50 protein-coding genes (2 of these 50 cut by a window edge) are annotated in these 57,113 nt (G+C 67.1%); 25 read left to right on the top strand and 25 right to left on the bottom strand.

Annotated features, from left to right (window positions below; genetic code table 11):
* The 3 genes in view from LHU95_RS12895 to LHU95_RS12885 are tightly spaced (at most 2 nt apart) and all read left to right on the top strand, a layout consistent with a single transcriptional unit that may run on beyond the window.
* Positions 1–6 carry the 3' end of a CaiB/BaiF CoA-transferase family protein gene (locus LHU95_RS12895; RefSeq protein ID WP_248707367.1) on the top strand. It extends 1,200 nt beyond the left edge of the window, so only the last 6 of its 1,206 coding nucleotides appear in the window; its start codon lies beyond the left edge, outside the window; it ends in the stop codon at positions 4–6.
* Positions 7–8: 2 nt separating this feature from the next.
* Positions 9–848 carry an alpha/beta hydrolase gene (locus tag LHU95_RS12890; protein ID WP_248707366.1) on the top strand — a complete coding sequence of 280 codons (840 nt, stop codon included), beginning with the start codon at positions 9–11 and terminating at the stop codon, positions 846–848.
* Positions 848–2,134, top strand: a complete 1,287-nt coding sequence (locus LHU95_RS12885; RefSeq protein WP_248707365.1) for a tetratricopeptide repeat protein — start codon at positions 848–850, stop codon at positions 2,132–2,134. Before LHU95_RS12890 ends, LHU95_RS12885 begins: the two co-directional genes overlap by 1 nt.
* A gap of 2 nt (positions 2,135–2,136) precedes the next feature.
* On the opposite strand, the gene LHU95_RS12880 is transcribed toward LHU95_RS12885, so the two are convergent.
* The 6 genes from LHU95_RS12880 to purD form a co-directional block, all read right to left on the bottom strand.
* Positions 2,137–3,108 carry a tripartite tricarboxylate transporter substrate-binding protein gene (locus LHU95_RS12880; protein WP_248707364.1) on the bottom strand — a complete coding sequence of 324 codons (972 nt, stop codon included), beginning with the start codon at positions 3,106–3,108 and terminating at the stop codon, positions 2,137–2,139.
* A gap of 228 nt (positions 3,109–3,336) precedes the next feature.
* Positions 3,337–4,248, bottom strand: a complete 912-nt coding sequence (locus tag LHU95_RS12875) for a WcbI family polysaccharide biosynthesis putative acetyltransferase (protein WP_248707363.1) — start codon at positions 4,246–4,248, stop codon at positions 3,337–3,339.
* The gene (locus tag LHU95_RS12870) at positions 4,241–5,206 is read right to left on the bottom strand and encodes a GSCFA domain-containing protein (protein WP_248707362.1); all 966 of its coding nucleotides are present in this window, start codon (positions 5,204–5,206) and stop codon (positions 4,241–4,243) included. Before LHU95_RS12870 ends, LHU95_RS12875 begins: the two co-directional genes overlap by 8 nt.
* 404 nt (positions 5,207–5,610) lie before the next feature.
* On the bottom strand, positions 5,611–6,624 hold the full coding sequence (gene hemB / locus LHU95_RS12865) for a porphobilinogen synthase (RefSeq protein ID WP_248707361.1): 1,014 nt from the start codon (positions 6,622–6,624) through the stop codon (positions 5,611–5,613).
* Positions 6,621–7,904, bottom strand: a complete 1,284-nt coding sequence (locus LHU95_RS12860) for a PLP-dependent transferase (RefSeq protein WP_248707360.1) — start codon at positions 7,902–7,904, stop codon at positions 6,621–6,623. Before LHU95_RS12860 ends, hemB begins: the two co-directional genes overlap by 4 nt.
* 34 nt (positions 7,905–7,938) lie before the next feature.
* A complete protein-coding gene (gene purD / locus LHU95_RS12855) occupies positions 7,939–9,222 on the bottom strand; it encodes a phosphoribosylamine--glycine ligase (RefSeq protein ID WP_248707359.1) in 1,284 nt (427 codons plus the stop codon).
* Between the two features lie 47 nt (positions 9,223–9,269).
* On the opposite strand from purD, the gene xseA reads away from it, so the two are divergent.
* The 5 genes from xseA to LHU95_RS12830 all read left to right on the top strand — a co-directional run bounded on the left by xseA (position 9,270) and on the right by LHU95_RS12830 (position 17,669).
* Entirely contained in the window at positions 9,270–10,700 is a 1,431-nt protein-coding gene (xseA, locus tag LHU95_RS12850; RefSeq protein WP_248707358.1) for an exodeoxyribonuclease VII large subunit, read from the top strand.
* Complete coding sequence (locus LHU95_RS12845) at positions 10,697–11,479, top strand: M23 family metallopeptidase (RefSeq protein ID WP_248707357.1); 783 nt, start codon at positions 10,697–10,699, stop codon at positions 11,477–11,479. The genes xseA and LHU95_RS12845 overlap by 4 nt, the downstream gene beginning before the upstream one ends.
* A gap of 144 nt (positions 11,480–11,623) precedes the next feature.
* Positions 11,624–12,904 (top strand): efflux RND transporter periplasmic adaptor subunit, encoded by a 1,281-nt coding sequence (locus tag LHU95_RS12840; protein ID WP_248707356.1) that lies wholly within the window; start codon positions 11,624–11,626, stop codon positions 12,902–12,904.
* Positions 12,905–13,083: 179 nt separating this feature from the next.
* Positions 13,084–16,245: a CusA/CzcA family heavy metal efflux RND transporter gene (locus LHU95_RS12835; RefSeq protein WP_248707355.1), complete on the top strand. Its 3,162-nt coding sequence runs from the start codon at positions 13,084–13,086 to the stop codon at positions 16,243–16,245.
* Positions 16,242–17,669: a TolC family protein gene (locus tag LHU95_RS12830; RefSeq protein ID WP_248707354.1), complete on the top strand. Its 1,428-nt coding sequence runs from the start codon at positions 16,242–16,244 to the stop codon at positions 17,667–17,669. Before LHU95_RS12835 ends, LHU95_RS12830 begins: the two co-directional genes overlap by 4 nt.
* Before the next feature lie 90 nt (positions 17,670–17,759).
* Here the strand turns inward: LHU95_RS12830 and LHU95_RS12825 are convergent, their stop codons facing one another.
* The 10 genes from LHU95_RS12825 to hpnI form a co-directional block, all read right to left on the bottom strand.
* A complete protein-coding gene (locus tag LHU95_RS12825; RefSeq protein ID WP_248707353.1) occupies positions 17,760–19,124 on the bottom strand; it encodes a hypothetical protein in 1,365 nt (454 codons plus the stop codon).
* Positions 19,118–19,561, bottom strand: a complete 444-nt coding sequence (locus tag LHU95_RS12820) for a molybdenum cofactor biosynthesis protein MoaE (protein ID WP_248707352.1) — start codon at positions 19,559–19,561, stop codon at positions 19,118–19,120. The genes LHU95_RS12825 and LHU95_RS12820 overlap by 7 nt, the downstream gene beginning before the upstream one ends.
* Positions 19,562–19,563: 2 nt before the next feature.
* Complete coding sequence (moaD, locus tag LHU95_RS12815; protein WP_248707351.1) at positions 19,564–19,815, bottom strand: molybdopterin converting factor subunit 1; 252 nt, start codon at positions 19,813–19,815, stop codon at positions 19,564–19,566.
* Between the two features lie 104 nt (positions 19,816–19,919).
* Complete coding sequence (locus tag LHU95_RS12810) at positions 19,920–20,546, bottom strand: hypothetical protein (RefSeq protein WP_248707350.1); 627 nt, start codon at positions 20,544–20,546, stop codon at positions 19,920–19,922.
* Between the two features lie 61 nt (positions 20,547–20,607).
* Entirely contained in the window at positions 20,608–21,225 is a 618-nt protein-coding gene (gene pgsA, locus LHU95_RS12805) for a CDP-diacylglycerol--glycerol-3-phosphate 3-phosphatidyltransferase (protein WP_248707349.1), read from the bottom strand.
* Positions 21,226–21,230: 5 nt separating this feature from the next.
* Entirely contained in the window at positions 21,231–23,114 is a 1,884-nt protein-coding gene (gene uvrC / locus LHU95_RS12800) for an excinuclease ABC subunit UvrC (RefSeq protein WP_248707348.1), read from the bottom strand.
* A gap of 306 nt (positions 23,115–23,420) precedes the next feature.
* A complete protein-coding gene (locus tag LHU95_RS12795) occupies positions 23,421–23,804 on the bottom strand; it encodes a dihydroneopterin aldolase (RefSeq protein WP_248707347.1) in 384 nt (127 codons plus the stop codon).
* Positions 23,805–24,131: 327 nt separating this feature from the next.
* Positions 24,132–24,911: an SDR family oxidoreductase gene (locus LHU95_RS12790; RefSeq protein WP_248711551.1), complete on the bottom strand. Its 780-nt coding sequence runs from the start codon at positions 24,909–24,911 to the stop codon at positions 24,132–24,134.
* A 25-nt stretch (positions 24,912–24,936) separates the two neighbouring features.
* Complete coding sequence (gene hpnK, locus LHU95_RS12785) at positions 24,937–25,797, bottom strand: hopanoid biosynthesis-associated protein HpnK (RefSeq protein WP_248707346.1); 861 nt, start codon at positions 25,795–25,797, stop codon at positions 24,937–24,939.
* Entirely contained in the window at positions 25,794–26,996 is a 1,203-nt protein-coding gene (gene hpnI / locus LHU95_RS12780) for a bacteriohopanetetrol glucosamine biosynthesis glycosyltransferase HpnI (RefSeq protein ID WP_248707345.1), read from the bottom strand. Before hpnI ends, hpnK begins: the two co-directional genes overlap by 4 nt.
* On the opposite strand from hpnI, the gene LHU95_RS12775 reads away from it, so the two are divergent.
* Complete coding sequence (locus tag LHU95_RS12775; RefSeq protein WP_248707344.1) at positions 26,986–27,861, top strand: VacJ family lipoprotein; 876 nt, start codon at positions 26,986–26,988, stop codon at positions 27,859–27,861. The genes hpnI and LHU95_RS12775 overlap by 11 nt on opposite strands.
* A 46-nt stretch (positions 27,862–27,907) precedes the next feature.
* Here LHU95_RS12775 and LHU95_RS12770 read toward each other — a convergent pair whose 3' ends face one another.
* Positions 27,908–29,968: a TonB-dependent receptor gene (locus LHU95_RS12770; protein ID WP_248707343.1), complete on the bottom strand. Its 2,061-nt coding sequence runs from the start codon at positions 29,966–29,968 to the stop codon at positions 27,908–27,910.
* Positions 29,969–30,368: 400 nt separating this feature from the next.
* Here LHU95_RS12770 and LHU95_RS12765 point away from each other — a divergent pair, with 400 nt between their 5' ends.
* The 4 genes from LHU95_RS12765 to LHU95_RS12750 are packed head-to-tail and all read left to right on the top strand — an operon-like array spanning position 30,369 to position 34,297.
* Complete coding sequence (locus LHU95_RS12765; protein WP_248707342.1) at positions 30,369–31,385, top strand: zinc-binding dehydrogenase; 1,017 nt, start codon at positions 30,369–30,371, stop codon at positions 31,383–31,385.
* Entirely contained in the window at positions 31,382–31,810 is a 429-nt protein-coding gene (locus tag LHU95_RS12760) for a PaaI family thioesterase (RefSeq protein ID WP_248707341.1), read from the top strand. The genes LHU95_RS12765 and LHU95_RS12760 overlap by 4 nt, the downstream gene beginning before the upstream one ends.
* Entirely contained in the window at positions 31,810–33,315 is a 1,506-nt protein-coding gene (locus tag LHU95_RS12755; RefSeq protein WP_248707340.1) for a class I adenylate-forming enzyme family protein, read from the top strand. The genes LHU95_RS12760 and LHU95_RS12755 overlap by 1 nt, the downstream gene beginning before the upstream one ends.
* A 10-nt stretch (positions 33,316–33,325) precedes the next feature.
* Positions 33,326–34,297: a tripartite tricarboxylate transporter substrate binding protein gene (locus LHU95_RS12750; protein WP_248707339.1), complete on the top strand. Its 972-nt coding sequence runs from the start codon at positions 33,326–33,328 to the stop codon at positions 34,295–34,297.
* An 18-nt stretch (positions 34,298–34,315) separates the two neighbouring features.
* On the opposite strand, the gene LHU95_RS12745 is transcribed toward LHU95_RS12750, so the two are convergent.
* Positions 34,316–34,921: an ABC transporter substrate-binding protein gene (locus tag LHU95_RS12745; RefSeq protein WP_248707338.1), complete on the bottom strand. Its 606-nt coding sequence runs from the start codon at positions 34,919–34,921 to the stop codon at positions 34,316–34,318.
* A 53-nt stretch (positions 34,922–34,974) separates the two neighbouring features.
* Between LHU95_RS12745 and hpnA the strand changes: the two genes are divergently transcribed.
* The 5 genes from hpnA (at position 34,975) to LHU95_RS12720 (ending at position 41,550) form a co-directional block, all read left to right on the top strand.
* Positions 34,975–35,973 (top strand): hopanoid-associated sugar epimerase, encoded by a 999-nt coding sequence (gene hpnA, locus LHU95_RS12740; protein WP_248707337.1) that lies wholly within the window; start codon positions 34,975–34,977, stop codon positions 35,971–35,973.
* Positions 35,970–37,106, top strand: coding sequence for a glycosyltransferase (locus LHU95_RS12735; RefSeq protein WP_248707336.1), 1,137 nt, complete (start codon positions 35,970–35,972; stop codon positions 37,104–37,106). The genes hpnA and LHU95_RS12735 overlap by 4 nt, the downstream gene beginning before the upstream one ends.
* 115 nt (positions 37,107–37,221) lie before the next feature.
* Positions 37,222–39,231 (top strand): squalene--hopene cyclase, encoded by a 2,010-nt coding sequence (gene shc / locus LHU95_RS12730; RefSeq protein WP_248711550.1) that lies wholly within the window; start codon positions 37,222–37,224, stop codon positions 39,229–39,231.
* A gap of 158 nt (positions 39,232–39,389) precedes the next feature.
* On the top strand, positions 39,390–40,565 hold the full coding sequence (locus LHU95_RS12725; protein ID WP_248711549.1) for an NAD(P)/FAD-dependent oxidoreductase: 1,176 nt from the start codon (positions 39,390–39,392) through the stop codon (positions 40,563–40,565).
* Positions 40,566–40,632: 67 nt separating this feature from the next.
* Positions 40,633–41,550, top strand: coding sequence for an allantoinase PuuE (locus LHU95_RS12720; protein WP_248707335.1), 918 nt, complete (start codon positions 40,633–40,635; stop codon positions 41,548–41,550).
* A gap of 12 nt (positions 41,551–41,562) precedes the next feature.
* On the opposite strand, the gene LHU95_RS12715 is transcribed toward LHU95_RS12720, so the two are convergent.
* On the bottom strand, positions 41,563–42,444 hold the full coding sequence (locus LHU95_RS12715; protein WP_248707334.1) for a polysaccharide deacetylase family protein: 882 nt from the start codon (positions 42,442–42,444) through the stop codon (positions 41,563–41,565).
* Positions 42,445–42,603: 159 nt separating this feature from the next.
* Between LHU95_RS12715 and LHU95_RS12710 the strand changes: the two genes are divergently transcribed.
* The 4 genes from LHU95_RS12710 to LHU95_RS12695 are packed head-to-tail and all read left to right on the top strand — an operon-like array spanning position 42,604 to position 46,367.
* The gene (locus LHU95_RS12710; RefSeq protein ID WP_248707333.1) at positions 42,604–43,689 is read left to right on the top strand and encodes an ABC transporter ATP-binding protein; all 1,086 of its coding nucleotides are present in this window, start codon (positions 42,604–42,606) and stop codon (positions 43,687–43,689) included.
* Positions 43,686–44,714 (top strand): extracellular solute-binding protein, encoded by a 1,029-nt coding sequence (locus LHU95_RS12705; RefSeq protein ID WP_248707332.1) that lies wholly within the window; start codon positions 43,686–43,688, stop codon positions 44,712–44,714. The genes LHU95_RS12710 and LHU95_RS12705 overlap by 4 nt, the downstream gene beginning before the upstream one ends.
* Positions 44,711–45,541 (top strand): ABC transporter permease, encoded by an 831-nt coding sequence (locus LHU95_RS12700; protein ID WP_248707331.1) that lies wholly within the window; start codon positions 44,711–44,713, stop codon positions 45,539–45,541. Before LHU95_RS12705 ends, LHU95_RS12700 begins: the two co-directional genes overlap by 4 nt.
* Positions 45,534–46,367 (top strand): ABC transporter permease, encoded by an 834-nt coding sequence (locus LHU95_RS12695; protein ID WP_248707330.1) that lies wholly within the window; start codon positions 45,534–45,536, stop codon positions 46,365–46,367. The genes LHU95_RS12700 and LHU95_RS12695 overlap by 8 nt, the downstream gene beginning before the upstream one ends.
* A gap of 209 nt (positions 46,368–46,576) precedes the next feature.
* On the opposite strand, the gene LHU95_RS12690 is transcribed toward LHU95_RS12695, so the two are convergent.
* From LHU95_RS12690 to LHU95_RS12670, 5 genes are all read right to left on the bottom strand, one after another.
* The gene (locus LHU95_RS12690) at positions 46,577–47,671 is read right to left on the bottom strand and encodes a histidine kinase dimerization/phosphoacceptor domain -containing protein (protein WP_248707329.1); all 1,095 of its coding nucleotides are present in this window, start codon (positions 47,669–47,671) and stop codon (positions 46,577–46,579) included.
* 783 nt (positions 47,672–48,454) lie between these two features.
* Positions 48,455–49,189 carry a hypothetical protein gene (locus LHU95_RS12685; protein ID WP_248707328.1) on the bottom strand — a complete coding sequence of 245 codons (735 nt, stop codon included), beginning with the start codon at positions 49,187–49,189 and terminating at the stop codon, positions 48,455–48,457.
* A 529-nt stretch (positions 49,190–49,718) separates the two neighbouring features.
* The gene (locus LHU95_RS12680) at positions 49,719–50,237 is read right to left on the bottom strand and encodes a BLUF domain-containing protein (protein ID WP_248707327.1); all 519 of its coding nucleotides are present in this window, start codon (positions 50,235–50,237) and stop codon (positions 49,719–49,721) included.
* Positions 50,238–50,396: 159 nt separating this feature from the next.
* Positions 50,397–51,500, bottom strand: a complete 1,104-nt coding sequence (locus tag LHU95_RS12675) for a helix-turn-helix domain-containing protein (protein WP_248707326.1) — start codon at positions 51,498–51,500, stop codon at positions 50,397–50,399.
* 409 nt (positions 51,501–51,909) lie between these two features.
* Entirely contained in the window at positions 51,910–52,287 is a 378-nt protein-coding gene (locus LHU95_RS12670) for a hypothetical protein (protein WP_248707325.1), read from the bottom strand.
* 166 nt (positions 52,288–52,453) lie between these two features.
* On the opposite strand from LHU95_RS12670, the gene LHU95_RS12665 reads away from it, so the two are divergent.
* The 3 genes from LHU95_RS12665 to LHU95_RS12655 are packed head-to-tail and all read left to right on the top strand — an operon-like array spanning position 52,454 to position 55,763.
* Positions 52,454–53,986 carry a recombinase family protein gene (locus LHU95_RS12665; RefSeq protein ID WP_283094305.1) on the top strand — a complete coding sequence of 511 codons (1,533 nt, stop codon included), beginning with the start codon at positions 52,454–52,456 and terminating at the stop codon, positions 53,984–53,986.
* The gene (locus LHU95_RS12660) at positions 53,983–54,861 is read left to right on the top strand and encodes a plasmid partitioning protein RepB C-terminal domain-containing protein (RefSeq protein ID WP_248707324.1); all 879 of its coding nucleotides are present in this window, start codon (positions 53,983–53,985) and stop codon (positions 54,859–54,861) included. The genes LHU95_RS12665 and LHU95_RS12660 overlap by 4 nt, the downstream gene beginning before the upstream one ends.
* Positions 54,858–55,763, top strand: coding sequence for a plasmid partitioning protein RepB C-terminal domain-containing protein (locus LHU95_RS12655; RefSeq protein WP_248707323.1), 906 nt, complete (start codon positions 54,858–54,860; stop codon positions 55,761–55,763). The genes LHU95_RS12660 and LHU95_RS12655 overlap by 4 nt, the downstream gene beginning before the upstream one ends.
* Before the next feature lie 244 nt (positions 55,764–56,007).
* Here LHU95_RS12655 and LHU95_RS12650 read toward each other — a convergent pair whose 3' ends face one another.
* A protein-coding gene (locus LHU95_RS12650; RefSeq protein WP_248707322.1) for a glycoside hydrolase family 55 protein crosses the window boundary here: on the bottom strand, positions 56,008–57,113 show its 3' portion. The gene runs 736 nt beyond the window's last position; only the last 1,106 of its 1,842 coding nucleotides appear in the window; its start codon lies off the right edge, out of view; its stop codon occupies positions 56,008–56,010.

The following is a 57,113-nucleotide window of genomic DNA, read 5'->3' as shown; positions in this document are numbered from 1 at the left end:
GTCTGAGGATGGAGCAGCCCCGCATCGGCGCTGTCACCGGATCCTTCGAGGGTGGCACGGTGCAGTTGCGCTGGGCCGAATGGGGCCCGGCCTCGGGCAGGCCCGTGGTGTGCGTCCATGGGCTGACCCGCAATGCGCGGGATTTCGACGCCCTGGCGCGGCATCTGGCCGGGCAGGGGCGGCGGGTGATCTGCCCGGATATTCCCGGGCGCGGCCTGTCCGGCTGGCTGCCTGCGGGCGCGCTCTATGCCGTGCCGACCTACCTCGCCACGCTCACGCCGCTGCTGGCGGGCCTGCCCGAATATGACTGGGTCGGCACCTCGATGGGCGGGCTGATCGGCATGGGCCTCGCCACCATCCCCGGTGTCACGCTGCGGCGGATGGTGTTGAATGATATCGGGCCCTTCGTGCCGGTGGCGGCGCTGGAGCGCATCCGCATCTATCTCAGCACGCCGCGTGAATTCGCCGATGTGGCGGCGCTGGAGGCCTATCTGCGCCAGGTGCACGCGCCCTTCGGCCAGCTCTCGGATGCGGAATGGGCGCATCTGGCCCGGCACAGTGCGCGCGTCACCGCCAGCGGCCGCGTGGTGCTGCATTATGACCAGGCCATCTTGGAGCCCATGCAGGGCGAGCTGAGCGATGTGGATCTCTGGCCGCTCTGGCCGGCGGTGGCCAGCCGCCCGGTGCTCGTGCTGCGCGGCGAAACCTCGGACCTGCTGCTGCCCGAGACGGCCGCGCGCATGGGCGAAACACCAGGCGTGACCATCGCCACCATCGCGGGCTGTGGCCATGCGCCGGCCTTGATGGAGCCATCGCAGATCGCGCTGATCAGCGACTTCCTGGCCTGATGTCGGAGGCCGGGTCCGCGCCCGCGCCTGGGGGCTTCTGGAGCACTATCCAGGCGCTGCTGCCCCGGCTGGTTTCGCTGGTGGGGGGGCTAATCCTGCTCTTCATCCTGGTCGATGAATTGCAGCGCGACGGCATCGAGGTGCAGCCCATCTCGGTGCCGCCACGCCTGATCGAGGCCGGGCTGAACGCCGATGTGGTGGCGCTGCGGCTGAAGGACGCGATCCTGCATCTCCAGGACACTGTGGGGGGCGAGCCGCGCCGCCGCACCGGGGCCGACGTGGGCGGCACCCATCCGGATTTCACGGTGCCACTCACCGGGCTTTCGCTGCGCTCCCTGGCCAATGCGCTCCGCGGCTTGCTGGGGATCCCCGAACGTCGTGTCTCGGGTGAAATCACCCTGGATGGCGAGGTGCTGCGGCTGCGCCTGCGCCTCTCGGGCCAGGGCGTCATTGCCGATGTGACGGCGGCCAACCCCGATGCGCTGATCCGCGCCGGCGCGCCGGAGGTGTGGCGCGTGGTGCAGCCGATCCTCTACGCCTGGTGGCTCTCCAGCGAGGCGCCCAGCGAAGCCCAGATGCGCGAGACACTGACCGAGATGGCGCTGCATGCGGGCTCGGACCGGCAGCTTCAGCGCACGATCCAGCTTTTGCTGGCGCGCTCCCTGGCCCGGACCGGCGAGGCGGAAGCAGCGCTGGCCATCAACGACACCCAGCTGCGCGAATCCCCGGGCTATGCCCCGGCGATCTATGGCCGCGGCCGCGCCCTGCGCGAACTTGGCCGCCTGGATGAGGCGATGGAGGCGTTCGAGGCCGCACAGCGCATCCTGCCCAACACGGCATTTCCGCGCGTCGGCATGGCGCAGGTGCTGCGCGACCGGGGGCAGAACCAGGCGGCATATGATCTGCTGCAACCCGTGGTGCGGGATCAACTGGTAGATGCTCAGGGGCGGGTGGAACTGGCCCTGGCGCTCATCGCCCTGGGTCGGGCGCGAGAGGCGCTGGTCCATGCGCGCCGCGCCGTCGCCGAGGATGCGAAGAACCCCTCGGCGCATACCGCGCTGGGCGAGGCGCTGCTGGCCGAGCGCCAGCCCGAGGCGGCACTCCTGGCTTTTGACGTGGCCATCGGCCACGGCCCGCTATGGGGCGAGGCACATCTGGGTCGGGCGGCGGCACTGACGGCGCTGGGCCGCCGCGCCGAAGCGCGCGATGCGCTGGAGCATTCGCGCGCCGTGATCGCGGCCACGCCGCGGCTGCGAGAGAGGCTGGCGCAGCTCAGCCTGTTCTGACGCTATTCCGCCTGGACGCCCGCGGCGCGCAGGATGGCCGTCTGCCGTTCCACGCTGGCGCGGAGCAGGGCCATGACCTGCTCAGAACTGTCGTAGCCCGCGCGGGGCGCCACGCCGGCCAACTCGCCCAGGCGCGGCGCCGTCTGCTGGATGGCGGCGCGGAAGGCTTCGCCCAGGGCGGCGACGATGGCGGCGGGGGTCTGCGCGGGGGCGAGGATCGGGAAATACTCCTCCAGGATCACGCCGGGCAGGCCGGCTTGCGGCGCGCTTGGCACATCCGGCAGCACAGGCGTGCGGCTTTCCGCCAGCACGGCCAGGGCGCGCAGCGTGCCGCCGCGGATCTGGCCGATGGAGGAGGCCATGGTGGGCAGGCCGACCCGCACCTCGCCAGCAACCAGCGCGGCCACGCTCGGCCCGCCGCCACGGTAATGCACCAGTTCGGACTCGACGCGCGCGGCGGAGCGGAACAACTCGGCCGCGACATGCACGCCGCTGCCGCTGCCGGTGGAGGCGATGTGAAATCCATGGGGATTGGCGCGCATCAGCGCCACCAGTTCCTGCGCGGTGCGGGCCGGCACCTGCGGGTTCACGACCAGCACATAGGGCGAGAAGCCGGCAACCGCGATGCCGACGAAGTCCTCCAGCGTATTGTAGGGCACGCGCGCGACAATGGCCGGGACCGTGGGGTGGGAGGAGTTGATCAGCAGCGTCAGCCCATCGGGCGCGGCGCGCGCCACCACCTCCGCGCCGATCACGCTGCCCGCGCCGGCGCGGTTCTCGATGACGACCGGCTGGCCGAGGATCTGGCCCGCGGACTCTGCCACGATGCGGCCGACAATGTCGTTCGAGCCGCCGGGGGCAAAGGGCACGATGAGGCGGATGGGCCGCGCCGGGCGCCAGGCCTGGGCGTGCAGTGGCAGGGGCGTGAGGGCGGCGGCAAGGCCGGCGGCCATGGCTTGGCGACGTGTGGGCACGGGAGTTCCCCCTGGGTTCGGGCCTCTGGATCGGGCCCGGTTTGTGTCGGGCCTGTTGCTGCCCGAGACGGCCGTTTGCATGGGAGAAGCCCTCAGCGTGACCATCGCCCCTATCGCGGGCTGCGGCTATGCGCCGGCCTTGATGGGGCCATCGCAGATCGCGTTGGCCGGCGACTTTCCCGGGTAGCAACGTAAGCGAATGAAAGCTCTAGCTTTATTGATATTAAATCAGCTTACTAATGTCCCTAGGCGCTCAATCACAGCGGGAACGCTCCCCGTGCGCAGCAATCCCTGGTCAACGTCCCTATAGAGAGAAAAGCTTCGTTCCACAAAATCTTCCAGCGACAATTCGCGCGGCTCGCCCTCCTTGAGGCCGTGAATGCTGCGCAGGAAATTTGCCCTACTGGGCACGCCGGCGCGCCGCGCTACTGGTTGGAAGACTGGCCAAGTAAGCAATTTGCCAAGATCATCTGGCAAACCTCGGGGTATGCCGGCACTCGCGGGCACCACTCCACCGTTTACCAAAGCCGCATGGGCTAGTCCGGCGAGCGCGAACACTGTTGGGTGATTTGTCGTATGCATGAAGGGTGTGCCTTCGGCGGTCCACATACGAAGCAGCGGCTCAAGATCGTAACCGGCAGCGGCGAAATTTGCCTTAATTGCGTTGCGGGCATCGTCATAAACCGCAATATAGCCAAGTTCTGCGAATACCAGACTGTTATAAAGGCGGCAGACCCGCTTCACATCGAGCCCCATACAGAATCCTGCGACAGCGATTGCTGAGTGGTAATCACTTTCGGTGCCGCGGAGAATGGTTCCGTCACGGCCCAGGTAGACGCAGTCGGGATGGAACCCCGCGAATACAAAGGTCGGCAGATAAATGAAGTTAATATTAGCTGTGCGCAACGACGTCGGACGTAAGGGCGACTCTAAGTTATGATCGCCGAATTGGCTGATGACCAAATCGTACTGTTGCAAGGTAGATGCAATTGCAGCCTCAGTCAGATGCGGCACTGCGGCTGGTTGGCACGAGGAGATTTCTGCATGGGGCAGCATCACGCGCGCGGCTATCGCCATACCAATCGTCTGACAGGTTCCTACAAAAAGAATCTTCGGTCGATCAGGCATGGCGTTAGTCATGTCCGCCCTCAATCGCTTCCTCATCACAGATAATGTTCTGTATTTCATTGATAAGGCTAGCCTGATCAACCAGCGCCGGAACGACAACATCCACAGAAGTGCGTGAAACGTGTTCTGATTTTGTATTTACCTCTTCTTCTCTATCCAAATAATGTTTCATAAAAATAGACATCACATGCGCAACTCCTTGATCGCAAACCTCACGCAGATCGTCTTCAAAAAAGGTGCCGCGCGCATGCGGGCCAGTGATTATTTCATATGATGGAAAATAAACAACGTCCTCGAACTTGCGCACCGCCTGCTCGGCAACAACCCTTAGGGCTGATTTGCTGTATGTGGTAGCAGTCAGTACATGTTGATCTTCATATGTCGCAATTAAAGCGACTGGAGAAACTGTCAGTATGATCCGGCAAGCAGGATTGATACGCCGAAGACTTGTTATGAATGCACAAAGATCAGTGTCCATTTCGGCGACTGAGAAATGGTGAAATCTGTACGGCGTAGTATCTTCCATTTTTGTTACCACGCCCGGCGCTAGCGGGACGACCGCGCCATCAGGTGCCACCCACCCTTCGGTCAAGCCGAGAGTAAAAATGAATACGTCACATTCCTCGAACATGCGGCGTACGGCTTCGAGATGTACCTCTCTCTCCGCGACGACCTCATCAGCGTGAGCAAAACCTGCATCTTGGACGCGAGGCCGAAACGGATCAACGAAGCGACCATCCGAGCGTTGCCAAACGAAATCTTTCGGATCAAACAATCCATACGCTCTCTGGTACAATTGAAGTAACTGGCGGATCGTATAAATGTTTCCAAAGCGCGCTGAGAATGTTCCATAGTTTTGATCTTGGCTGAACGGAAAATGTGGCCTTTCCTCGGTCACGAAATAGGCGAACCCATTTTTCTTTAGCGTCCGGGCAATGTGCTGGGCAAAGCAACTTCCTGCTGTCGCCACACGACTTGTCGGGCCAATCCGGAATGCAGGCCGCACTACCGGATCGACCTCTGTTGGTGCGCGGCCTGAAACGCTCCGCCGCCAGAACTGGCTCGCTGATTTAGTCAGATAAGGGTTGGATATCTGATTTCCTTCAGGTGGAGCCTTAGATTAAAAATGGGATGCCAGCGCAAATAAGTCAATACATGGTAATTTAGGTTGACGTCGGTCGATCTTTTGTGCTGTCCCGTTACTCTATTCGTTAGCATGGAGCAGAATACCCGCCAAGGCTGATGAGCATTGATTTCCTGAGTTTGCGGCACGATCATCTGTCAGCCGTCGGTCATTTTCCATGGCCTCGGCATTTCAAGAATGAGGATGCGTGCGCGGAGCGACCTAGGCAGCAGATACAAAACCGCTGCACTTCACCCCGCCTTGAGCAACCGCGCCGCCTTCACCGCGAAATAGGTCAGGATGCCATTCGCCCCCGCGCGCTTGAAGCACATCAGGCTTTCCATCATCGCGCGGTCATGGTCGAGCCAGCCGCGCTCCACCGCCGCCATCAGCATCGAATACTCGCCGCTCACCTGATAGACGAAGGTGGGTGCGCCGAATTCGCGCCGCACGCGGTGCAGCACATCGAGATAGGGCAGGCCCGGCTTCACCATCACCATGTCGGCCCCCTCCGCGAGATCGAGGGCCACTTCGCGCAGCGCCTCGTCGGTATTCGCGGGGTCCATCTGGTAGGTCTTCTTGTCGGACAGCACCGGGCGGTTGGCGTTGGTGGGGGAGCCGACGGCATCGCGGAAGGGCGCGTAGAAGCCGCTCGCATATTTGGCCGCGTAGGACATGATGCGCGTGTGGATCAGCCCCTCGGCGTCCAGCGCCGCGCGGATCGTGCCGATGCGCCCATCCATCATGTCGGAGGGGGCGACCACATCCACGCCCGCCCTGGCCATGTTGACCGCCTGGATGATGAGGCGCTCCACCGTTTCCTCATTATGCACCTGGCCATCGCGCAGCACGCCGTCATGCCCATGGGTGGTGTAGGTATCGAGCGCCACATCGCCAATGAGGCCGAGGCCCGGATGCGCGGCCTTCAGCAGCCGGGCGGCGCGGCAGGTGATGTTGTCGGCTTCCAGCGCGCCGGTGCCATCCTCGTCGCGGTGTTCCATCGGCGTGTAGGGAAACAGCGCGACGGCGGTGATGCCGAGCGAGACGGCCTCGGCCACGTGTTCGGCCGCCATGTCGGGGCTGACGCGGAACACGCCCGGCATGGAGTGGACCTCATCCTTCTGGCCGGTGCCCTCGGTGAGGAAGATCGGCCAGATAAGATCACTGGGCGTCAGCGCGTTTTCCGCAACCAGCGCGCGGTTCCAGGCATCGCGCCGGTTGCGGCGCATGCGCGTGCTGGGGAAGGCGCCGGCAAAATGGGTCATGCCAGGGCCTGCTCCAGATCGGCCAGGATATCGTCAATATGCTCGATGCCGATGGAGAGGCGGATATAGCCGGGTGTCACCCCGCTCGCCGCCTGCTCGGCCTCGTTCAACTGGCTGTGGGTGGTGGTGGCCGGATGGATGGCGAGGCTGCGCGCATCGCCGATATTGGCGACGTGGTAGAACATCTTCAGCTTCTCGATGAAGGCCTGCCCGGCTTCCTTGCCGCCCGCCAGTTCGAAGCCCATCAGGCTGCCATAGCCGCCCTTGAGATGCGCCTCCGCCCGGCGGCGTGCCTCGCCCTCGGCCAGTGAGGGGTGAATGACGCGCGTGACCTTGGGGTGGCTGGCCAGATAGGCCGCGACGCGGATCGCATTGCTGCAATGCCGCTCCATCCGCAGCGGCAGCGTCTCCAGCCCTTGCAGGAACATGAAGGCGTTGAAGGGCGCCATGGGGGCGCCGATGTCGCGCAGCAGGCAGGTGCGCATCCGCAGGATATAGGCGATGGGCCCCAGCGGCTTGGCCGCCTGCGACCACACGGCGCCGTGATAGCTGGGGTCCGGCTTGTTGAGCGTGGGGAAGCGATCACCCCCCGCTTCCCAGTCGAAATTGCCGCCATCCACGACGATGCCGCCGATGGAGGTGCCATGCCCGCCGATCCACTTGGTGGTGGAGTGCATGACGATGGCCGCGCCATGCTGGAAGGGGCGGCACAGGATGGGGGCGGCGGTGTTGTCCATGATGAGCGGCACGCCGAGCCGGCGCCCGATGGCCGCGACCTCGGCGATGGGAAACACCTGCAGCTTCGGGTTGGGCAGCGTCTCGGCATAGTAGCAGCGGGTGCGCGCATCGGTGGCGCGGGCAAAGGCTTCGGGGTCGGCCGGGTCCACGAAACGGACCTCGATGCCGAATTGCTTCAGCGTGTTCGCGAACAGGTTGTAGGTGCCGCCGTAGAGGTCGGTGCTGCTGACGATGTTGTCGCCCACCTCGCAGAGGTTCATCACGCAGAAGCTGGTCGCCGCCTGGCCCGAACCCACGGCGAGTGCCGCGGCCCCGCCTTCCAGCTGCGCGATGCGCGTCTCCAGCGCGTCGCAGGTCGGGTTCATGATGCGGGTGTAGATGTTGCCCAACTCCGCCAGCCCGAACAGCCGCGCGGCATGGCCGGTATCCTGGAATTGGAAGCTGGTGGTCTGATGGATCGGCACCGCGACGGAGCCGGTATTCGGGTCCGCGCGATGGCTGCCGCCATGCAGGGCGATGGTCTCTGGATTGGTGTAGGTCATGCTGGCTTCCCTCGCTTTGCGAGGGAGCGTGCCATCACTCGCCCGGCGTTGGAAGGGCGCGCCAGGCGATGTCGCTCCGGCAGAAGCCCTCCGGCCAATCCACCAGGGCCACGGCGGCATAGGCGGCGGCCCGCGCCTCGGCGAGGGTGGCGCCCGTGGCGCCGATGCCCAGCACCCGGCCTCCATGGGCCACCAGCCGCCCGGCCTCATCCTGCGCCGTGCCGGCGTGGAAGATCTGCACGCCCGGGACCTGGGCCGCGGCTTCCAGCCCGCGGATTTCGGTGCCCCGCAGCGGCGTGCCGGGATAGCCCCGCGCCGCCATGACGACGAGCAGGCTGGCCAGCTTCTCCCAGCGCAGCTCGAAATCCCGCAAGCCGCCCTGGGCCGCGGCCAGCAGGGCGGGCAGCAGATCGCTGCGCAGGCGCAGCATCAGCGCCTGGCATTCCGGATCACCGAAGCGGACGTTGAATTCCAGCAGCTTCGGGCCTTCGGCCGTCAGCATCAGCCCGGCAAAGAGCACGCCCTGGAAGGGCGTCCCGCGCCGCGCCAACTCGGCCAGCACGGGGTTGATGCACTCGGCCATCACCTGCGCCTGCAAGGCTGGCGTGAAGGCGGGCGGCGGGGAATAGGCGCCCATGCCGCCGGTATTCGGGCCGGTATCGCCATCCCCCACGCGCTTGTGGTCCTGCGCCGCACCCAGCGGGATGGCATGCGTGCCGTCACACAGCGCGAAGAAGCTGATTTCTTCGCCGATCAGGCATTCCTCGATGACCAGGATGCGGCCGGCCTCGCCATGGATGCCGGCTTCCATCATTTCGGCCACGGCTTCCTCGGCCTCGGCCAAATTGAATGCCACCACCACACCCTTGCCGGCGGCCAGGCCGTCGGCCTTCACCACGATGGGCGCGCCTTGTTCGCGCAGATAGGCGCGGGCGGCATCCGGGTCCGTGAAGCGGCCATGCGCCGCGGTGGGGGCCCCCGCGGCATTGGCAATGTCCTTGAAGAAGCTCTTGCTGCCCTCGAGTCGCGCCGCCGCCGCGCGGGGCCCGAAGCACAGCAGCCCCGCTTCGGCGCAGGCATCGGCCAGCCCCAGCGTCAGCGGCGCTTCCGGCCCGACGACCACGAGATCCATCGCCTCGGCCTTGGCGAAGGCGACCAGTGCGGGGATATCCTCGGCCCCGATGGCCACGCATTCCGCCACTTCGGCGATGCCGGGATTACCCGGCGCGCACCACAGGCGGGTGAGCAAAGGCGAGGCCGCGATGGCCCAGCACAGCGCGTGTTCGCGCCCGCCGCCGCCCACAACAAGAATCTTCATTCGATGACTGCCTCCGCAAAGCCAAAATCCGCCCCTATAAGTCATGCATGGACGGGATCGGTGCCAATGTTCCGGAGTACGGTGTGGGCGAGTTGGCGGGAGCCATCAAGCGCACGCTGGAAGGCGCCTTTTCCCGCGTGCGCGTCCGCGGCGAGCTGACCGAGGTCAAACCCTACGCCTCCGGCCATATCTACCTCTCGCTCAAGGAGGAGAATGCCAAGATCGAAGCGGTGATCTGGAAGGGCACCGTCTCCCGCGTCGGCCTGCGCCCCGAGAACGGCATGGAAGTGGTGGCGACGGGCCGCCTCTCCACCTATGCCGACCGCTCCAAATACCAGCTGGTGATCGAGAAGCTGGAATATGCGGGCGCTGGTGCGATGCTGGCGCGGATCGAGGCGCTGAAGGCGGCCCTGCTCAAGGAGGGGCTGTTCGATACCGAGCGCAAGCGCGCCTTGCCGCTGCTGCCCCGCGTCATCGGCGTGGTGACCAGCCCGCAGGGTGCGGTGCTGCAGGATATCCGAACCACGCTGGCACGGCGCTTTCCGCGCCATGTGATCCTCTGGCCCGTGCCGGTGCAGGGGGAGGGGGCGGCGGAGAAAATCGCCGCTGCGATTCGCGGTTTCTCCGAATTGCCGCCGGGCGGCGCGATTCCGCGCCCCGATGTGATCATCGTCGCGCGCGGCGGTGGCTCGCTGGAGGATCTGATGGCCTTCAACGAGGAGGTGGTGGTCCGTGCCGCCGCCGCCTCGACCATTCCGCTGATCTCGGCCGTGGGGCATGAGACGGACACCACGCTGATTGATTTCGCGAGTGACCGCCGCGCGCCCACCCCCACCGCCGCCGCCGAGCTGGCCGTTCCCGCGCGGGTGGAGCTGGCGGCTGATCTGGCGCAGCGCGCGGCGCGGATGGACAACCGCATCACCGCCCGCCTGCGCGAGGCGCGGCTGCATCTGACGCGCGCCGAGGCCGGCCTGCCCGACCTGCCGGCCCTGGTGAACCTGCTCCGCCAACGGCTGGATGACCGCGCCGAGCGGCTGCGGGCGGCCCTGCCGGGCTTTGTCGTGGCCAAGCGGGCCGAATTGACGCGGCTCGGCGCCGGCTTGCGCCACCCGCGGGAGGCCATCGCCGCCGGCACCCACGCGCTGCAATCGCTGGATCAGCGGCTGCGGGCCGCCTGGGCGCGGGCCTCCGCGCGGCGCCTGGCGGCCCCGGCGCTGGCGCGGCTCTCCGCCGGCCCCGTGCTGGCGCTGATCCGTGAGCAGGCGGCGCGGGTCGAGGGCCTCGCGGCCCGGCTGGAGGCTGTCAGCTACAATGCCGTGCTGGCGCGGGGTTTCGCGCTGGTGCAGGGCACGGATGGCACGGCCTTCTCATCCGCCGCGCAGGTCGCGGCGGGGGCCAGCCTGACGCTGACCTTCCAGGATGGCGTCGTGAAGGCGGTGGCGGCCGGCGGCAAGCCCAGGCAAGGCAGCCTGTTTTGAGGCGCCGCGCCGCCCTTGCCCTGCCGGCCCTGCTGCTGGCGCGGCCAGCGGCGGCGGTGGAATGGCGCGGCACGCCGGCGCAAGGGACGCTGCTGATCGGCCAGGGCGCCCAGGGCGCGCGGATCACGCTGGATGGCCAGCCCGTACGCGTCTCGCCCGAGGGGTTCTTCGTGCTCGGCTTTGGCCGCGATCACGGGCCGCAGGCGGTGCTGAGCGTGAACGGGGTGGCGCGCAGCATCGCCGTCGCGCGCCGGGAATGGGATGTGCAGCACATCACGGGCCTGCCGCCCGCCCAGGTCACGCCCGATGCCGCCGCACTGGAGCGGATCAGGCTGGAGCGGGAGCGGCTGAATGCCGTGCGCGGCGTCGATTCGTCTCGAGTGGATTTCGCCGGTGGCCTGGCCTGGCCGGCGCGCGGGCGCATCAGCGGGGTATTCGGCAGCCAGCGCGTCTTGAACGGCCAACCGCGCCAGCCGCATTTCGGCCTGGATGTGGCGGGGCCGGTGGGCACGCCCATCCTGGCGGCGGCGGCCGGAAAGGTCACGCTGGCGGCCGATTTCCACTTCTTCGGCAAGCTGATCGTGCTGGATCACGGCCATGGGGTGAACACGCTCTATGCCCATCTTTCCGCCATGGATGTGCGCGAAGGTGATGAGGTTCGCCAAGGTGGCCGCCTGGGGGCCATGGGTGCGACGGGCCGCGTGACCGGCCCGCATCTGCATTTCAGCCTGGGTTGGTACCGGCTTTGGTTGGACCCCCAGCCGCTTCTTGCGGCCTGAGATCCGATTTTATTACCAATTTTTTAGCCCTGGGCGCTACCTTCTCGTTCAGCTTCGGTTTATCTAGCGAAGTAACAGGTGGTTCCGGCGGGTGGTGTTTCAGCTCTCCTTCTTCCTCAGCGTGTCGGAAAGTTCAGGGCATTCATGAACGTGATTCACCACGAGGCCCCCAAGGCCGATTCGCCGGCCGGGACCTCCGCCGCGGCCGAGGTGACGGAGCCGCCGGCGCGCAAACCTTGGCTCTGGTTGGGGCTGGCCGCGGCCGTCGCGGCCGGGGGCTATGTCTATCTCAATCGGGCCGATACCACGCCGCCGCCGCCGCCCACTGTTGAGCGCCTTCCGGTCGGCGAATTCCGCCTGAATGACAATGAAATGCGCGCCCTGCGGATCGAGCCCGTGGTGATGCGCGAATTCCGCCCCGAGCGCCTGGCCGAGGGGCGCATCGCCTATAATGACGATCGCTCGACGCCGATGCTCGCTCCCTTCACGGGCCGCGTGATCCGCGCCTTCGCCCGCGTGGGTGATCGTGTCGAGGCCGGCGCACCGCTTTATGAGGTGGAGACGCCGGACGTCACCACCGCCGCCAATGAACTCCTGGCCGCGCTGGACAATGTGCAGAAGACCCGCGTGGCGCTGGAGCAGGCGCGGCGCGAGGAGGCCCGCCAGCAATCGCTGTTTTCCGCCCGCGCCGCCTCACAGCGCGATGTCGAGCAGGCGCGCGCCGCCGCCAATGCCGCCGATGCCGATGCCCGCAGCGCCGTGGCCCAGGCCGAGGCGCAGCGCGACCGGTTGCGCGTGCTGGGCCGCACCGCCGAGCAGATCGCCGAGATCGAGCGCACGCGCCAGGTCAGCGGCATCATCACCGTGACGGCGCCCCTGGCCGGCACCATCACCCAGCGCCGCGTGGGGCCGGGCCAATGGGTTTCGGCCGGGCAGGGCGATCCGGTCTTCACCATCGCCGATCTCTCGACCATGTGGCTCGTCGCTGCCGTGCGGGAGCTGGATGTGCCGCTGATCCAGGTGGGCCAGACCGTGGAGGTGACCGTCGCCGCCTTGCCGGGCCGCGCCTTCCCCGCGCGTATCGTGCGCACCGCGGCCGGCCTTGACCCGGCCACCCGCCGCCTGACCGTGATGGCCGAGGTGCTGGACCCCGAAGGCGTGCTGCGCCCCGAGATGTTCGCGAATTTCCGCATTTCGGTCGGCGAGGCGCAGCAATCGCCGGCGGTGCCGGCCAGTGCCGTGATCTTCCGCGGTTCGGAGGCCAATGTGTGGGTGGCCCTGCCGGAGGGCCGCTTCATCATGCGCAAGATCACGCCCGGCATCCGCGCGGGTGACATGATTCAGGCGCGCGATGGTATTCAGGCCGGCGAGCGCCTCGTCACCGGCGGCGCCCTGTTCATTGACCGCGCCGCGCGGATTGATTGACGCCAATGGCTGAGAGACCGACTCACTGCCTCGTCGGCAAGCCGCCTCACCAGATCGGGCTGGCTTTCGCGAGGCCGCTTCACGGCTTCGGCGGCAAGCCGCCTCACCAGATCGGGCTGGCTTTCGCGAGGCCGATTCACTGCTTCGGCGGCAAGCCACCTCACCAGATCGGGCTCTGAATGCGCCAAATTGTCGCCATCTCGCTGCAGCAGCGGGCTCTGGTCATTCTGCTGTTCATCGCCTTTGTGGCCGTCGGCGCCTACGGCTTCCTCAAGCTCAATATCGAGGCCTATCCGGATCCGGTGCCGCCGCAGGTCGTCATCATCACGCAAAACCCCGGGCAATCGGCCGAGGAGATCGAGCGCTATGTCTCGATCCCCATCGAGCTTGCGATGGCGGGGCTGCCCAATCTGAATTCGGTGCGATCGACCAGCCTGTTCGGCCTTTCGGATGTGCGGGTGCAGTTCACCTTTGCCTATAATTACGAACAGGCCTTGCAGCAGGTGCTCAATCGCCTCGCCGTCCTGCGTGACCTGCCGGATGGGTCCAACCCCACCATCAGCCCTCTTTCACCCATCGGCGAGATCATGCGTTACCGCGTGGTCGGCCCGCCCGGCTTTTCTCCGGATGACCTGAAGGTGTTGCAGGAATGGGTGCTGGAGCGCCGCTTCAAGCGCGTGCCGGGTGTGGTGGACGTGACCAGCTTCGGCGGCCGCAGCAAATCCTATTCGGTGACGATTGATCTGCCCCGCCTGAATGCCTTTGGCCTGCAATTGCCCGCCGTGATCGAGGCGGTGCGCAGCGGCAATGCGACGGTGGGGGCCGGCATCATCCAGATCGGCCCACAGGCGGCCGTGGTGCAGGGCATCGGCCTGATCCGCAGCCTGGATGACATCCGCAACATCGTGCTCAGCGCCTCGGCCGATGGCTCTCCCGTGCTGCTCTCCGATGTCGCGACCATCGAGATCGGCGCCCTGCCGCGCATGGGCATTGCGGGGCATGAGCAGGATGAGGATGTCGTGCTTGCCACCGTGCTGATGCGCCGCGGCGAGCAGACGCTGCCCACCATCCATGGCGTGCAGGAGGAGGTGGCCCGCATCAATGCCGGCGGCGTGCTGCCGCCAGGCGTGCGCGTGGTGCCGATCTATGACCGCGAGGATCTGGTGAAGCTCGCCACCCACATGGTGGTGCACAATATCATCGTGGGTGTCGTGCTGATCCTGGTGATCCAGTGGCTCTTCCTGGGCGATCTGCGGGGCGCCATCGTTGTTGCCGCCACCATCCCCTTCGCCTTCTTCTTCGCCGTGCTGGTGATCCTGGCGCGCGGCGAAAGCGCCAATCTGCTGAGCATCGGGGCCCTCGATTTCGGGCTGCTGGTGGATGCGACCATCATCATGGTCGAGAATATCTACCGACATCTGGCCATGGCCCGGCGCAATCCGCATCTCTATGCGGGCGGGCAGGCGGCGGGCGGCCTCTCGGGGATTTCGCTGATCATCCTGCGCGCGGGCAGCGAGGTGGGCAAACCCATCCTCTTCGCCCTGCTGATCGTCATCGTCGCCTTCATCCCGCTGTTCACCATGGGTGGCATCGAGGGGCGCATCTTCGGCCCCATGGCCAAGACCTATGCCTATGCCATCGCGGGTTCGCTCATCGCGGCCTTCACCATCGTGCCGGCACTCTCCGCCGTGCTGCTCAGCGAAAACAGCCAGGAGCGGGACACGCCGCTGGTCCGCGCCCTGCGTTGGTCCTACGCGAAGCTCTATCACGCGGCCATGGCGGCGCGCGCCTTCGCGCTCACCATCGCGGCCATGCTGGTGGCGGTCTCCATCTTCGTACTCTCGCTGCTCGGCGCCGAATTCCTGCCGACGCTGGAGGAGGGCAATCTCTGGGTGCGCGCCACCATGCCCGGCACCATCTCGCTGGAAGAAGGCCACGCCACGGTGCAGGGCATCCGTGCCACGCTGATGGAATTCCCCGAGGCCGTGACCGTCACCTCGCAGCAGGGCCGCCCGGATGACGGCACGGACCCGGCCGGCTTCTTCAACGCCGAATTCTTCATCCCCATGCGCCCGCCCGAGCAATGGACGACGGCACCCCACCGCGATGGCCTCGTCGCCGCCATCAATGCGCGTCTCTCGGAGCGTTTCCTCGGCGTGCAGTTCAGCTTCGCCCAGGCGATCAGCGACAACGTCCAGGAGGCGGCCTCGGGCGTGAAGGGCGCCAATGCCATCAAGATCTTCGGCACCGAACTCGATGTGCTGACAGCGCGGGCCGAACAGATTCGCGGGCTGCTGACCCAGGTGCGCGGGCTGACGGATGTCGCCGTCTTCCCCACGCTCGGCCAGCCCACCGTCTCGGTCACGATTGACCGCGCGCGCGCCGCGCGCTTCGGCCTGCGCGTCGAGGACATCAACGATGTGATCCAGGCCGCGATCGGCGGGCGCGAGGCGGGGCGCCTCTACGAACCGGGTGGAGACCGCAACTTCCCCATCGTGGTCCGCCTGGCCGAACCTTTCCGCAACAGCCTGGACGCGATCGGCCGCATCCCTGTCGGCGGGCCGCGCGGCGCCGTGCTGGCGGATGTGGCGAATATCCAGCTCGTCTCCGGCACGGCCTATGTCTATCGCGAGGATGGCAGCCGCTATGTGCCGGTCCGCTTCTCGGTTCGTGGCCGCGATCCGGCGAGCGCGGTGCTGGAAGCCCAGGCCCTGGTGGACCGGGAGGTGCGGCTGCTACCCGGCTACCGGCTCGACTGGGTCGGCGAATTCCGCAACCTGCAGGAGGCGGTGAAGCGCCTGCTGACCATCGTGCCGGTGGCGCTGATCATCATCATGGTCCTGCTCTATGTGCAGTTCGGGAACATCCGCGAAATGCTGCTGGTGATGGCCATGGTGCCGCTGTCCCTGGTGGGTGGCATCCTGGCGCTGGGGGCGGCGGGGCTGAATTTCTCGGTGCCGGCGGCCATCGGTTTCCTGGCATTGTTCGGCATCACCGTGATGGAGGGCATCATCCTGCTCAGCCACTTCAACCATTTGCGGCATGAGGGGATGGCCTGGAAGAAGGCGCTGGATCAATCCGGCCAGGACCGCCTGCGCCCGGTGTTCATGACCTGCTTCGCCAGCTTCTTCGGCCTGCTGCCCATGGCGCTGGCAACGGGCATCGGCGCCGATGTGACCAAGCCGCTGGCCATTGTGGTGGTGGGCGGCATCGGCCTCGTTCCCATCTTCATCCTGGTGGTCTTTCCGGCGCTGATCGATCTGCTGGGGCGCCCGCGCGATCTGGCGCGGCAGGAGGCCGCATTGGCCAGCCGGCGCGAACGCGCGGGGTTGCCGGCATGAGGGCCGCCCCCACCCTGGCGCTGCTGCTGCTGGCCACGCCCGCGCTCGCGCAGACTCCGTCCCCCATCGCCGCACCGAGTGCGGCCCGCCCGGCCCGGACGGCCGGGCCGGGCATGATCCCGCTGCCCCTGCCGCAGGGGACGCGCGTGCTCTCTCTCGATGCGGCGGAGCGGCTGCTGCTGGAGCGCAACCTCAATGTGGTGGCGGCACAGCGCGGGGTGGATGCGGTGCGCGCGCAGCGGCTGGTGGCCTCCTCATTGCCGCCGCCCCAGATTTCGGTGGGCAACAACTTCGCCGAGTTCAACACCACGCAGGGCAATCGCGTTCAGGGTGCCCGCTTCATCAGCCCGGCCAACAACATCGCCGTGGGGCTGACCGGCCTGATCGAGCTGGGCGGCAAGCGCACATTGCGCACGCGCCTGGCCGAGGAAAACATCGGCGTGGCCGAGGCGCTGGTGCTGGACACGCTGCGCGGGCAATTCTTTGCCCTGCGCCAGGCCTTCATCGCCGCTCTGGGCGCGCGGGCCAATCTGGAAGTGGCGCTGGGCAATCGCGGAAGCCTGGACCGCACCGAGGCGCTGCTGCGCCGGCAATTGCAGGATGGCGCGCTGCCGGAGGGTGACCTGCTGCGCTTCCAGGCCAGCCGGCTGCCCTTCGAGGCGGATGTCACCGGCGCGGCGCTGGCCTATGCGGCGGCGGTGGCGCAGGTCGCTGTCGCGCTCTCCATGGACGCCGCGGCCTTCACCTCCTCCCAGGGGCAGGGCGCGTTGCCACCGGTGGCGCTTGATGTGCGGGGCCGCTTCGATGCCATGCCCACCCCCGGTGTCACGCGCGATGAATTGGCCGAGGCCGTGCAGAACCGGGCCGATGTGGTGGCCGCAACCCGCGCCGCCGCCGCCGGTGCGGCCAATACCAGCCTGGCCGAGGCGCAGCGGTGGCGCGATGTGACGCTGAATGGCGGCTGGAGCCGCTCGCGCCTGTCGCAGGATTTGCCCAGCGCCTCTGAACCGCTGAACGCGACCAACCAATTCACCTTCAGCCTCTCTGTGCCGCTGTTCACCAACCAGATCGTCACCGGCAATATCGGCACGGCGGCGGGCCAGCAGGCGCAGCTTGAAGCGCAGGCGCGCCAGGCGCTGTTGCGGGGCCGCGTCGATTTCGCCACCGCCTGGGCGGCCTATGAGCAGTCCCGCGCGCTGCTGCGGCTCTACACGGGCGGCGCGCTGAACCGGGCGGAGCTGGCCTATCGCAGTGCGGAGCAGGCCTATCTCGCGGGGGGGCGTTCTCTGCTGGATGTGCTGGATGCGCTGCGCACGCTGAATGCGACGCGTGTGGCTGCCAACAACGCGCGCGCGGCCTATCTGACGGCGCTGGCGCAGCTGGAATTTGCGACAGGCGTGAGCGGCGTGGCGGCGCGGCTGTAGCCGCACCAGGCGGAGGCGCTACGCCTTCCGCCTCCATCTGCAAGGTAAGCGGGAAGTGGAGCTTCCTGCCGGAGTCCCCCGGGAGCCTCGTTACGCGTTGGGTGATCTGAAGCCCAGAAGCCCGCGTAGCGCCGCCCCCATCTTCAGCCGCTCCCACATCAGCATGGCCGCCAGCGGCAGCAGCCAGGCGATGCGGGCCTGATACCGGTCATAGGGGCCCGACAGCGCGCCCGTTGCCAGCGCATTGCCCGTGACGCCGACCAGCATGCAAAGCAGCAAACCCAGCGCCAGTGAATCCCGGGCGGCATGCGCGCGCATCCAGGCCAGGAGCAGGATCGGCGTGGCGATCAGCAAAACCAGGGGATGCAGCCAGGCGACCTGCGTGGCGCGGGCCGAGAGACGATCCGTCGTTTGCAAGGCCGCGTCATGGGCCGCCACCTCGAAGGCTGGAAAGCGCTCGACGAGGCGGGGACGAACAACGGCCGCCAGATGCTTGTTGGCCAGCGTATCGCCGATGCGCGTCATGCCCATCTGCCGCAGGAAATTGCCGAAGCCTGCCTGGAGCACTGGCCAGGGTTCCCGCCGCAGGGTTTCGCCAATGATGACACTCGCCTCGGGCGCCAGGACGGCACCTCCGAGGAAGATCGCGCGGCCATCGGGCGCGCGATTGACCGGGCTGTCGGGCTGCCAGAGGAACGCGTCGGAATCATTCGGCAGATGCCCCGCAAAGGCGCAGAGATACCAGCCGGCCTCCGGGCAGCGGGTCGCGATGGTGCGCGCGGCCGGCCCATCCGCGATCAGCCGCGCGAGCAGGAAGGTGCTGCCATAGGGCGAGAGAGCAAGCCGCCCATGGCCGGCCAGATTGGTCACCAGCAGGAGACCGACGGCCCCGAGCAGCGGCGCCGCGATGCGCAGGCAAGCCCGCCAGCCTGCCCGCAGGCAGGCACCCAGTACCAGCAGCGCAACGATGACCGGCAGGTTGGAGAGATGCGCCGCGGTGGCGATGCTGCCCAGCGCCAGCAGCCAAAGCCGCTCGGCCCGCGTCAGCATGGGCCAGCCCCAGCCCAGCAGCGCGGCGCACAGCACGGCCACAGGCGTCAGGATATCCGGCATGAGCAAGGCCGCCGACCAGGGCGCCGTGGTGAAAAGCGCCAGGGCGGCACACAGCGCCAAATGTCGCGATGGCGCGGCGTGGCCCAGGATGTGCGCCAGCAGCCAGACGAGGTGCGCGACGATCAGGCCCTGTGCGACCACCGTGCCCCAGAGCGAGAGATGCTGGTGAAACACCCAGGCGAAGGGCCCGTAGATCCACGGCTTGTCCCAGATCATCAGCGGCACGACGGTCTGGGCCAGATAGGCGCCGCTATCGCTGAACAGCAGCGGGTAGCCATTCAGGAAGGCCGGCCAGATCAGCAGCAACCCGCCCGCCATGATGGCGAGGAGGGCCGCTACCACCGTTCGGCGGCCGTTTCATCCTCGGCGCGGGCCTCGACCCATCGTGCGTGGCCTGCGGTGAATTCCTCGCGCTTCCAGAAGGGGGCGCGGGTTTTCAGCCAGTCCATCAGGAAGGCGCAGGCTTCGAGGGCCGCGGCGCGGTGGCCGCTGGCTGTCAGCACCAGCACGATGGGCGCACCCGGCTCCAGCCGCCCGACGCGATGGATCAGCGTGCAGCCGGTCAGCGGCCAGCGGGCTTCCGCCTGCGCCGCGATGGCGGCCATGGCACGCTCGGTCATGGCGGGATAATGCTCCAGCACCATGGCGGCCAGGCCGTCATCGGCGCGGCAGATGCCGATGAAGCTCGCCACGGCGCCGATATCGCTGCGCCCGGCCGTCAGCAGCGCCGTCTCGGCCGTGACGTCGAATTCGGCTTCCTGGACGGCGATGCGCGCCATGCTCAGCCGCCGGTCACGGGGGGGAAGAAAGCGACCTCATCCGTGTCCCGGACGGGATCTTGGGGGCCGGCGAAATCCTGGTTCACGGCGGCGCGGATCGCGGTCGGGTTGGCGAAGGCCGCCGCATGGCCCGGGCTGAGCGTGACGAGGTGCCGCACCAGGCCGGCAATATCGTGGACCCCGGCGGGCAGGGTGATGTCCTCACCCGCACGGCCGATCTTTTCGCGCACCCAGGCGAAATACAGCAGCTGCATGGCTCAGGCGCCGCGCGGGCCATGGGCGGCAGGCACCAGGCCCAGCGCGATCATGTGGCGAATGCCTGCGGTTCTTGTGCTGTTCAGCATGGTGTCCCCAGCGCTCAGCGCGGAGTCGGGACCTGTTGGACGTTGCCGCCCGGCCCGATCAGCGTGGTCGTCGCGCCGTCGCGAATGGCCAGGCCCGAACCCTGCGGCGAGACGGTGCTCTGCACGCGGCCCGAACCGCCGGTGCCCACCACGGGCCCCTGCTGGGACTGAAACACCTGACCGCTGCCGGTGGAGGCGCCATCGGTCCGGTTGGCGCGCGGCGGCGGGGTCGGCGCCTCGAAGATGGGGGACATCACGGGAGGGGCGGCACCCGGCGAGTTTTCATAGCCGCTGGTGCCTCGGGTGCGGCGCGGCTCGGTCTCACTCGTGCGGATGCCGCGCAGGGCTTCCTCCGGATTGGCCAGGGTGGCGCGCGGCGCGTCCTCGCCCGGCCAGACATCGCCGGGCTCAGGGCGCAGCGGCTCCAGCGGATCAGCCTGGCCGCGAATCCGCTGCACGGTCAGGCTTTCATTTGGCATGGTGGGGCGCATGCCGCCCCAATTCGGGCCAAAGCGGTCATAGGTGCCGGAGAGCCCGCCCTGGGCCCAGGCGAAACCCGACTCGACCCGGGCGCAACCGGCCACGCCCACCGAAACGGTCAGCAAGGCCAGGACCCTGATTGTCGAGAGTTTCAACCGCATGCGTGACTCCTGGAGATGTTCGGGATTCTGCGCCGCAACATGCGCTGGAGTGGCCTCGATCTCAAGGCCGCTCCATCTGGTTGATGGGTGACGAAGTGTGAGGCGGCGCCTCGCGCGCGGCATGGCGCAGGCCGGCGGCCAGATAGTCCCAGCCGGTGACCAGGGTGAGGGCGGCGGCGGTCCAGAGCATCAATTCGCCGATCAGCGAGACCGGCAGGAAGCCCAGGCCGATGACAGCGGCCCCGGTATCGCCGGCCAGCAGGGTGCCGAGCGCGCCCATCTGGAAGCCCGTCTTCCATTTCGCCAGCGACGTCACCGGCAGGCCGAGATTGATCCCCGCCAGGTATTCGCGCAGGCCGGAGACCAGGATTTCCCGAAGCATGATGACGATGGCCGGCAGCAGCGCCCAATTGGGCAGCCGGTCGAAGCCGGCCAGCAGCATGAGAGCCGCACCCACGAGGAGCTTGTCGGCGATCGGGTCCAGCATGCGGCCGAAATCCGAGGTGATCTGCCGGTCCCGCGCGATCTTGCCGTCGAAGTAATCGGTGATGGCGGCGGCCGAGAACAGCGCGCAGGCGGCCATATCCGCCCAGGGGGCGCGGATGGCGACGCAGATCACCAGCAGCGGGATCGCGAAGATCCGCGAGAGGGTGAGGAGGTTGGGCAGATCGGTCGGCACGGACCCTATGTAGCTTGACCCGTGCCAAGGTGGAAATGCTCATGTATGCGCCGCGCCAGGGCGGGGCCGATTCCGGGGCAATTGGCCAGATCCGTCTCGCTCGCCTGGCGCACGCCGCGGGCCGAGCCGAAATGGTTGAGCAATTCGCGCTTCACCTTGGGGCCGACGCCGGGCACGTCATCCAGCTCGGATTTGGTGAGGGATTTGGCGCGGCCGGCGCGGTGGGTGCCGATGACGAAGCGATGCGCCTCATCGCGCAGGCGTTGCAGGTAATAGAGCACCGGGTCGCGCGGCGGCAGCTGAAACGCCTCGCGCCCGGCCATGTGGAACCATTCGCGCCCCGCATCGCGGTCCACGCCCTTGGCAATGGCGACCAGCGGGATGTCCTCCAGCCCGAGGGTCGCCATCACCTCGGTCACGGCGGAAAGCTGGCCCACGCCACCGTCAATCATGACCAAATCCGGCCAGCCGGGCTCGGTGCGGGCGGGGTCTTCCTTCAGGGCGCGGCCAAAGCGGCGTTCGAGAACCTCGCGCATCATGCCGAAATCATCGCCCGGTTTGGCTTCCTTGATGGCGAATTTGCGATAGGCGGATTTGGCGAAGCCGCCGGGCCCGCCCACGATCATGGCGCCATACGCATTGGTGCCCATGATGTGGCTGTTGTCATAAACCTCGATGCGCTCCGGCCGCTCGGGCAGGTCGAACAGGCGCTGTACACCCTCCAGCAGGGCGGCCTGCGCGGTGGATTCGGCGAGGCGGCGTTCCAGCGCTTCACGCGCGTTGATCTCGGCATGGGCTACGATGTCGCGCTTTTCGCCGCGCTGCGGGCGGTGCAGCTCGACCTTGCGTGAGGCCTTGATGGCCAGCGCCTCGGCGATCAGCGGCGCGTCCGGCACGTCATGGCTCAGCAGCACCAAGGGCGGCGGCGGCAGGTCATCGTAAAGCTGGCCGAGGAAGCTGCCGAGCACCTCCTCGGGGCTGATGTCGCTCTTGGAATGGGTCAGGAAATAGGGGCGGTTGCCGTTGTTGCGGCCGCCCCGGAAGAAGAAGACCTGCACGCAGGATTGGCCGGCCGCCATGTGCAGCGCCACCACATCGGCATCGCCCACACCTTCGAGATTGATGCGGCTGGTGCCCTGGATATGCGTCAGGCCGCGGATTCGGTCCCGCAAGCTGGCCGCGCGCTCGAATTCCAGGCGCTCGGCGGCGGCCTCCATCTCGGCGGCCAGGCGCTTCTGGATGGTGGGGGTCTCGCCGGCCAGGAACTGCTTCGCCTCATGCACCAGCGCGCCGTAATCCTCGGCGCTGATGCGCTCCACGCAGGGGGCCGAGCAGCGCTTGATCTGGTGCAGCAGGCAGGGGCGGTCGCGCGTGTCGAACACCGTGTCCCGGCAGGTGCGCAGCAGGAAGACGCGCTGCAGCGCCGTGATGGTCTGGTTCACCGCCCAGACGCTGGCGAAGGGGCCGTAATAGCTGGCCCCCTTGCGCCGCTCACCCCGATGCTTGGCGATTTGCGGGTAGGGATGGTCATCGGTGACCATCAGCCAGGGATAGGTCTTGTCGTCCCGGAGGACAATGTTGTAGCGCGGCCTGAGCCGCTTGATGAGGTTGGCTTCTAGCAGCAGCGCCTCCGCCTCGGAGGCGGTGGTGATCACCTCGATGCGGCGGGTTTCATGCACCATGCGGCGCAGCCGCTCCGGCAGGCGCGCCACCTGGGTGTAGCTGGTGACGCGCTTGCGGATGGCGCGCGCCTTGCCGACGTAAAGCACATCGCCCTTGCCATCGAGCATGCGATAGACGCCGGGCGAGAGCGGCAGGTTGGGCAGCGCCGCCTCCAGCACGGCGAGGCCGCTGATGGGGGCCGCCTCGGGCGGTTCGGCGAATTCCATGGGCTTGCGCTTACCGGGAGCGGGTGCCGCGCTCAAGCGGCGAAACTATCCCCGGCCTCTGTGGATAACTCTGTGGGAGAAGCTGGGGGGAGGGGTTCCAAAGCGGCCCTGCGCCTCGGGTTCGGGCGAAATGCCCGCGGAATGGGCAGGAAGCTAAGTCACTGAAATCGTTGCATTCAAAATACAATCTCCGGTTGAAAATGTCAGCTTTATGAAGAAAGTATTGTGAAATCAGTGCCTCGTTCCGGTCGGGCCACACCGGTGGATGATTCTTCGCTGTCGTCGTGAATCGGGCTTGACGTCGCTTTATCCGCGCTGTCGCTCAACCGTGACGCCGACGCAATCCGTATCGGCAAAGGCATCGGGTTTCTCGATCGAGACGCTGGCATGCAGGACTCGGGGGTCACGCAGGGCGATCTCGGCCACGGTCTCGGCCAGGGTTTCGACCAGCAGCACATGCCCCAGGGCCACGGCGGCGCGGGCGGCATGGACCAGGTGCCCGTAATCCACCACGCGTTCCAGGTTATCCGGGCCGATGCCGATCGCGGCACTCTCATCCACCACATCGAGCTCGATATGCATGCGGATCCGCTGCGGGCCGACTTTTTCATGCGGAAAGACGCCCAGCCGTGCCTGCAACTCCAGGCCGCGGACAAAGACTTTTCGCACGCGGGGAGGGGGCGCGCTCATGCTGCTAACCGCTGGGGCATCTTGGGGTCCGATCTTTGGTAGCGGCGGGTTAGCATCGCGCGGGACGCGCGTCATGTCGTGCCGCGGGACGCGCGTCATGTCGTGCCGCGGGACGCGCGTCATGTCGTGCCGCGGGACGCGCGTCATGTCGTGCCGCGGGACGCGCGTCATGTCGTGCCGTGGGACGCGCGTCATGTCGTGCCGCGGGACGCGCGTCATGTCGTGCCGCGGGACGCGCGTCATGTCGTGCCGCGGGACGCGCGTCATGTCGTGCCGCGGGACGCGCGTCATGTCGTGCCGCGGGACGCGCGGCTTGGCGCCGGCGCGTCATTCCTCCGGCGTGGCGTGGCCCGCCGGCGCCCATTGCAGATGCTGGCCGCCATCCAGGTTGATGATTTGCCCCGTCACCGAGGATAGCCCGAGCAAAGCCATGACCGCCGCGCCGATCTCCTCCGGCGAGGTGCCACGCGCCAAGGGCACTGAGGCGCATTGCCGGTCGAACTGGGCCTGGCTCTGGCGCGGGCTGGGCAAAGCAGGGCCCGGGCCAATGCCGTTGACCCGGATACGCGGCGCCAGCGCCAGCGCCATTTGCTGGGTCAGTGCCCAAAGCCCGGCCTTGGAGACGGTATAGGTCACGAAATGCGGTGTCAGCGACATGACGCGCTGGTCCAGCATGTTGATGATCACCCCGTGATACGGCGCGGGCAGGCCGGCCGCGAAGCCCTGCATCAGCAGGAAGGGCGCGCGCAGGTTGGGCTCCATATGATGGTCCCAACTGGCGCGAGTGGCATCATCCCACTCGTCACGGTCGAAGGTGCTGGCATTGTTGACCAGCACACCGAGTGGGCCGAGCGCCTCCACGGCGCGGGGAATGAGCGTGGCCACCTCCGCCTCATGCATCAGATCCGCCTGGAGGGTCACGCTGCGCCGGCCGCGCGCCGTGATCTCGCGCGCCAGGGCTTGGGCTTCGGCAGCGGAGCTGTTGAAATGGATGGCGATGTCAAAGCCGGCATCGGCCAGCGCCAGGCAGATGGCGCGGCCCAGCCGCTTCGCGCCGCCCGTGACCAGGGCGCGGCGGGGGATATCCTGGCGGATGGGGAGCAAGATCACCTCGTGCGGGAAGAACAGCGCCTCAACTGAGGGGGGGGAGCGGTTTCGGCAAGAGCATGGCCGCATAGCCACCGCGCGGAATGCCGGCCAGGGCCTCCGCCACTCGGGGGTCGCAGAGGGCGGCCAGCTCCTCGGCATAGGCATAGCCAGGCGCGCTGCCGGCAAAGCCACCCTGGGTGGCCGGGTGGAAATACAGCTCCGTCACGCCATCGGGCAGCAAGGGCAGGATGCCGAGCAGCCGGTCCACGCCGAAATGGCCCGACCAGGCGAGGCCCAGGACACGCTCCGGCGCCAGCAGGTTCCAGTTGAGGGCGCGCTTGCGCAGCGTGGCGCACCAGGGCTTCAGCGCCCATTCCGCCTGGCCGGGGCTTGCCGCATCCACCGCGCGGACCAGCGAACCCGGCTCCCATGGCAGGCGGATGCACCGCACGCCGGCCCCGGCCGCCGCCTGCATCAGCGCGGCCGCGATCAGCGGATGGAGGTGGTAATGCTTATGGGCATTCACATGGTCACAGACGAGGCCCGTGGCGGTGAAGCGCTCGATCTGGGCCGCGACCTCGGCCGCCAGCTCGGCGCGGGCCATGGGCGAGAGCGCCAGCAGCAGCCCAAGGCCGGCCATGTCATCGCGAAAGCGGCCATTCTTCTGGGTCAGCCCCGGGATTTGCGCGGCCGGCAGCACGGGCACGCCATCGGTGAGGGTCAGGTGCAGGCCCACAGCCAGGCCCGGATTGGCGCGGGCGACGCGCAGCCCCTCCTCGAAGCCCGCCTCGCCCACCATCAGGCTGGCAGCGGTCAGCACGCCCTCGCGATGGGCGCGTTCGATACCCGCATTGGTCTCGGGGGCGAGGCCGAGGTCATCGGCGGTGAAGATCAGGCGTTTCATGGGGTGCGGGTGGTTTCCACCATTCGGCCATCGGCGCCAAGCCGGTAGCGATGCGCGCCCCAGACAACGCTGCCAGGCCAGAGCGCCGCGGCCCAGATCGCGGCGGAGAGCAGGTCGCGCAGGGGCAGCCAGGCCCAGCGGCGCCAAGCGCCCGGCACGCCAAGGGCCGCATCCACGCCCTGCGCCAGGGCAAGCCGCGCCGCACAGGTGAGGCCGAGCACACCCAGCGTCAGCGCGTCAGGCCACAAGGCCAGCGCCAGCAGCGCCCAGGCCACGGGATGCGTGAAGGCCAGGCCCAGAAAGCCGCCGGGCTTGAGCATCCGCACCGTTCGCGCCCAGCGAAGTTCATGTTGCCAGAGCGTTATGAAGGATTTCTCGCTCATGACATGGGCCGGAATCACCGGCGAGACGATGACGCGTAGCCCGGCGGCCCGCACGGCCTCGCCCAGCGCGTGGTCATCGGCCAGCAGGGGCAACAGCGGCTCGAAGCCGCCGATCTGGGTCAGCGTGTCCCGCCGCAGGGCCATGGTTGCGCCGTAGCAGCCCTGGGCCTGGCCCAGCGCTTCGCCCAGGGCGGCATTGGGCAGGAAATGCCAATCAATGCCGAGTGCCGCGAGGCGCGAGCAAAGCCCATCATCCGCCGGCTCACCCCGGTAGAGGCAGGTGACCAGGCCGACCGCCGGGTCGGCCAGCGGCGCCGTCACGGCGGTCAGCCAGGTGGGCGGGCAGCGCATATCGGCATCGCTGATGACCAGCGCCGGATGCTGCGCCACGGCCGCCAGATGCACCAACTGGGACACCTTGCGATTGGCCCCGAGCAAGGCCCCGCCCGAAATGATGCGCGCCGGCGTGCTGCTTGGGGCCATGGCGGCGGCGGCCAGGGGCAGGGCCGCATCGGCGGGATCGGCCGCGCCGAATACGACCTCGAAGGGTGCTGCATGCCGCTGTGCCAGACAGGCGGCGAGGTTGTCCGCCAGGCCCGGTTCCGCCCCGTGCAGGGGCTTGAGCAGGCTGGCCGGCAGGGCCGGGACGGGCGGGGGGGGCGTGCCTGCCAGGGCGCGCAGCGCGCGCCGGGCGAACAGCGCCTGCACCGCACCCGCCAAGGCGAGGAGGATGGGCAGAAATGCGAAATACAACGTCACCGTCGCACTATCGCGCGGCAGGCCGCGGCGCGGTAGTATCGCACGCGTGAAACCCATCCTTTCCCTGGCGCTTCTGGCTGGGCTGCTGGCCGGCTGCGCCACCGGCGGCGCCCCTGGCAGTTCCCCTGGCGGCGATCCCAGTGACCCCTTCGAGGCCAGCAACCGCTCGGTTCTGGAATTCAACACATCGCTGGATGACAACGTGCTGCGCCCGGCGGCCGAGGCCTATCGGGACAATATCCCCGCACCGATGCGCGCCGGGCTGCGCAACTTCCTGCGCAACCTGAATGAGCCGGTGATCTTCGCCAACAACATCCTGCAGCTGCGCCTGCTGGATGCGGGGCATACGCTGATGCGCTTCTACATCAACAGCACCGCCGGCGGGCTTGGGATCTTCGACCTCGCAACCCCTGCCGGGATCGAGCGCCGGACCGGTGATTTCGGCCAGACGCTGCATGCCTGGGGCGTGCCCGATGGCCCCTATCTGATGCTGCCGCTGCTGGGGCCGACCACGGTGCGCGATGCGGTGGGCGATGGCGTGGACGCGCTGGGCAGCCCGGTCGGCCTGCTGACCAGCGCCACCATGTCGGCCGTGACGGCGCAATTATTCGGCGTGGGGCGAGGCGCGCTGGGTGGGCTCGATCTCAGGGCCGAGAATATCGACACGCTGGACGCGCTGCGCGGCGAAAGCCTGGACTATTACTCCCGCCTGCGCAGCGTGGTGCGCCAGCGCCGTGATGCCGAGTTGGGCCGCAGCAGCGCCGAGGGCGAGGGACTGACCACGCTGGATGATCCAGGGGCGGGGGCAGCACCTTCGGTCAGCCTTTCGGTGCCTGTGGTCGCGGTGGCACCCCCGGCCGGAAATGCCGCGCGGACAGACCCGGCCTGGGCGCGCCAGGTGCTGGAGGCAGCGCGGCCCTGACCAAGGCGTGTGGGTCGGGCTACCGGCTGCTGCGGTACCCTTCGCCTCACAGGGCGCGGCTGAGCCCCGCGAAGATGCCGCGCCGCAAGCCATATTGCGGCGCGCCGACGCCGATCCCCGTGCCATCGCGCAATTGATAGCTGCGGTCGGTCAGGTTCAGCAGGTCCAGCCGCGCGGTCCAGCGCCCGCCCTCCGCCAACGTGAATTCCTGTGCGACGCCGATATTGATGGTCGCATAGGGCGTCACGGACTGGCTGTTGGCGAAGCCGCGCCGCATGCCGCTGCCATAGACCAGCGTGCTGGACAGCGTGCCACCATCCCAACCCTGCCAGCTGACGCCGGCCGAGCCGGTGATGAGCTGATCGTGATCGGTGCGTACGAATTTGCTCTCCACCTGCGCCAGCTCCGCGGCACTCCAGAAATACTGGTTGGAGACCAGCCCACGCCCTTCCGAGCGGGAGAGGGTGAGGTTGCCATAGGTCAGCCAGGGGCCCTGCCGGTAGCTTGCCGTCAGTTCCATGCCGAAGACGCGGCCGACGCGGTAATTATAGGGCGAGAAGATGTAGGCGCTGCCGAACTGGCCGAGATCCTGCATGTCCTTCACGTCACGGTAGAAGCCATCCACGCCGAGGTTGAGCCCCTCGCCGATGCGCTGGCGCAGGCCGATATTGAAGTAGTTGGTGCGCTCGGGCCGTGGCGCGCTGGCCAACGGAACCTCGGGCGCCAGGGTCGTATTGCCATAGCGGAAGAGGGCAGGGGCGGTCAGCAATTCCGAAGGGGGGGGCGTGAAGTAGCGCGCATAGCCGATGGCGAAGGTGGTGCTGTCCGTCACCCGCCAGACGAGGTTGGCGCGCGGGCTGAGCTGGGTGGCATCCACCTGCTGTCGCATCGCATCGAAGCGGGCGCCGAAATTGGCCGTCAGCCGCTCCGTCAGGCGCCATTCATCCTGCACATAGACGCCGTAGAGCTGGCCATGGATGCGGCCGCGCTCCTGGATGGTGAAGGGCGCGTCCTGCGGCACACCCGCGCCGTTGAGCGGCAGCACGGTCGAGTTGCTGATATTCTGCGTGACATCGCGCGAGGCAAAGAGGCCCGCGCGGATGGTGTGGGCCGGCGCCACGCGCCACACCGCATCGGCCTGCAAGCCGGCCGAGAGGTTGCGCTTGCGCGTCTCGGCCGCGGCACCGTTGAACACCATCTCTCCCACCAGGTCAGGCAGGTAGTTCAACGAGGTCTGCCGCGCGAAGCCCGCCACCTGCAGGTCCCATGTGTCGCGGCTGTGCTGCACGGCCAGCACGCCGAAGCTGGAACGCTGCCACTGGCGCGCGCGAAGGGCCGCGCTGTCGAAGCTATCCTGGCCGAAGGCGGTGAATTGCGCGGGCTGGCCCGGCACATTGGGCACCTGGTAGCGCGACTGGTTGGTGGCGCCGATGAAGCTGATCCGCGTGAAGTCATCCACCTGGTAGCCGAGGTTCATCAGGCCGCGAATTTGCTGCGTGTCATTGTTGATGGCGTCCCGGTCGCGCGTCGGGTTCTCGAAGCCGCGCTGGCTTTGCAGGACATTGCCGGTGAGGAAATACTCGAAGGGGCCGATGGCCGCGCCATAGGCCGCAGCCGGCTGGACCTGGCCGAAGCTGCCGCCATAGATGCCGATGCTGCCACCCGGATCGGTGGCGCCCGAGCGCAGTTGCAGATCCACGATGCCCGCCGTGCGATAGCCGAATTGGGCAGGCAGCGCGCCCGTCAGCAGCGAGACGGAGCGCAGGGCCCGCGCATCGAACATCTGGCCAAAGCCGCTGATCGCCTCGGGCAGGGTCACGCCATTGATGCGATATTGCAGGTTGCGATGGTCGCCGCGCACATGCAGGTCCCCTTGCGCTTCCTGCACGACGCCGGGGGCCTGGAGCAGGATCTGGTTGAGCGATGCGGCGCTGCCCTGGGGCATGCGTTCGATCGCGGCGCGATCCAGCGTCGTCGTGCTGGCGCCGGTGGAGGCGGGGATGCTTTCGCGCGCCGTGGTCTGGCGGGTGGAATTGACGACCACATCCTCGATCTCCGCGACTTGCGCGGCCGCGAGATGCGGGAGCAGCAGCAGAAACGCCAACACCAATATATGCACCACTCTTCACCTCTTCATCGGTAAAGCTGTAGATGTCTTCATAATAATGAAGAAAAACAACAGCTTAAATAGAATTAGACGCATCCTTCCTCGCTTGGCAAGCGTGCTTCGCCGCGACCGTCGCGCTGCTCCTCGGCAGGTGGCGGCTGTGGGATGGCAGCACCCGTCCGGGTCAGCGCAAGCGAGGTGGTATGCCCAAGGCACGCGCCAGGCTGTTCCGCCCGCCTGGTCGTATGCTGATGCGTGTTGCGGCAGCGTGCCGCTGGAATGGCCCCTTCGCACCACGGCGGCGCCGCCAGAGCGGTACCGCCGGCCTTGGGCCTGGATTGCAAAAGCCTCCACCATGCCGGATCATTCCAGCTGTATTCAGTGGAATCAGGACCAGGACATGGCTTCGACAATGCGCGCCCTCGTGCTGCGCGAACACGGTGATCTCGATAAGCTGCAGGTGGTGGAGGACCACCCGATGCCGACGGCCGATGCCGGCCATGTCGTCATCCGCGTCGGTGCATCCTCCTTCAATTACCATGATGTCTTCACCGTGAAGGGCATGCCGGGCATCAAGGTGCCCATGCCGGTGGTCATCGGCCTCGACATGGCCGGCACCATCACCGAAATCGGCGAGGGTGTGGCCGGCTGGTCGGTCGGGGACCGCGTGCTGGTCAATCCGCTGAACAAGAAAAAGGGCCTGATGGGCGAAATGCTCGATGGCGGCATGGCGGAATATTGCCGCGTGGCGGCGGACCAGCTGATCCGCATGCCGGATGGCGTCTCCTTCGAGCAGGCGGCTTCGTTGCCCGTGGCCTATGGCACGGCGCACCGGATGATCATCACGCACAACACCATCAAGCCTGGCGACAAGGTGCTGATCCTGGGCGCCTCGGGCGGGGTGGGCACGGGCTGCGTGATCCTCGCCAAGCAATTGGGCGCCCATGTCATCGCCTGCGCCGGCAGTGCCGCCAAATGCGAAGCGCTGCTCGCCATGGGGGCGGATGAGGCGATCAACTACAATGAGGTGGATTTCTCGAAATGGGCGGTCGAGAAATACGGCAAGCCGCAGCGCCGCAATTACGAAGGTGGGGTGGATGTCGTCATCAACTTCACCGGCGGCAACACCTGGGGCCCGACGCTGCGCTGCGTGAAGCGCGGCGGCAAGATCCTCGTCTGCGGGGCCACGGCGGGGCATGATCCGAAGGAGGATCTGCGCTACGTCTGGTCCTTCGAGTTGCAGATCATCGGCTCCAACTCCTTCTACGATGACAACCTCGCAGCACTCATGGAGATGATCCAGGATGGCCGCATCAAGCCCGTGCTGGATGAGGTTTTGCCTCTCGATCGCGCGGCGGAGGGGCTGGCGCTGATCCGTGACCGAAAAGTGCTCGGCAAGGTGGTGGTGACGCCATGAGCAACCCGATCCCCACCCCGGCCGAAGTGGAGGCCATGCTGCTGCGCGGCCCCTATCACCAGTGGCTCGGCCTCAAGGTGCTGGCCGTCGGCGAAGGCACCATCGAAATCAAGGCGACCTGGCGTGAGGAATGGGTGGTGAACCCGGACCGGCGCTACACCCATGGCGGCATCCTCGCGGCCCTTGTGGATCTCACGGCCGATTGGGCGCTGGTGTCCTCGACCGGCCGCGGCGTGCCGACGATTGACATGCGCGTGGACTACCACCGCGCCGCCATGCCGGGGGATCTGACCTGCAAGGGCAAGGTCGTCCGGCTCGGCGGGCAATTCTCGGTGGCCGAGGCCTCGGTGTTTGACGGCGATGGCAAGCTCTGCGCCTCGGGCCGCGGCGTCTATCTCACGCCAGCCCCAGCCCCCAAGAGCTGATGGCGTTTTCCGCGCGCAACCTCGGTGACCTGGCACCACCGGGGCTGGACCCGGCCAAGCCCGCCTTCATCTTCCGGGCGGCCGGGCAGCGCGCGGTCATCAGCCATGGCGATTTCGATGCGATGGCCGATGCGGCGGCACGCGGGCTGCTGCGCCGTGGCCTGGTGCGCGGGCAGCGGATTGGGCTGCTGGCGGCCAACTCCATCGCCTTTATGGCCTTGCTCTGCGGCGCCCAGCGGGCTGGCCTCGTGCCGGTGCCGGTGAATTGGCGCTTCCCGGCCGAGACCATCGCCTATGTGCTGGACAATGCCGGCGTGGCGCTCGTCGCATATGACGCGCCTCGCGCGGGGCAATTGCCGGCGGGCGTCGCGCGGCTCTCGCTCGATGGCGCGGAGTGGGACGCCTTCCTTGACCCCGGCCCCTTCGAAACCCGGCTGCCCGAGGCGGCGGAGCCGGGGCTTTTCCTCTACACCTCCGGCAGCACGGGCCGGCCCAAGGGCGTTGTGCTCTCGCACCAGTCGCATCTCTGGATCGTCGAGCAACGGCTCCTGGGGACCGCGTTGCGCGACGAGGTCTTCCTGATCGCCGCCCCCCTATATCACATGAACGGCCTGGCCCTGGCGCAGCTGGCCCTGGCCGCCGGCGCCACCACCGTGCTGCTGCCGCAGTTCCGTGAGGCCGACTACATCGAGGCCATCGGCGCCGAGCGTTGCACCTGGCTGACCGCCGTGCCGCCCATGTTCGCCATGCTGCTGCGCGAGACGGCGCTGCTGGCGCGGACCGACACCTCCAGCGTGCGCTCCATCCGCCTGGGCTCCGCTCCGGTGAGCGAGGCGCTGGCCGATGCCATCCTGCGCGCCTTCCCCACCGCGCGCCTCATCAACGCCTATGGCACGACCGAGGCCGGCCCCGTGGTGTTCGGCCCGCATCCTGAGGGCAAGCCCACACCGAGGCTTTCCGTCGGATACGCCCATCCCGGGGTCGAGCTGCGTCTGCGCGCGCCCGATGGCAGGCTGGGCGATGAGGGCGTGCTGGAACAGCGCACCCCGGGCGTCATGAACGGCTATCACGCGCGCCCCGACCTCAAGCCGCCCATCACCGAGGACGGCTTCTACGTGACCGGCGATGTGATGCGCCGCGATGCGGATGGCTTCTTCTTCGTCGTCGGCCGCGCCGATGACATGTTCATCTCAGGCGGCGAGAACATCTTCCCCGGCCAGGTCGAAGCCGTGCTGGAGCGCCACCCGGGCGTGGAACAGGCCGCCGTCCTGCCGCTGCCCGATGAGATCAAGGGCACCAAGCCCGTCGCCTTCGTGGTGCCGCGCGCCGGATGGGCGAGCGACGAGGCGGCCCTGAAAGCCTTCACGCTGGAGCACGCGCCAGCCTACATGCATCCGCGCCGCATCTGGTTCCTGCCCAGCCTGCCACTCATGGGCACGAACAAGGTGGACAAGACGCGACTGAGGGAAATCGCCATGGAACACGGAGCACCGCGCAACATCTGAGGAATCCACCATGGCCCTGACACGCCGCGCCCTCCCCTTGCTGCCCCTGCTGGCGGTCCCCCATGTCGCGCGCGCGAATTTCCCCGACCGGCCGGTCACGATGATCGTGCCCTATGCGCCCGGCGGCTCGGCCGATGTCATGGCGCGGGTCATCGCGCCCGAGATGGCGCGGCTGCTGGGGCAACCCGTGGTGGTGGAATTGCGGCCCGGTGCCGGCGGGCATGTGGGGGGCGCCTATGTCGCCAATTCGGCCCGCGCGGATGGCTACACCATCATCCTGGGCTCGGTTTCGAAAGCGACAGGGCCTTCGCTGCAAAGCCTGAATTATGATCCGGTGCAGGGGCTGACGCCGCTGGGCGGCATCGGCACCACGCCGGTGATGATGGTGGTCTCGCCGGATTCACCGCATCGCTCGGTGACGTCCGTGATCGCCGAGGCGCGCGCCAAGCCGGGTGAGATCACCTACGGCTCCTCCGGCCTTGGCACCGGCAGCCACCTGGCGGGAGAATTGCTGGCGGCGGCCACCGGCACGCAATTGCTGCATGTGCCCTATCGCGGCTCGGGCGCCGTCTATCCCGATCTGATCAGCCAGCGCCTGACCTTCCTGATGGATGCCATGGGCTCCTCGGCCGGGCAGGTCCGGGCGGGGTCGGTGCGGGCGCTGGGTGTCAGCTCGCTGGAGCGATCGCCCATCTTCCCGGAGGTGCCGACGATCCAGGAGCAGGGGGTTCCCGGCTATGAATTCTCGCTCTGGCTGGGCTTCTTCGTGCGTTCCGGCACGCCAGCCGATGCCTTCGTACGGCTGGAGGCGGCCCATCGCGCCGCCATGGCCACCGCCATCGTGCAGGAACGGCTGCGGCAAACCTCCGCCATCGCCATCCCCACGGATGCCGCCGGCTTTGCCGCCTATTTCCGCGCGGATGTGGCGCGTTGGGCAGAACTGGTGCGCCGCGGCAGCGTCAAGCGGATCGAAGGCGGCTGATTCTGGCCGGGTCGCGCCTCAGCTGCCCATCAGCCGGGCGGTGCGCCCCTGCAATTCCTGGATGACCCGCGCGGCCCCGCCCTCGCGGATCAGGGCCGTGAATTCCGCGCGGCGGGAGGCAAGCTCGCTGATCGTGCCGGTCAGGTAGATATCCACGATGCGTGGCGGGTTGCCGCGCAGCAGGTAGGAGAGGACCACAGGCTCCTGCCCACCGGATTGATTGGCCCCCGGGCGGTTCAGCGTGGTGCGCACCAGCGCGTCGCCATTGGGCTGGGTCTGGGTGGCCAGGGTGGTGAAGCTCTCGCCCGAGAAGCCGTCGAAGCGGGCAGCATAGGTGGCGATGGACCAGCGGGTGAAGGCCTCGGTCAGGGCTGCCTGGTCGCCTGGGGAAAAGCCGGTCCAGGGCGGGCCCACAGCGATTCGCGCCATGGCCGCCAGGTCGAAGCTTTGCGCCATGATGGGCGCCAGCCGGTCAAACCGGCCACGCAGGCCCAGGCGCTGCGCGTCCCGCATCACGGCGATGAGGGCGGCATGAAAGCGCTCCACCACCTCGGCCCCCGGGCTTTGGGCGGCTGCCGGCAGGGGGGCGAGGGCGGTGAGGATGAGGAGTCGGCGGGGGATCATGCGCGGCTTATAGCCCGGCTGGACCGCTGGCGGCACCTCGGCCACAAGGCGACATGCCTCCCACCACGATCCTGCTCACCGGGGCCACCGGGTTTCTTGGCGCCTCGCTCGCCCGCGCGCTGCTGGCCCAGGGCCATGCGGTGCGCGCCCTGGTCCGCCCGCAGGCCCCGCGCCAGGGCCTGGAGGGCCTCGACATCTCCTACGCGCTCGGCACGGTGACCGATCAGAAAAGCCTGATCTACGCGATGGTCGGCGTCGGCGGGGTGATCCATGCGGCGGCGGATTACCGCATCTTCGTGCCCAATCCGGGCCAGATGCGGGAGACGAATGTGATCGGCACGGCGGCCGTCATGCAGGCGGCGCTGGAGGCGGGCGTGCCGCGCATCGTGCATGTCTCCTCGGTGGCGACACTCCGGCCGCGCGCCGATGGCACCCCGGCCACGGAAAATGACCCGGCCACGCCCGAGGAGGCGATCGGCCCCTACAAGACCACCAAGACCGAGGCCGAGCGCGTGGTGGAGGCGATGGTGGAGCGTGCCAAATTGCCCGCCGTCATCGTCAACCCCTCCACCCCCATCGGGCCCTATGACCGCCGTCCCACCCCCACCGGGCGGCTGATCCTGGAGGCGGCGCAGGGCAAGGTGCCGGCCTATGTCGAGACCGGGCTGAACCTCGTCCATGTCGCGGATTGCGCGGCGGGCGTGGTGGCGGCGCTGGATCATGGCATCCCCGGTGAGCGGCATATCCTGGGCGGCCAGGATGTGAGCCTGGCGGAGATGCTGCGCTTCATCGCCGCCGAGCGTGGCCACCGCCCGCCCATCCGGCTGCCGCGCGCGCCGCTCTTCCCGCTGGCCTGGATGGCCGAGAGTGTCGCCCGATTCACGGGGCGCGAGCCGATGCTGACGCTGGACGGGCTGCGCATGGCCGGCCACCACATGTTCTTCTCGGCCGAGAAGGCGCGGCGCGTCCTGGGCTTCCACGCCCGCCCCTGGCAGGAGGGGGTGCGCGACGCCATCGCCTGGTTCGAGGCGGAGGGGATGCTCCGCACGTGATCTGGCTGGGCCTCGCCGCCTGCCTCGCCTGGGGGGTGCTGCTGCTGGGGCGGGGGATGTTCTGGCGGGCGCGGGATGATGACCGCGGTGCCACCTGCCTGCCCGAGCCGTCCCATTGGCCTGCGGTGCAGGTGATCATCCCCGCGCGGGATGAGGCGGAGACCATTGGCGCCACGTTGCGCAGCCTTGCCGCGCAGGATTACCCGGGCAGCTTCCGGATCCTGGTGGTGGATGACCGCAGCACCGACCAGACCGGCGCATTGGCGCGGGCGGCTGGCGCCGAGGTCCTGACCGGGCAGGGCAGGGCGGCCGGCTGGTCCGGCAAGCTGTATGCCCTGCAGCAGGGGCTGGATGCCGTGGCCGGGCGCGATCACGCTTTGTTGCTCTTTACCGATGCCGATATCACCCATGCGCCGGACAGCTTGCGCCGCCTGGTGCAGCGGGCCGAGGCGGATCGCCTGGATCTCGTCTCGCTCATGGCGCGGCTGCGCTGCGAGAGTGCCGCCGAGCGCTGGATGATCCCGGCCTTCGTCTTCTTCTTCCAGATGCTGTTTCCCTTTCGCTGGTCCAATGCTCCTGGCGCGCGAGCGGCGGCCGCGGCCGGGGGCTGCGTGCTGCTGCGCCGGTCGGCCTTCGAGGCGCGGGGCGGGCTCTGGTCGATCCGTGGCAAGATCATTGATGATTGCGCCCTGGCCGGACTGATGAAGGCGGCGGCTCCGAATGGCCCGCCCGGCCGCATCTGGACCGGGCTGACCGAGCGCGTGCATTCGCGCCGCGCCTATCCCGGCTTTGGCAGCATCCGGGCCATGGTGGCGCGGACGGCCTATGCGCAGCTGCGCTACAACCCGCTTCTTCTGGCCGGGACCGTCCTTGCCATGGCGTTGGTCTTCCTCGCACCTCCGCTGCTGGCGCTGTTCGGCGAAGCCTGGGCGAAACTCCTGGGCGCGCTGGCCTGGTGCGCCATGGTGGTGGCCTATGCGCCCATGCTGCGGCGCTTCGGCCTGGCGGCCGAGCGGGCCATCTTCCTGCCACTCATCGCGTGCACCTACCTCATGCTGACCCTCGATTCCGCCATGGCTGAATGGCGCGGGCGGGGCGGCTTCTGGAAGGGCGAGGCCTTGTCGCGCGAATGAAGTCGAGGCAACAGAGGCGTCTTCACCCTTCCGGCCTGGGCAGGAAATGGCCTATCGGAAGGTTTGCGGGGTTCGACTCCGAAGCAGGGGCAAGGGGTATCGCGTTTTGAACATCATGCCGAACCTGACGGCGCTGCCCGAAAGGGCGCCGCATGCAGGGCATGACGGTGAACAGAACGACCCGCTGGGACAGGCGGTCGCCGCTGCCGCCCGCCATCTGCTGGAACGCCAGCGCCCGGATGGGCATTGGGTCTTTGAGTTGGAAGCGGATGCGACCATCCCTTCCGAATACCTCATGCTGCATCACTTCTTCGGCCATGTTCAGCCGGAGAAGGAAGCGCGGATCGGCCGGTATCTGCGGCGCATCCAGCAGGAGCAGGCGGCCAATACCGGCGGCGGCTGGCCGCTGTTTCATGGCGGGCCGCTGGATATCTCCTGCTCGGTGAAGGCCTATCTGGCGCTGCGCCTGATCGGCGATGCGCCGGATGCGCCGCACATGGCCGCAGCCCGCCACGCCATCCTGGCCGCCGGCGGGGCGGAGCGCAGCAATGTCTTCACCCGCGCTGCCCTTGCGCTGTTCGGCGCCGTGCCCTGGCGGGCCGTGCCGATGATGCCGCCCGAGATCATGCTGCTGCCGCGCTGGTTCCCCTTCCATGTCAGCAAGATCAGCTATTGGGCGCGCACCGTGCTGGTGCCGCTGACGGTGGTCATGGCCCGCCGGCCTGCCGCCCAGAACCCCAAGGGCGTCACGATCGACGAGCTGTTCGGCACCCCGCCCGAGCAGGTGAAGGACTGGCCCGGCGGCGCCCATCAGGCCGAGCCCTGGGCTTCCCTGTTCAAGGGCCTGGATGGCGCGCTGCATCGCGCGCGCATGCTCTTCCCCCGCACCCACCGCGCCCGCGCCGAGGAAGCCTGCGAACGCTTCGTGACCGAGCGGCTGAATGGCGAGGATGGCCTGGGCGCGATCTACCCCGCCATGGCCAATGCGGTGCTGATGTATCATTGCCTCGGCGTCGCGCAGGATGATCCGCGCATGGTCACCGCCTGGGCCGCCATCGAAAAGCTGGTCGAGGAGCGCGAGGACGAAACCTATGTCCAGCCCTGCCTCTCGCCGATCTGGGATACGGCGCTGGTGAGCCACGCGCTGATGGAGGCGGGCGGTGCGGCCGAACAGCAGGCGGTGGCGCGCGGCCTCGAATGGCTGCTGGGCCGTGAAATCCGCGAGGTGCGCGGCGACTGGAGCTGGAACCGCCCCGATCTTCAGCCCGGCGGCTGGGCGTTCCAATACGAGAACGCGCATTACCCGGATGTGGATGACACGGCCGTGGTGGTGCTGGCGATGGACCGGTTCCGCGGCACGCTGCCCGGCGATGCCGGGCTGGATGGCGCCATCCAGCGCGCCACGGACTGGACGTTGGGCATGCAGTCGCGTGGCGGCGGCTGGGGCGCCTTCGATGCCGACAACACCTTCCATTACCTGAACCACATTCCCTTCGCCGATCACGGCGCGCTGCTGGACCCGCCAACGGCCGATGTCTCGGGGCGTTGCCTCGCCATGCTCGCGCAGCTCGGGCGGGGCGATGAGGCGGCGTCGCAAGCCGCCATCGAATACCTGCTGCGGGAGCAGGAGGCGGATGGCGCCTGGTATGGCCGCTGGGGCGTGAACTATATCTATGGCACCTGGTCGGCCGTGACGGCGCTGAACGCCGCCGGCCTGCCGCCCGAGCATGACGCGATGCGCCGCGCCGTCACCTGGTTGCTGAAGCACCAGAACGAGGATGGCGGCTGGGGCGAGGATGGCATGAGCTATCCGGCGCGCGGCGGCACCCGGCCTGATCCCCGCCAGCACGCGCCATCCTCGGCCAGCCAGACGGCCTGGGGCATGCTGGCGCTGATGGCCTGTGGCGAGGCCGGCCATGAAGCGGTGCAACGCGCCGCCGAATGGCTGATGGCGCGCCAGAAGGCGGATGGCGACTGGCCGGAGGATGACTATACCGGCACTGGTTTTCCGCGGGTCTTCTACCTGCGGTATCACGGCTATCGCCGGATTTTCCCGCTCTGGGCGCTGGCGCGGCTGCGGAATTTGCGAGCCTCGAACACGAAGCGCGTGGCTTACGGGTTGTGAGGGAATGAGGGGCACTGCCCCTCAAGCTCCCCGGCAGGACACTCGTTTCCTGCACCTTCTGCTGTTTCAGACGAAGGTCCAGGAAAGCTTGGAGGCCACGCCGGTTTTCAGCCTGGTGGGTTGAAGGGCCAAGCCCTTCGTTCTTGAGGATTTTTGCCATCAACACCCATGACGTCCTCATCATCGGCGCCGGCGCGGCCGGGCTGATGTGCGCCATCCGCGCGGGCCAGCGCGGCCGCCGCGTCTTGCTGCTCGATCATGCCGAGGCGGCGGGCAAGAAGATCCTGATTTCCGGTGGCGGGCGCTGCAATTTCACCAACCGCGACATTCGGCCGGAGCGGTTTCTCTCGGCCAATCCGGCCTTCGCACGCTCGGCCCTGGCGCGCTACACGGCGCGGGATTTCCTGGGCCTGATCGAAAAACACCGCATCACCTGGCACGAGAAGACGCTGGGGCAATTGTTCTGCGATGGCTCGGCGCGCCAGGTGGTGGCGATGCTGCTGGCCGAGGCGCAGGCCGTGGGCGTCGAATTGCGGCTGGAGACGCGCGTCACCGACATCACCCGCGGCGTGGATTTCACCGTGACGACGGATCGCGGCGTCTTCACCGCATCATCGCTCGTGTTGGCGACGGGCGGGCTCTCCATCCCCAAGATGGGGGCGACGGGCTTTGCCTATGATGCGGCGAAGCGCTTTGGCCTCAACCTTGTGGAGCGCCGCCCCGGCCTCGTGCCCTTCGCCTTTGGCGGGGATGATCTGGCGCTGATGCAGCCGCTGGCGGGTGTTGCCTTGCCGGTGGTGGCGAAGGCCGGGCGCGCGAAATTCCCGGAGGCGATGCTGTTCACGCATCGGGGCCTGTCCGGCCCCGCCATCCTGCAGATCAGCTCCTACTGGCATCAGGGCGAGGCGATTTCGCTCGATCTGCTGCCTGGCCAGGATGCCGTCTCCTTGTTGCTGGCCGCCAAGCGGGCACGCCCCAAGGCCGAGCCGCGCACGGTGCTGGGAGAATTCCTGCCCACACGCCTCGCCCAGGCACTGGCCGAGCGCAACCTGCCGGGCAGCCGCATGGCCGATTTGCCGGACCGCGCGCTGACCAACCTCGCCACCCTGCTGAAATGCTGGACGCTCACGCCCAGCACGACCGAGGGCTACGCCAAGGCCGAGGTCACGCTGGGCGGCGTGGATACGGAGGCGCTTTCGCAGCAGAACCTGATGGCGAAATCCGTCCCCGGCCTGTTCGTGATCGGTGAGGCGGTGGACGTGACCGGCTGGCTGGGCGGCTACAATTTCCAATGGGCCTGGGCGAGTGGCTGGGCCGCGGGCGAGGCCGCCTGAGACGTTGCGCCCGGCGCTGGCACGGAACATGCTCGTCCCTCTCGCGGAATGAGCGGAACGAGGTCCCATGACGTATCAGGTTGAGCGCGATTTCATCGGCTACGGCAAGAACCCGCCTGATCCGCAATGGCCGGGCGGCGCCAAGATCGCCGTCAACTTCGTCATGAATTACGAGGAGGGCTCCGAACCCTCGGTCCAGGATGGCGAAGGCTTCACCGAGACGGGCCTGACCGAGGCCTCCGGCCTCAACCAGGTGAAATCCGGCCGGGACCTCGCGGCCGAGGGCATGTTCGAATATGGCAGCCGCGTCGGCTTCTGGCGCTTGATGCGCCTGTTTCAGGAGCGCGGCCTGCCGATGACGGTGTTCGGCTGCGCGCTGGCCCTGGAGCGCAATCCCGAAGCGGCGGCGGCGATCCGCGAAAGCGGCTTCGATGTCTGCTCGCATGGCTGGCGCTGGATCAAGCATTTCGAGCTGAGCGAGGCGGAGGAGCGGGAGCATATCCGCCTGGCCGTCGCCAGCCTGGAAAAGACGGTCGGGCACCGGCCGGATGGCTGGTATTGCCGCTATGGGCCCAGCGTGAACACGCGCCGGCTTGTCGTGGAGGAGGGCGGCTTTCTCTACGACAGCGACTATTACGGCGAGGAATTGCCGATCTGGAAAACCGTCCTGGGCAAGCCGCACCTCGTCGTGCCGTATTCGCTCACCAATAATGACGGCAAATACGCCGGCTGGATGGGCACCTCGGACCAGTGGTTCTCCTACATCCGCGACGCTTTCGACATGCTGTATGAGGAAGGGGCCAAGGGCCAGCCGAAGATGATGTCCATCGGGCTGCACATGCGGCTGATCGGGCATCCGGCGCGCGCCATGGGCTTGCGGCGGGTGCTGGACCACATCGCCAGTCGCAAGGATGTGTGGATCACGCGGCGGGTGGATATCGCGAAACACTGGATGGCCACGCACCCGTATTCGCCGAAGGGGTGACCCACGCGGGTTTCAGGGGGTCCAGGCAGCGGCGATCTCATCGCGCCGCGCCACCCAGACCTGGTCACCCAGCCCCGCCAGGCGCGCCAGCACGCGCTCGAATGCCGGAAAGCGCGCCGGGCGGCCCACGATGCGCAGATGGTAGCCAATGTTGAGCAGGCGCGGCTTGCCGGCCGCCGCCTCGGCCAGCAGCACCTCCAGCGCGTCATCCACATATTCGACCATCTCCGTGGCCCGCACGAAGCCATTGGGGTGGAAGAACTTCATGTCATTCGTGTCGAGCGCATAGGGCAGCACCAGCAGGCCCGGATGATCGGGATCGGCGTAGGGGATGTCATCGTCAAAGGCGTTGGAGGCATAGGCGAAGCCGCGCTCGGCCAATAGGCCGCGCGTCCAGGCACTCTCGGAGCCGCGGCAGAAGAAGCCACGCGGCTTCGTGCCGCAGGCGCGCTCGATCACGGCGATGTTGCGGTCGAGGTCGCGTGCCTCCTCCTCGCGCGTCGCGTAGTCGGAATGCGGCCGCCAGAGCCAGCCATGCGCCGCCGCCTCATGCCCGCGCGCGGCGATTTCGGCGGCGAGGCTGGGCGCGCGTTCGACGGCGCGGCCGCACATCAGGAAGGTGGCGCGCTGCCCGTGCCGGTCCAGCGCATCCAGCATGCGCCAGAGGCCGGCGCGCATCCCATAGGCGAAGATCTGCTCCTGCCCCATGTCACGCGTGCCGGGGGCGACGACGCTCAGCACCTCGCCCATGCGTTCGGATTGCGGGTCACCATCACCGACCTGCTGCTCGGCGCCCTCCTCGAAATTCACGACGACGGAGACGGCCAGGCGCGCGCCGTTCGGCCAGCGGATATCCGGCCAGGTTCCGGCCGTGCCGATCAGATCGCGTGTCATGGGGAAGCTCCTGCGGGAGGGGGCAGCCAAGCATGGTGCAGGATCAGGGACAAACTGCCCTGAAGTTGCGCAGGCTCGGACGCCGCGCGGGCATCCGCCATGGCCAGGCCGCGCGGCACAAGTCTTGCTGCGTCTTTGGCCATGCTGGATGCCACGCCAATGGAATTGGGCCATCGCCTCGACATGGACGGCGTGCGGGTGCGCTACGGCCAGACGCTGGCGGTGCGCGATGTGACGCTGAGCGTGGCGCCGGGCGAAATCCTGGCGCTGCTCGGCCCCTCGGGCTGCGGCAAGACGACGCTGCTGCGCACGGTCGCGGGCTTCATCCAGGCCGAGGCGGGCCAGGTTCTGGTGGATGGCCGCGCGATTGACGGTCTGCCACCCGGCAAGCGCGGCGTGGGCATTGTGTTTCAATCCTATGCGCTGTTTCCGCACATGACCGCCGCGCAGAATGTGGCCTATGGGCTGGAAGCGCGCGGCATGCCCAAGGCCGAGATCATCCGCCGCGTGGAATCGGCACTGGCCGCCGTGCGGATGGAAAGCTTCGGCGCGCGGCGCCCGGCCGCCCTGTCGGGTGGTCAGCAACAGCGTGTGGCCCTGGCCCGCGCCCTGGCGATCGAGCCCGCCATCCTGCTGCTGGATGAGCCCTTCGCCGCGCTCGACCGTTCGCTGCGGCTGGATCTGCAACTGGAGATCAAGCGCATCCAGCGCCGCTTCGGCGTCACCTGCGTACTGGTCACGCATGACCAGGATGAGGCGATGAGCATGGCGGACCGCATGGCCGTGATGCGCTCTGGCGTGGTGGAGCAGGTCGGCCCGCCCACGGAACTTTACGACAACCCGGCCACCGCCTTCGTCGCCGGCTTCGTCGGCACCACCAACCGGCTGCACGGGCGGATCGAGGCGCGGGAGGGTGCGGGCTATGCCGTGCGGCTTGATGCCGGCGCCACGGTCCATGTGGAAAGCCCGCGCGGCTTCGCGCTGGCCGAGCGGGTGATGCTTTGCGCGCGGCCCGAGCAGCTCACCTTGCTGCCGGTCGAGGATACCCGGCCGGACGCTTTTCCTGCCCGGCTGCGGCTTTCCCTGCCGCTGGGCCCCGCCTTGATCCATGACCTGGAGGCAGGCTCGGCGGAGGTGAAGATCCAGCAGCCGCGCCATGGCGCGCCGCCACCACCTGGCCCCGTTCGCATCGCCATCCTGCCCGGCGCCACGCCGAGCCTGTTCCCTGAAGGAGATTCCGCATGAGCCTGATGATTGGTCGCCGCGTCCTGGGCCGAAGCCTGCTGGCTACCGGCCTTGCCCTGCCGGCCCTTGGTGCAAAAGCGCAGACGACGCAGATGACGGCTGCCGTCTATCCGGGCGGCTGGGATGAAGCGTTGCGCGCCGTACTCGCCCCCCGTCTGCTGGCGCGGCACAATGTCGGCGTCTCCTTCGATCCGCTCTTCGCCGTGGACCAGATCGCCAAGGCGCGGGCCGCGCGTGGCACGCCGCCCTTTGATGTCTTCGTGCTCGACCCCGGGCCGCGCGTCAGTGGCGTTGATCTTGGCCTGTTCGAAGCCTTCGATCCCGCGCGCCTGCCCAGCCGCGCCGTTCTGCCCGAAGGCTATGCCGATCCGGTAGGGGCTGCCGTCGCCGCCCAGGTGGTGGGCATCGCCTACAACCCGCAGAAGGTACCAAAGCCCGCCGGCTGGCGCGATCTGTTCCAGCCGCAATATGCCTCGAAGCTCGGCCTCACCGGCTTCGGCACCACCTTCGGCACGATCTCGCTGATCGAGATGGCCAAGGCTTTGGGCGGCTCCGAGACCAACATGGACCCGCTGTTTGCGGAACTCCGCCGCATCAAGCCCTCCGTCGCCGCCGTGGCCGCGCCGGCTGCCATGCCTGGCCTGTTCCAGCAGGGCCAGATCGATGTGATGTACACCAACACCTATACCGTCACGCTGCTGCGCTCACGCGGCGTGCCCATCGCCTTCGCCGTGCCGGAGAGCGGGGCGGCGGCCTTCGTCACCACTATGCACATCGCCAAGGGCAGCCGGAACATCGCGGCCGCCTACCAATACATCGACACCATGATCAGCACGCCGGTTCAGAGCGCGCTGGCGCTGGAGCCGTATTTCTTCGTTCCCGTGAACAAGGAGGTGACGCCGGGTGCCGATGTGCCGATGCGCTCGATCAGCGAGATCACGAATTTCGTGACGCATGACTGGGCGAAGATCAATCCGCTGCGCGCCGGCTGGATTTCGCGCTTCAACCGCGAGATGGCGGGGTGAACGGGGCGGGCGTCTGGCGGCTGGCCCTGCCGCTGGGCCTCGCCCAGTTGATGTTCTTCGCGGCCCCGCTGCTGATCCTGCTCAGCACGTCGCTCGCGACCGACGAGAACCTCAGCCAGTTCAGCCTGCGCGCCTGGCATGAGGTGTTGGGGGATTCCTTCCACATCCAGTCGGTGCTGAACACGCTGCGACTGGGTGCGCTGACGGTATTGGCCACCATGCTGCTGGCCGTACCGCTGGCGCTGGTGCACATGGCCGCTGGGCCGCGGTTGAAGCGGCTGATCCTGATCGTCGCTGTGTTGCCGCTGCTGACCTCGGTCGTGGTGCGCACCTTCTCCTGGATCGTGATCCTGGGGCGGGAAGGGGTGATCAACTCCACATTGATCGCCACGGGCCTCGCCACCGCGCCGGCCGCGCTGCTGCAAACCGAGCCGGGGCTGATCCTGGCCCTGACGCAGATCGAGATGCCGCTGATGCTGCTGCCGCTGATCGCGGCCACGGCGCGGATTGATCCGGCCCTGCTGGATGCCTCGACTTCGCTCGGTGCCTCGCTGTGGCGCACGCTGCGGCGCGTCGTGCTGCCATTGGCGCTGCCCGGGCTGATCGCGGGGGCGACGCTGGTCTTCGCGAGTGCCGCCACCGCCTTCATCTCGCAATCCGTGATTGGTGGCGGGCGGTTGAACTACCTGCCGGCGCTGGTCTGGCAGCAGGCGATGGTGGTGTTCGACTGGCCGTTGGCCGCCGCCATGGCGCTGACGCTCATGGGCTCGGTGCTGATGGTGGTAGGGGCCCTGAACCTGCTCGGGAGGAATGCGCGGCATGCCTAGGTTTTCAGGTGGGGGGCTCTCCGGGGGTGACCGGCTGCTGGCGCTGGCGATCCTGCTGCTGGCAATGATCGGCGTGCTGATCCTGATCGGGCCCGTGCTGATCGTCCTCATCACGTCTTTCACCACCTCCCAGGCGCTGAAATTCCCGCCGCCGGGGCTGACCTTCCGCTGGTATGAGGCGCTGTTCGATCCGGTGCGCTCGGCGCAGATTCACCGCGCGGCGGGGAATAGCCTGCTGGTGGCGACACTGACCGCGATCGTGGCGACCGCCTTGGCCACCGGGGCTGCGCTGGCCGTCGCGCGGACGCGTGCCACCTGGGCGCGCTTCGCCGAGGGCGCCTTCATGGCGCCGCTGGTGCTGCCGGGCATCGCCTTCGGGCTTGCCGCGCTCATGTTCTTCTCCTGGCTGCGGACCCCGCCTTCGCTCTGGCTGCTGGTGGCGGGGCATTCGATGATCGCGGCTCCCTTCGCGCTGCGTACCGTGGGCGCCAGTGCCGCCGGGCTTGATCCAGCCTTGCTGGAGAGCAGTGCCGCGCTGGGCGCATCGCCCTGGCGGACCTTCCGGCGCGTGGTGCTGCCCTTGATCCTGCCTGGGGTGGCGGCGGGCGCATTCCTCGCTTTCGTCTCCTCGCTCGACAATGTGCCGGTGTCGCTGTTCCTCTCCTCGGCGCATACGGACATGCTGCCGATCCGGCTTTGGGGGATGATGGAGACGGCGCTGGATGTGCGTGTCGCAGCCGCTTCAGGCGTGCTGGTGACAGCGGCTTTCGCGCTGTTGCTGGTGATGGATCGGGCGGTGGGTCTGACGCGACGGATGAGCGTTTAGCGGGGCTTGCTCGAAGCCCCGGAGGCGATCCTGGGCGCGCGTGATGGCTGGTGTGGTGCTTTCAAGGGGCCTCCGGCGGCTGGGGCCATTGGCCCCAGACCCCAGCAACATGTTTCAGCCCTGATGATACGCATGCCGGACCAGCACCAAGGAACGGGGTCTGGGGCCAACGGCCCCAGCCGCCGGAGGCCCAGAAAACTCAAACAGCGCTAAGCGCCAGCAGGCGCCGCATCCGCGCGCGCGAAGCGGATCGTCACGCGCAGGCCCTGGCCCGGAGAGGACGTCACCTTCAGCGTGGCCCCGGCATTCTGCCGCAGCGATTGCACAATCAGCGCGCCCAGGCGGCCCGAGGTGGGCCAGTGCGTATCGGCCGGCAGGCCCACTCCGTCATCGGCAACCACCACCTGGCAGCCTTCGGCGTCCACCAGGCTGTGCAGCGTGATGGTGCCGCCCTCTCGCCCCACGAAGGCGTGCTTCAGCGCATTGGTCAGCACCTCATTCACCACCAACCCCGTTGGCATCGCCACATTGATCGAGACCGGCCAGGTATCCACCTTGAGGTCAAGGCGGATGCCTTCCACGGCGTGGGCGCTCATCACGGCCGAGGCGATCTGGCTGAGATAGGTGCCCAGATCAATGCTGTCGCCGATCTCCTCCTCGGAGAGCGTGCGGTACAGCAAGGCCAGGGCGCTGACGCGGCCGGCCAGGCGGTCGAAGGATTCGCCCGCATCATCATAGGCCGCGTTGCGGCTCTCCAGCCGGATGAGGGAGGTGACGAGTTGGAGATTATTCTTCACGCGGTGCTGCAATTCCCGCAGCAGGATGTCCTTTTCGTTGAAGCGCTTCTGCATCGCTTCTGCATCGCTTTGCCGGGATGGATTTACCGCGGCCAGGGCCACCAGGCGAAAGATCGCGGCACCGGTTTCGTCCTGGATGACGTTGGACCATGCATCCACGGTAATGCCGCCTTCGGCCCCCTCCGCGCCCATCCTGAAGCTGCCGATGTGATCCTCGCCGGCGGGAATGGCATCACTCAGCTGGCGGTCATCGCCTTCAGCGCTGGCGATGGCCTTCAACTCGCTCCAGGAGTGATCCAGCAATTCAGCGGCTGGTTGGCCTGAAAGCCGCTCAAACTCCAGGTTGACGTAGGTGACGCGTTCCTTTGGCTGCAACTCCGCGACGGCGATCGCGAAGGGGATATGGTCCAGGAATTGCTTGAATCGGTCGCTATCCAGCGCCCCGGCGAGGTCCGGGCTGCCAAGCAGGTCGGTCAGCGGCTTTGGCACTTCGTCATTTGATGTCATCGAGGACCCTTGGGCGTGCTGCTCGCATCAGCATGCGCGCTGCCTTCGCGGGAAGCGAAACAATCTCACGGTCATACTCATGGCGGGGCAAGGCGGCAATCAGGCCTGATTGTGACCCAATGGGGCAAGCCGGGCGGCCGGGGCGATGCTGCTTGGGTGAGAACTGGCGGGGCGCAGTTCACTGGGAATGAACGGTCTCTGCGGTCGCAGGTTACGGCATGTTGGTGCGATGCCGCTGCAGACCGACTGCTCGAGTAGGCCAACATTCGCGGAAGCCTGCCTGACCTGGTACTGGGCGCCAGGCGTAGAACGCATTGCTCGTACGAAAATTCCTCCAGCCGTGACTGCGAGTGGCGAGCAAGCGGACGCCGCCCCGCGCGCTCTCGTCGCCCCAATCGCTAATCTCGCAGCCTATGCGCCAGCCGTCGTGACCGTCACGAACCATGACAACCCCAGCCGCTTGCTGGTTGCCGCGCACATACGGCCACGGGAAGAGCATGAACACCTCGGGCCGCAGATCACCATTGAGATCACGCATTGTATATAGTAGATGGCGCGACGGATCGAAATTGTAGGATCGGCCCGCATCCGTGTCCCGACCCTGGCGACTGCCGTCTAAATTCTCGGTCATCGCAACAGCCAGCCAGTGCTCTGTCTGCCGCAATGCGTGCAGGGCTTCACTTACCGCTGGAGGCATGCTCACCCATGGTAATCGCCGATCGGCGGGCTGTGCTGCGAGCGAAGAAGTCATCAGCAGACAGAGTGCGGTGGCTACCAGGCGCCTCATCGCCGCACGCTCTGGTAAGGCGCGTCTGCAAAAGCTCGTATTCGTCGTTCGATCTCGTTGAAGCTCGAGAGGTCGCCGCGTCCCCTCACAGAAGATGGTGGTGGTGAGTTTGCAGCCCGGTGGTCGAGATAGCGCCTGACAGCCCCAGCACCCTCGCGGTGAGCTGCGGCAGCGAGGCCGGACTCGGTGATCGTGACCGGACCACCGCTTAATCCTGGCATCTGCTGGCCGGCGAAGCGCAAGGCGCCGTTCGCCCTGAGCTGTTCTTCGTTCCGCCGCATGACGTCGTTCATTGCGGCTTCCTGGGCCGTGGGATTGGCCAGGAAATCGGCATCGCTATTCACGCCTACCGCACGCGCCCGGGGTGTCCAGGCCCCCGTTGCCGGGTCACGCCAACCAGCATCTACCAGGGGACGGCGGAGAAGCTGATATCGCCCGAGCGCACTGGAACCCGGCTGACCGCACATACCATATCCGAAATCACCGTCACTACGGCGAGTTTCCTCGGCGGCGATCTGCTGGCGCCAAGACTGGTTTGGCTGACCTTCCCAGGCGCGCGCCAGCGTCGCTGGCCGTCTGTCGGATGGCAAAGGACGCGGTGCCACACCATCCCGAGCAAGCACCACCGCGTCCTCTGGGGTGCCATCACCACAGTTCGGATTGCTGCGCTGATATCCGCTGACCTGTTCCGGATTGCCGTTTCGCGTGCGGCTGTAAGCGCCGACGGTCACGACACAATCAGCTTTGTCAGCGCGGGCTGCCATGTCCCGGCTGCCGCTAGCCGTTCGGTAGTCCCGCGCGAAGGCACGGAGCGCCTCGCGGCTCGGTACTGCGGAAGAAGAAAGGGCAGCCATGACAAACCATTCGACATTAGGACGTAAAGCCTAACTGATGTCTCGAGGCTCGTCAAGAACAAAGTGGCAACTGCTTGAGGATTGAGAACCGCGGGGAAAGCCCTGCCGCGAGACCCTAGGCCTACCCTTGTTGCCGTAGCGGATGGGTTGGAGCGGCACGTGATCCCCGGCAGCTTTGACCTTGCCGAAGATAGTGCCTTTGGGGCGCGGCGCGAACCGGGGCGAAAAGCGGCGTAGCGGAGCGAAATTGTGCGAACTGGCGGAGGAGGTGCGACCGGATACGAACGGTCTCAAGGCTGGAGCCTTGGAGAGCGCGGCGTTCACTCAGCACTTGCGCCGCAGCGGTCGGTCGCGCGAAACCGCCCCACCCCAACATTTCCTGTACTCGACATCTTGCTGTGGACCCCTAGCGAGCCCCCGGCTTGGATTTTTCGGTGTCCTTCCGCTTCGTGGCAGAAGGGTGGAGCGTATCAACCGGACCCGAATCCAGGTGCCCGAGAATACGCCTCAGTGCTGCGATGTTGTTTTCGTCTTCGGCGCTCTCGAACGCCTCCTGCAGCACCGCGCGGATGTCGTCGGCTCCGACCAGTTCCATCTCCCAATTCGGATACAGACGCGCGCGCTTCTCCACACTCCGGTCCAGCGTGACGATGTCGTGATGGCGCGGATCGCCATGAAGGCTCGCGATCAAGTTCTCTACTTGGGCGGGCGGCCCCTCGATCCATTGGAAGAAGACGCCGCTGCCGAAAACCAGCACCCCGGTGATATCGCGGGCGACATTGCGGCGCTGAGACCGCTCGATGATGCGGCCGACCTCGACGTCGTCGACGCCTTCGGCGGCACGACTGCAATATACGAAAGTCCCAAGAATGGGCGCGCCGTAGTCCGAGTCAGCGTCGCGTGGAAAACCGAATTCGTCGAACATGGGTCAGCTCGCTTTGTCTTTGCCGGGCAGGCCGTGGCATCCGGTGAGCCAGCGTAATGCTACCGCATCTTTCCGATTTGGGTAAGGAAGCACTGGAGTTCCATCCAGGTCCCGGCTTCACGCGAACGACCGCTTCGGCGCAAGTGCCGAATTGGCCTTTCAGGCAGCTGAACGGTCTTTCGCCCAGGTATACGATACCTTGAGCCCGTTGAGGTGGGTCCAAGGAAGCCACTTCTCTTTTTGCATCCGCCCCACAACTATCCCCGGCGCGACGCCGATTTCCTTGGCAAGCGCCGTCACTCGCGTAGCCGATACAACGCCTTCTTTTGCAAGCGCCTGCAGCTTGCGAGCCTGAGCCGGAGGCACGAGCCAATCTCTCGCAAAGGCATCAGCTTCGATTTCACTATTCGGATCTAGCGGCTCGACACCCTCGATGAACTGCATCCGCTTGCCGTGCAGCAGGATGTGAGCAGCCTCGTGAAAGAACGTGAACCAGAGATGGTCATTTGTGCGATAGCGGAGGCTCAGCATCAGCAAAGCCCTATCGGGCGCCAGCCAACGCGTCGCGCCACTCGCGGGACAGCCCTTTGGTGCTGGCGCGAAGACCACCGCGACACCGCAGGCAGCAGAGCGGCTGACCAATGCATCAACGAAGCGTTCGGGCGGTTCGGTCGTCAGCGCGCGAAACTCACCAAGAATAGCTCGAAAGCTCGCTTCGTTGAATGGCCGGCAGGCCAGCGCCTCTGCTGCCCGCTCCCCCTGCCGCAACCATGCGGCCACAGCCCCGACGGTCATGGATTGCGATTTGGCCGCACGAAACGCTGCAGCCGGCGTTGCGTAATGCTGTCGCCACGCATCGACAGACGCCACCCCAAAGAAGCGCAGGCACTCGGACAGTTGGTCCACCCGGTCCTTGACCTTCGGCACCCAACCGAAGCCGACCATGTCGCGCAGCGGCAACTCACCGAGCCACTCCGTCTGTGCCTTCCGTTCTTCACGAGCCCGAAGCGCTTCCTGGGCCGCGCGATACTGCGCCTCCCTCCGGAGCCAGAACCCTATGGTCGAACCGAGCACAGTAGCCAGACGCTCTGCTGCGTCCGGCGTCATGGCCGAACGGCCCTGGATAAGGTCGTTGACGTGCTTGCGCGTGAAGCCCAGTCGATCTGCCAGCTCAGCCTGCGTCCAACCGCGCTCGTCGAGGACATCGGCGATGGTCTCACCAGGAGGGGAGACCCAGTCCGGGGCGAAGGCGGTCTCAGTCATGGTAATCCCCAATAAACACGATCTCGATTGCAGTGACCCGTTTCCAATCAGCGCCGGTTGTCGACGCTTCCTGACGTGCCGCCCGGAAGACCAACCGCTGTCCACCAGCCAGGTCCAGCGCGAACTGACCCGTGCGGGACCCGCTCAGTGGATGCGGCCGGCCCACGACCAACTCAGCCACCGTATCGGCGGCCTGGAGATCCGCGAGGCGGGACCGAAGCTTTCGAGCGCTGTCAGCCCCGAGCGCCTTGGTGGCCTCGCGGGGGTCCGTACAGAGCTTAGCAAGCTTCTTCGAGGCAAAAGATATATCCACGAATCGGGAAATTCAAGATTGATGAACCCGTGGGGTGCATCATTTGATCCCACTTGGTCAAGATGTCGGTTCGCGCGCCGCGCCCCCTGGCCCGCCTCACCGGTCTACCTCATCCAGCGCTTCCACGGCCTCGTGGAGAAGGCGCCTGACCTCGGCAACCGGCCCGCCCCGCGATGACCGCTCCCGTCCCGTCACCCTGAGCACCGCGGCAAACACGGCGTCGGAGCATGCCATCAGCGGGATGAGGTGCTCACCACTCGGCCCTCGCTTTCCGCTGATCCATCCCTTTACCGCGCGTTCGCTCGCCCGCGTCCAGCGCATGATGTCCTTCGCGGAGCGACCCGTGGCCGCGATCTCGCCTCGCAGCGCATTGCCGATCTCGCGCGCGTAGCACTCTCGCGCCTCCTCTGCATTCTCGAAAAAGGGCAACTTGTTGCCCTTCGAGTGCAACTGATTGCCCTTTTTCGTCCGCACAGCCCGATTCGCTCCTGATATTGTTGGAGCGAAAGTCAAACGCGCTCGCCGATGCTGACGCGGTGGCACGACCGCGGCAGCGCGTGACGTTGCCACGGCGCGGCAAGGCCTGAGCTTGAGAGGATCTGATGTGGTTCAGCGATCGGATTTTGAGGGCGAAGCGGTAGTGGCGGCTGCCGTGCGCGCGGCCGAGTACGTTCGAATGTCGACTGACCATCAGCGCTATTCGACAGAGAACCAGGCGGACGCGATCCGCGACTACGCCAAGCAGCGCGGCCTCACCATCGTCCGCACCTATGCCGATCACGGGAAGAGCGGCCTCAGCATGGCCGGCCGTGATGCCCTTCAGCTGATGCTGGACGACGTCCGCGAAGGCCGTGCCGACTTCAGCACCATCCTGGTTTATGACGTCAGCCGCTGGGGTCGCTTCCAGGATGCCGACGAGAGTGCCTACTACGAGTATGTCTGCCGGCGCGCTGGCATCCGAGTGCAGTATTGCGCTGAGCAATTCGAGAATGACGGCAGCCCGATCTCGACCATCGTCAAGGGCGTCAAACGCGCCATGGCCGGTGAATACAGCCGCGAGCTTTCCACCAAGGTCTTCGCTGGCCAATGCCGCCTGATCGAGTTGGGCTTTCGCCAAGGAGGGCCGGCTGGGTACGGCCTGCGGCGCCGCCTTATCGACGGCGGCGGCCTGGCCAAGGGCGAACTGGCCCGAGGCGAGCAGAAGAGTATCCAGACCGATCGGGTGGTGTTGATGCCAGGCCCCATCGACGAGGTGGAAACGGTGCGCTGGGTCTACCGCACCTTTGTCGAAGAAGGCCGCCCCGAGCGCGACATCGCGGACACGCTGAATGCTCGGGGATCGCTGAGCGATCTGGGCCGCCCGTGGACGCGCGCCACCATTCACCAAATGCTGATCAACGAGAAATACACGGGCGACAATGTCTGGAACCGTGTCTCCTCCAAGCTGCATGGCAAGCGTGTGCGCAATGGCCCCGACATGTGGATTCGGCGCGAGAATGCGTTCGAGCCGCTGGTCGATCGGCTGGTCTTCGCCGCAGCACAGACGATCATCCGCGAGCGGTCGCATCGCCTCACTGACGATGCGATGCTGGAAGCACTGCGTCGCCTGCTGGCCAAGCACGGCTACCTCTCGGGCTTCATCATCGACGAAGCCGAGGATGGAGCGTCCAGCAGCGCCTATCAGTCGCGCTTTGGCGGCTTGCTCAGGGCCTACCAGCTTGTTGGCTTCAGTCCGGATCGCGATTTCCGCTACCTCGAGGTCAACCGGGCACTTCGCGCCATGCATCCCAACATCGTCGCCGCGGCGGTCGACGGCATTCGGCAGGCCGGCGGCGAGGTTGAGCAGGATCCCAAGACCGACCTCCTGACCATCAACGCCGAGTTCAATGCCTCGATCGTGCTGGCCCGCTGCCAGGTAACGGGAGCCGGCAGCCTACGTTGGCATATCCGGCTGGATGCTGGCCTCGCGCCCGATATCACCGTGGCCGTGCGCATGGCTGCGGGTAATGCCGACGTGCTCGACTACTACCTGCTGCCTCGCATCGATGTCAGCTTGGCCAAGCTGAAGCTCGGTGAACACAACGGGCTCGCTCTGGATGCCTACCGCTTTGAAAGCCTGGATGGCTTCTTTGATCTCACGGCCCGCAGCTCGATCCTGGATGCCGCTGCATGAGCGCGCCAGACACCACTATGGCGATCGTTTCCATCCCGATCGACTTGATCGATGTGGTCAATCCCAGGGCCCGGAACAGGCGCGTCTTCCAAGAGATGATGGATAGCATTGCCAAGGTCGGCCTCAAGCGGCCGATCACGGTGGCGCGCCGCGGGGAGCGGTATGACCTGGTGTGCGGCCAGGGCCGGCTCGAGGCCTTCCGGGAGCTGGGCCAATCTTCAATCCCGGCGGTGATCATCGAGGCTGAAAGTGAGGACTGCCTCGTCATGGGGTTGGTCGAAAATATCGCGCGCCGCCAGCATCAGTCGCTGGAGCTTTTTCATGATATCGGCGGCATGGAGCAGCGGGGCCACTCGGATGTCGATATCGCCCGCAAGACAGGTCTGAGCCTGGAATATGCCCGCGGTGTGCTGCGGCTGATCAACAAGGGTGAGACGCGGCTCCTCAAAGCGGTTGAGATTGGACAAATTCCGGTCAGTGTTGCTGTTGACATCGCAGAAGCCGAGGAGGCTGACACGCAACGCGTGCTGCAGGAGGCCTATGAGCGCAAGCTTCTGCGCGGGCACAGCCTGCTGGCCGCGAAGCGGCTGGTTGAGAACCGCCAGCGTCGTGGCAAAAAGGCGAAAACGCGTGATCGCACGTCGGCGCGCCCGATGTCCGTGGACGCCCTGCTGCGCACCTACCAGCAGGATGTCGACAAGAAGCGCGTGCTGGTGCGACGTGCTGAAGCCGCCCGCAGCAGATTGCTCTTCATCACCGAGGCATTGCGCGAGCTGTTCGCTGACGAGGGCTTCGTGAACCTGGCGCGCGCAGAGGCATTGCACACCTTGCCGCGCGGCATGGACGAGCGAATCCGTGGCGAAGCAAACAGATGAAGCCCGAACCTGCAAAGCCGGTCATGGCAGTGGCTTCGGCCTTCCATCGAACGGTGATTTCGCTGCGCTTCAGTGACATCGACGCGCTGCGTGAGGTCACGCCGAAGATCAAGCAGTCCACCAAATACGCACAGATCGCAGCATCGATCAGCGAGGTCGGTCTCATCGAGCCGCCGGTGGTGGCGCATCATCCGGCCATGCCTGGTCGCTATCTGCTGCTCGACGGTCACCTACGCATCGACATTTTGCGTAGCCAGGGCCGCGACAGCATCTCCTGCCTGCTGGCCACAGATGATGAGGCCTTCACATACAACAAGCGGATCAGTCGACTGGCGGCCATCCAGGAGCACCGGATGATTCTGAAGCTGGTCGAGAAGAAGGTCCCGGAATCCCGCATCGCGCGGTCCCTCAACATCGACGTCAACACGCTCCAGATCAAGAAGCGCATGCTGGTCGGCATCTGCCCGGAAGCAGTGGAATTTCTGAAGGACAAGCCTGTCAACGCGAAGGTGTTCGGCGTGCTGCGGAACATGCGGCCATTGCGGCAAATCGAGGTGGCGGAATTGATGGTGACGATGAACCGCTACACTGACGGGTATGCGCGGGCATTGTTGGCGGCCACACCGCAGACGCAGATTATTTCCGAGGCCAAGCCGAAGGCCACCAAGGGGCTGACTGAAGACCAGAAAATTCTGATGGAGCGCGAGTCGGCCCAACTCGACCGCGAGGTCAAGCTGGCTCATTCGGCCTATGGGGCAGACCATCTGATGCTGGTTGTCGCGCGCGGGTATCTCGCACGCCTGCTCGAAAATCCACGCATTGTTCGGTTTCTGACGCAGCAGCGACCGGAGTTCCTCACGGAGTTTCGCCGCATTGCGGAGATCGACACCATGGCAGCTTAGTCCGGCTCGGCCACGAAATTTGGATGGGGACCCGGACCCGAAAGCGCGGGGACCGCTGGAGACGCTGCACGAGGGGCAGATCGAGGGCGGTGGTGGGGATGGCGGCGAACCCGTCTGGAGCCCACCAGGCCGGCCGCCATAGGGCCGGCCAGACGTTGCCCGGCTTGCCGGGAAAAGAGGCGGAGGGGGCGCGCTGTCGCGCAGCGCGCTCCCTCCCTGTGTGGATGTCCATCGATGAAGGAAGTCACGGCACTCGTCGCTTCGCCACTGCCACCGACAGCGTCGCCGCCGCCAAATCGAACGTCGCCGCGGAGATGTTCCGCGCCATCACCCGCACCGTGTTGTTCGACCACACCGCCGCGTCAAGCTCGATGAACCGCGTCGACGACACCAGCGATGCCGTTGCCAGGTCGCCCGCCCGCGCCCCGTTCACCGTGACATCGAGCAGCGCGGTCGCCGCCGGCGCGAGGCTCGGCAGGTCCCAGGACACCTCCGCCGCGAACTCCCGCCGCCCTGAGCCGAAGAGCGCCCCCGTCAACAGCGGCGTGCCGTTCAGCACTGCCGGCGCGGCCTCCGGCAGCCCGTAGAGCCGCAGAGACTGCAAATCGATCGGTCCATCGAAGCCAATCACACCCACCTGCGCATAGGCCACCGCCGCGCCAACGCGAATGGTCTGCCGCCGATTGAAGTTCGCGTCGTCCATCGGCGCGCCGGCATTCCACCCCTTGGCCGGCCCGTTCCATTGCATGGTGGTGATGGAGGCCAGCACATCGCCCGCGATGTCCTCCCGCACGTTCCCTGCGCCATCGAACACGCGCACGAACAACCGCCCGCCCGAGGCGCCGCTCGTCAGCCAATGCGCCAGAGCGAATTCCTTCGCCTGGGAGGTATCCAGCATCCACCCCAGCCCACGGTTCGCCGCCAGCGTCACCGCGCGATCGGTCGGCGTCAGGTCGGTCAGCCCGTTGAAGCAGAAATCCGCCATGAAGGTCGCAGTGGTGGTGGAGGTGGCGATAGTGATCAGCCCCTCGACGCCCACCTCGGTCGCCGACTGCCGGAACGCCGCGGCGCGGGTGTTCGGCACGCCGGCGAGAAAGCGCTGGAACCGCGACGCCGGCGCGCGGTGCCGGTTGATTACCGCATTGCCGCAGCGGTTCGCTGTGGCCGTGTAGTCGATGCCGACCAGGTAGGTGTTGGTCCAGGCGATGTCGTATTCGCAATCCTGAGCCCCGGCGGTGTGTCGCGCCGCCAGCGGCGAGCAGGCCTCCATGCGCATATTGCGGGCGATGATGGCGCTGCCCGAGGTCTGGTTCAGGAAGGGGATGGCGATGTTGCTGCCGGCCTGGCGCA

This window comes from Sediminicoccus sp. KRV36 (genome assembly GCF_023243115.1).
Lineage (GTDB): Bacteria > Pseudomonadota > Alphaproteobacteria > Acetobacterales > Acetobacteraceae > Roseococcus.
This window is presented reverse-complemented; position numbering and strand designations above follow the sequence as displayed.

What these genes read in the sequence shown, in the direction of transcription:
- LHU95_RS12890 (WP_248707366.1), top strand. Translation starts at nt 9, where the DNA reads ATGGAGCAGCCCCGCATCGGCGCTGTCACCGGATCCTTCGAGGGTGGC.
- LHU95_RS12885 (WP_248707365.1), top strand. Translation starts at nt 848, where the DNA reads ATGTCGGAGGCCGGGTCCGCGCCCGCGCCTGGGGGCTTCTGGAGCACT.
- LHU95_RS12875 (WP_248707363.1), bottom strand. Translation starts at nt 4,248, where the DNA reads ATGACTAACGCCATGCCTGATCGACCGAAGATTCTTTTTGTAGGAACC.
- hemB (WP_248707361.1), bottom strand. Translation starts at nt 6,624, where the DNA reads ATGACCCATTTTGCCGGCGCCTTCCCCAGCACGCGCATGCGCCGCAAC.
- LHU95_RS12860 (WP_248707360.1), bottom strand. Translation starts at nt 7,904, where the DNA reads ATGACCTACACCAATCCAGAGACCATCGCCCTGCATGGCGGCAGCCAT.
- purD (WP_248707359.1), bottom strand. Translation starts at nt 9,222, where the DNA reads ATGAAGATTCTTGTTGTGGGCGGCGGCGGGCGCGAACACGCGCTGTGC.
- xseA (WP_248707358.1), top strand. Translation starts at nt 9,270, where the DNA reads ATGGACGGGATCGGTGCCAATGTTCCGGAGTACGGTGTGGGCGAGTTG.
- LHU95_RS12840 (WP_248707356.1), top strand. Translation starts at nt 11,624, where the DNA reads ATGAACGTGATTCACCACGAGGCCCCCAAGGCCGATTCGCCGGCCGGG.
- LHU95_RS12835 (WP_248707355.1), top strand. Translation starts at nt 13,084, where the DNA reads ATGCGCCAAATTGTCGCCATCTCGCTGCAGCAGCGGGCTCTGGTCATT.
- LHU95_RS12830 (WP_248707354.1), top strand. Translation starts at nt 16,242, where the DNA reads ATGAGGGCCGCCCCCACCCTGGCGCTGCTGCTGCTGGCCACGCCCGCG.
- LHU95_RS12820 (WP_248707352.1), bottom strand. Translation starts at nt 19,561, where the DNA reads ATGGCGCGCATCGCCGTCCAGGAAGCCGAATTCGACGTCACGGCCGAG.
- moaD (WP_248707351.1), bottom strand. Translation starts at nt 19,815, where the DNA reads ATGCAGCTGCTGTATTTCGCCTGGGTGCGCGAAAAGATCGGCCGTGCG.
- LHU95_RS12810 (WP_248707350.1), bottom strand. Translation starts at nt 20,546, where the DNA reads ATGCGGTTGAAACTCTCGACAATCAGGGTCCTGGCCTTGCTGACCGTT.
- uvrC (WP_248707348.1), bottom strand. Translation starts at nt 23,114, where the DNA reads ATGGAATTCGCCGAACCGCCCGAGGCGGCCCCCATCAGCGGCCTCGCC.
- LHU95_RS12795 (WP_248707347.1), bottom strand. Translation starts at nt 23,804, where the DNA reads ATGAGCGCGCCCCCTCCCCGCGTGCGAAAAGTCTTTGTCCGCGGCCTG.
- hpnK (WP_248707346.1), bottom strand. Translation starts at nt 25,797, where the DNA reads ATGAAACGCCTGATCTTCACCGCCGATGACCTCGGCCTCGCCCCCGAG.
- hpnI (WP_248707345.1), bottom strand. Translation starts at nt 26,996, where the DNA reads ATGGGTTTCACGCGTGCGATACTACCGCGCCGCGGCCTGCCGCGCGAT.
- LHU95_RS12765 (WP_248707342.1), top strand. Translation starts at nt 30,369, where the DNA reads ATGGCTTCGACAATGCGCGCCCTCGTGCTGCGCGAACACGGTGATCTC.
- LHU95_RS12760 (WP_248707341.1), top strand. Translation starts at nt 31,382, where the DNA reads ATGAGCAACCCGATCCCCACCCCGGCCGAAGTGGAGGCCATGCTGCTG.
- LHU95_RS12755 (WP_248707340.1), top strand. Translation starts at nt 31,810, where the DNA reads ATGGCGTTTTCCGCGCGCAACCTCGGTGACCTGGCACCACCGGGGCTG.
- LHU95_RS12750 (WP_248707339.1), top strand. Translation starts at nt 33,326, where the DNA reads ATGGCCCTGACACGCCGCGCCCTCCCCTTGCTGCCCCTGCTGGCGGTC.
- LHU95_RS12745 (WP_248707338.1), bottom strand. Translation starts at nt 34,921, where the DNA reads ATGATCCCCCGCCGACTCCTCATCCTCACCGCCCTCGCCCCCCTGCCG.
- hpnA (WP_248707337.1), top strand. Translation starts at nt 34,975, where the DNA reads ATGCCTCCCACCACGATCCTGCTCACCGGGGCCACCGGGTTTCTTGGC.
- shc (WP_248711550.1), top strand. Translation starts at nt 37,222, where the DNA reads ATGCCGAACCTGACGGCGCTGCCCGAAAGGGCGCCGCATGCAGGGCAT.
- LHU95_RS12720 (WP_248707335.1), top strand. Translation starts at nt 40,633, where the DNA reads ATGACGTATCAGGTTGAGCGCGATTTCATCGGCTACGGCAAGAACCCG.
- LHU95_RS12715 (WP_248707334.1), bottom strand. Translation starts at nt 42,444, where the DNA reads ATGACACGCGATCTGATCGGCACGGCCGGAACCTGGCCGGATATCCGC.
- LHU95_RS12710 (WP_248707333.1), top strand. Translation starts at nt 42,604, where the DNA reads ATGGAATTGGGCCATCGCCTCGACATGGACGGCGTGCGGGTGCGCTAC.
- LHU95_RS12705 (WP_248707332.1), top strand. Translation starts at nt 43,686, where the DNA reads ATGAGCCTGATGATTGGTCGCCGCGTCCTGGGCCGAAGCCTGCTGGCT.
- LHU95_RS12695 (WP_248707330.1), top strand. Translation starts at nt 45,534, where the DNA reads ATGCCTAGGTTTTCAGGTGGGGGGCTCTCCGGGGGTGACCGGCTGCTG.
- LHU95_RS12690 (WP_248707329.1), bottom strand. Translation starts at nt 47,671, where the DNA reads ATGACATCAAATGACGAAGTGCCAAAGCCGCTGACCGACCTGCTTGGC.
- LHU95_RS12680 (WP_248707327.1), bottom strand. Translation starts at nt 50,237, where the DNA reads ATGTTCGACGAATTCGGTTTTCCACGCGACGCTGACTCGGACTACGGC.
- LHU95_RS12675 (WP_248707326.1), bottom strand. Translation starts at nt 51,500, where the DNA reads ATGACTGAGACCGCCTTCGCCCCGGACTGGGTCTCCCCTCCTGGTGAG.
- LHU95_RS12660 (WP_248707324.1), top strand. Translation starts at nt 53,983, where the DNA reads ATGAGCGCGCCAGACACCACTATGGCGATCGTTTCCATCCCGATCGAC.
- LHU95_RS12655 (WP_248707323.1), top strand. Translation starts at nt 54,858, where the DNA reads ATGAAGCCCGAACCTGCAAAGCCGGTCATGGCAGTGGCTTCGGCCTTC.